Annotated in this window: 45 protein-coding genes and 3 pseudogenes; 21 read left to right on the forward strand and 27 right to left on the reverse strand. The window is 55.7% G+C overall.

The features are described 5' to 3' along the window. The 4 genes and pseudogenes from LPA44_RS15255 to LPA44_RS15270 form a co-directional block, all read right to left on the reverse strand. Positions 1-329, reverse strand: a pseudogene (locus LPA44_RS15255) (ISH3 family transposase); the annotation flags it as partial. Between the two features lie 41 nt (positions 330-370). Further along, positions 371-595 (reverse strand): annotated as a pseudogene (locus tag LPA44_RS15260) (site-specific integrase); the annotation flags it as partial. A 30-nt stretch (positions 596-625) separates the two neighbouring features. After that, the gene (locus LPA44_RS15265; protein ID WP_230890381.1) at positions 626-1,135 is read right to left on the reverse strand and encodes a DNA-binding protein; all 510 of its coding nucleotides are present in this window, start codon (positions 1,133-1,135) and stop codon (positions 626-628) included. Beyond that, entirely contained in the window at positions 1,128-1,823 is a 696-nt protein-coding gene (locus LPA44_RS15270; protein ID WP_230890382.1) for a nucleotidyltransferase domain-containing protein, read from the reverse strand. Before LPA44_RS15270 ends, LPA44_RS15265 begins: the two co-directional genes overlap by 8 nt. A 109-nt stretch (positions 1,824-1,932) precedes the next feature. Here LPA44_RS15270 and LPA44_RS15275 point away from each other — a divergent pair, with 109 nt between their 5' ends. After that, a complete protein-coding gene (locus LPA44_RS15275) occupies positions 1,933-2,544 on the forward strand; it encodes a DDE-type integrase/transposase/recombinase (protein ID WP_230890383.1) in 612 nt (203 codons plus the stop codon). A gap of 79 nt (positions 2,545-2,623) precedes the next feature. Here LPA44_RS15275 and LPA44_RS15280 read toward each other — a convergent pair whose 3' ends face one another. The 3 genes from LPA44_RS15280 to LPA44_RS15290 all read right to left on the reverse strand — a co-directional run bounded on the left by LPA44_RS15280 (position 2,624) and on the right by LPA44_RS15290 (position 4,925). Beyond that, positions 2,624-3,202, reverse strand: a complete 579-nt coding sequence (locus LPA44_RS15280) for a DUF7342 family protein (RefSeq protein WP_330166335.1) — start codon at positions 3,200-3,202, stop codon at positions 2,624-2,626. 390 nt (positions 3,203-3,592) lie between these two features. After that, a complete protein-coding gene (locus LPA44_RS15285; RefSeq protein ID WP_230890385.1) occupies positions 3,593-3,994 on the reverse strand; it encodes a hypothetical protein in 402 nt (133 codons plus the stop codon). Next, entirely contained in the window at positions 3,987-4,925 is a 939-nt protein-coding gene (locus LPA44_RS15290) for a ParA family protein (protein ID WP_269070297.1), read from the reverse strand. Before LPA44_RS15290 ends, LPA44_RS15285 begins: the two co-directional genes overlap by 8 nt. A 574-nt stretch (positions 4,926-5,499) precedes the next feature. Here LPA44_RS15290 and LPA44_RS15295 point away from each other — a divergent pair. Continuing rightward, positions 5,500-6,729: an AAA family ATPase gene (locus LPA44_RS15295; RefSeq protein ID WP_230890387.1), complete on the forward strand. Its 1,230-nt coding sequence runs from the start codon at positions 5,500-5,502 to the stop codon at positions 6,727-6,729. Then, entirely contained in the window at positions 6,729-8,489 is a 1,761-nt protein-coding gene (locus LPA44_RS15300) for an McrC family protein (RefSeq protein ID WP_230890388.1), read from the forward strand. Before LPA44_RS15295 ends, LPA44_RS15300 begins: the two co-directional genes overlap by 1 nt. A 4-nt stretch (positions 8,490-8,493) precedes the next feature. Here the strand turns inward: LPA44_RS15300 and LPA44_RS15305 are convergent, their stop codons facing one another. Continuing rightward, on the reverse strand, positions 8,494-8,877 hold the full coding sequence (locus tag LPA44_RS15305) for a hypothetical protein (protein WP_230890389.1): 384 nt from the start codon (positions 8,875-8,877) through the stop codon (positions 8,494-8,496). A gap of 100 nt (positions 8,878-8,977) precedes the next feature. Between LPA44_RS15305 and LPA44_RS15310 the strand changes: the two genes are divergently transcribed. Then, positions 8,978-9,175 (forward strand): hypothetical protein, encoded by a 198-nt coding sequence (locus LPA44_RS15310; protein WP_230890390.1) that lies wholly within the window; start codon positions 8,978-8,980, stop codon positions 9,173-9,175. A gap of 90 nt (positions 9,176-9,265) precedes the next feature. On the opposite strand, the gene LPA44_RS15315 is transcribed toward LPA44_RS15310, so the two are convergent. The 3 genes from LPA44_RS15315 to LPA44_RS15325 form a co-directional block, all read right to left on the reverse strand. Beyond that, positions 9,266-9,403 carry a hypothetical protein gene (locus LPA44_RS15315; RefSeq protein WP_230890391.1) on the reverse strand — a complete coding sequence of 46 codons (138 nt, stop codon included), beginning with the start codon at positions 9,401-9,403 and terminating at the stop codon, positions 9,266-9,268. 204 nt (positions 9,404-9,607) lie between these two features. Next, positions 9,608-10,327 carry a hypothetical protein gene (locus LPA44_RS15320; RefSeq protein ID WP_230890392.1) on the reverse strand — a complete coding sequence of 240 codons (720 nt, stop codon included), beginning with the start codon at positions 10,325-10,327 and terminating at the stop codon, positions 9,608-9,610. A gap of 2 nt (positions 10,328-10,329) precedes the next feature. After that, positions 10,330-11,151, reverse strand: coding sequence for a hypothetical protein (locus LPA44_RS15325; RefSeq protein ID WP_230890393.1), 822 nt, complete (start codon positions 11,149-11,151; stop codon positions 10,330-10,332). Positions 11,152-11,338: 187 nt separating this feature from the next. Between LPA44_RS15325 and LPA44_RS15330 the strand changes: the two genes are divergently transcribed. The 3 genes from LPA44_RS15330 (at position 11,339) to LPA44_RS15340 (ending at position 13,561) form a co-directional block, all read left to right on the forward strand. Then, positions 11,339-12,097, forward strand: coding sequence for a TrmB family transcriptional regulator (locus tag LPA44_RS15330; RefSeq protein WP_230890394.1), 759 nt, complete (start codon positions 11,339-11,341; stop codon positions 12,095-12,097). Next, entirely contained in the window at positions 12,090-12,542 is a 453-nt protein-coding gene (locus tag LPA44_RS15335; protein ID WP_230890395.1) for a SocA family protein, read from the forward strand. The genes LPA44_RS15330 and LPA44_RS15335 overlap by 8 nt, the downstream gene beginning before the upstream one ends. 368 nt (positions 12,543-12,910) lie before the next feature. Beyond that, the gene (locus LPA44_RS15340) at positions 12,911-13,561 is read left to right on the forward strand and encodes a hypothetical protein (protein WP_230890396.1); all 651 of its coding nucleotides are present in this window, start codon (positions 12,911-12,913) and stop codon (positions 13,559-13,561) included. Positions 13,562-13,596: 35 nt separating this feature from the next. Here the strand turns inward: LPA44_RS15340 and LPA44_RS15345 are convergent, their stop codons facing one another. Next, complete coding sequence (locus LPA44_RS15345; RefSeq protein WP_230890397.1) at positions 13,597-14,337, reverse strand: hypothetical protein; 741 nt, start codon at positions 14,335-14,337, stop codon at positions 13,597-13,599. A 627-nt stretch (positions 14,338-14,964) separates the two neighbouring features. Next, on the reverse strand, positions 14,965-17,628 hold the full coding sequence (locus LPA44_RS15350; protein ID WP_230890398.1) for a DUF1156 domain-containing protein: 2,664 nt from the start codon (positions 17,626-17,628) through the stop codon (positions 14,965-14,967). Between the two features lie 153 nt (positions 17,629-17,781). Here LPA44_RS15350 and LPA44_RS15355 point away from each other — a divergent pair, with 153 nt between their 5' ends. Together LPA44_RS15355 and LPA44_RS15360 are read left to right on the forward strand one after the other, a co-directional pair. After that, positions 17,782-18,663 (forward strand): DUF6338 family protein, encoded by an 882-nt coding sequence (locus tag LPA44_RS15355; RefSeq protein WP_230890399.1) that lies wholly within the window; start codon positions 17,782-17,784, stop codon positions 18,661-18,663. Between the two features lie 92 nt (positions 18,664-18,755). Then, positions 18,756-19,640, forward strand: coding sequence for an IS1595 family transposase (locus LPA44_RS15360; RefSeq protein WP_230890400.1), 885 nt, complete (start codon positions 18,756-18,758; stop codon positions 19,638-19,640). 32 nt (positions 19,641-19,672) lie between these two features. On the opposite strand, the gene LPA44_RS15365 is transcribed toward LPA44_RS15360, so the two are convergent. From LPA44_RS15365 to LPA44_RS15375, 3 genes are all read right to left on the reverse strand, one after another. Further along, a complete protein-coding gene (locus LPA44_RS15365) occupies positions 19,673-20,134 on the reverse strand; it encodes a SocA family protein (RefSeq protein WP_230890401.1) in 462 nt (153 codons plus the stop codon). 116 nt (positions 20,135-20,250) lie between these two features. Then, positions 20,251-23,466 carry a DUF499 domain-containing protein gene (locus LPA44_RS15370; protein ID WP_269070304.1) on the reverse strand — a complete coding sequence of 1,072 codons (3,216 nt, stop codon included), beginning with the start codon at positions 23,464-23,466 and terminating at the stop codon, positions 20,251-20,253. Positions 23,467-23,521: 55 nt separating this feature from the next. Continuing rightward, positions 23,522-24,094, reverse strand: a complete 573-nt coding sequence (locus LPA44_RS15375; RefSeq protein WP_230890403.1) for a hypothetical protein — start codon at positions 24,092-24,094, stop codon at positions 23,522-23,524. Positions 24,095-24,248: 154 nt separating this feature from the next. On the opposite strand from LPA44_RS15375, the gene LPA44_RS15380 reads away from it, so the two are divergent. Both LPA44_RS15380 and LPA44_RS15385 read left to right on the forward strand, forming a co-directional pair. Beyond that, complete coding sequence (locus LPA44_RS15380; protein WP_123622885.1) at positions 24,249-26,003, forward strand: DEAD/DEAH box helicase; 1,755 nt, start codon at positions 24,249-24,251, stop codon at positions 26,001-26,003. Then, a complete protein-coding gene (locus tag LPA44_RS15385; protein ID WP_230890404.1) occupies positions 25,996-27,159 on the forward strand; it encodes a hypothetical protein in 1,164 nt (387 codons plus the stop codon). Before LPA44_RS15380 ends, LPA44_RS15385 begins: the two co-directional genes overlap by 8 nt. Before the next feature lie 478 nt (positions 27,160-27,637). On the opposite strand, the gene LPA44_RS15390 is transcribed toward LPA44_RS15385, so the two are convergent. The 9 genes from LPA44_RS15390 to LPA44_RS18150 all read right to left on the reverse strand — a co-directional run bounded on the left by LPA44_RS15390 (position 27,638) and on the right by LPA44_RS18150 (position 41,204). Further along, complete coding sequence (locus LPA44_RS15390) at positions 27,638-30,499, reverse strand: UvrD-helicase domain-containing protein (protein ID WP_230890405.1); 2,862 nt, start codon at positions 30,497-30,499, stop codon at positions 27,638-27,640. Beyond that, entirely contained in the window at positions 30,496-33,084 is a 2,589-nt protein-coding gene (locus LPA44_RS15395) for a PD-(D/E)XK nuclease family protein (RefSeq protein ID WP_230890406.1), read from the reverse strand. The genes LPA44_RS15390 and LPA44_RS15395 overlap by 4 nt, the downstream gene beginning before the upstream one ends. A gap of 51 nt (positions 33,085-33,135) precedes the next feature. Then, positions 33,136-34,968, reverse strand: a complete 1,833-nt coding sequence (locus LPA44_RS15400) for a hypothetical protein (protein ID WP_230890407.1) — start codon at positions 34,966-34,968, stop codon at positions 33,136-33,138. A gap of 9 nt (positions 34,969-34,977) precedes the next feature. Further along, a complete protein-coding gene (locus tag LPA44_RS15405) occupies positions 34,978-35,994 on the reverse strand; it encodes a hypothetical protein (protein ID WP_230890408.1) in 1,017 nt (338 codons plus the stop codon). Positions 35,995-36,266: 272 nt separating this feature from the next. Continuing rightward, the gene (locus LPA44_RS18285) at positions 36,267-37,871 is read right to left on the reverse strand and encodes a transposase (protein WP_211087679.1); all 1,605 of its coding nucleotides are present in this window, start codon (positions 37,869-37,871) and stop codon (positions 36,267-36,269) included. Positions 37,872-38,320: 449 nt separating this feature from the next. Further along, on the reverse strand, positions 38,321-39,208 hold the full coding sequence (locus LPA44_RS15415) for a sulfurtransferase (protein ID WP_211087680.1): 888 nt from the start codon (positions 39,206-39,208) through the stop codon (positions 38,321-38,323). Between the two features lie 54 nt (positions 39,209-39,262). Next, the gene (locus LPA44_RS15420; RefSeq protein ID WP_211087681.1) at positions 39,263-40,000 is read right to left on the reverse strand and encodes a helix-turn-helix domain-containing protein; all 738 of its coding nucleotides are present in this window, start codon (positions 39,998-40,000) and stop codon (positions 39,263-39,265) included. Positions 40,001-40,045: 45 nt separating this feature from the next. Next, complete coding sequence (locus LPA44_RS15425; RefSeq protein WP_211087682.1) at positions 40,046-41,068, reverse strand: YeiH family protein; 1,023 nt, start codon at positions 41,066-41,068, stop codon at positions 40,046-40,048. A gap of 4 nt (positions 41,069-41,072) precedes the next feature. Further along, positions 41,073-41,204: a hypothetical protein gene (locus LPA44_RS18150; protein WP_269070310.1), complete on the reverse strand. Its 132-nt coding sequence runs from the start codon at positions 41,202-41,204 to the stop codon at positions 41,073-41,075. Positions 41,205-41,871: 667 nt separating this feature from the next. Between LPA44_RS18150 and LPA44_RS15430 the strand changes: the two genes are divergently transcribed. The 3 genes from LPA44_RS15430 (at position 41,872) to LPA44_RS15440 (ending at position 44,991) form a co-directional block, all read left to right on the forward strand. Continuing rightward, positions 41,872-43,179 (forward strand): tyrosine-type recombinase/integrase, encoded by a 1,308-nt coding sequence (locus LPA44_RS15430; RefSeq protein WP_230890409.1) that lies wholly within the window; start codon positions 41,872-41,874, stop codon positions 43,177-43,179. A gap of 445 nt (positions 43,180-43,624) precedes the next feature. Further along, on the forward strand, positions 43,625-44,536 hold the full coding sequence (locus LPA44_RS15435) for a ParA family protein (RefSeq protein WP_092818020.1): 912 nt from the start codon (positions 43,625-43,627) through the stop codon (positions 44,534-44,536). A 14-nt stretch (positions 44,537-44,550) separates the two neighbouring features. After that, the gene (locus LPA44_RS15440; RefSeq protein ID WP_230890410.1) at positions 44,551-44,991 is read left to right on the forward strand and encodes a hypothetical protein; all 441 of its coding nucleotides are present in this window, start codon (positions 44,551-44,553) and stop codon (positions 44,989-44,991) included. A gap of 100 nt (positions 44,992-45,091) precedes the next feature. On the opposite strand, the gene LPA44_RS15445 is transcribed toward LPA44_RS15440, so the two are convergent. Further along, positions 45,092-45,484 carry a winged helix-turn-helix domain-containing protein gene (locus LPA44_RS15445; RefSeq protein WP_230890411.1) on the reverse strand — a complete coding sequence of 131 codons (393 nt, stop codon included), beginning with the start codon at positions 45,482-45,484 and terminating at the stop codon, positions 45,092-45,094. Between the two features lie 112 nt (positions 45,485-45,596). Here LPA44_RS15445 and LPA44_RS15450 point away from each other — a divergent pair, with 112 nt between their 5' ends. Next, positions 45,597-46,265: a DUF7509 family protein gene (locus tag LPA44_RS15450; RefSeq protein ID WP_230890412.1), complete on the forward strand. Its 669-nt coding sequence runs from the start codon at positions 45,597-45,599 to the stop codon at positions 46,263-46,265. A gap of 68 nt (positions 46,266-46,333) precedes the next feature. Here LPA44_RS15450 and LPA44_RS15455 read toward each other — a convergent pair whose 3' ends face one another. After that, positions 46,334-47,296: a hypothetical protein gene (locus LPA44_RS15455; protein WP_230890413.1), complete on the reverse strand. Its 963-nt coding sequence runs from the start codon at positions 47,294-47,296 to the stop codon at positions 46,334-46,336. A gap of 54 nt (positions 47,297-47,350) precedes the next feature. On the opposite strand from LPA44_RS15455, the gene LPA44_RS15460 reads away from it, so the two are divergent. The 6 genes and pseudogenes from LPA44_RS15460 to LPA44_RS15485 form a co-directional block, all read left to right on the forward strand. Then, on the forward strand, positions 47,351-47,830 hold the full coding sequence (locus LPA44_RS15460) for a hypothetical protein (RefSeq protein ID WP_230890414.1): 480 nt from the start codon (positions 47,351-47,353) through the stop codon (positions 47,828-47,830). Next, positions 47,823-48,608: a hypothetical protein gene (locus LPA44_RS15465; RefSeq protein ID WP_442903406.1), complete on the forward strand. Its 786-nt coding sequence runs from the start codon at positions 47,823-47,825 to the stop codon at positions 48,606-48,608. Before LPA44_RS15460 ends, LPA44_RS15465 begins: the two co-directional genes overlap by 8 nt. A gap of 62 nt (positions 48,609-48,670) precedes the next feature. Further along, positions 48,671-49,762 carry a tetratricopeptide repeat protein gene (locus LPA44_RS15470; protein ID WP_230890416.1) on the forward strand — a complete coding sequence of 364 codons (1,092 nt, stop codon included), beginning with the start codon at positions 48,671-48,673 and terminating at the stop codon, positions 49,760-49,762. A 225-nt stretch (positions 49,763-49,987) separates the two neighbouring features. After that, positions 49,988-50,344 carry a calcium-binding protein gene (locus LPA44_RS15475; RefSeq protein WP_230890417.1) on the forward strand — a complete coding sequence of 119 codons (357 nt, stop codon included), beginning with the start codon at positions 49,988-49,990 and terminating at the stop codon, positions 50,342-50,344. A gap of 119 nt (positions 50,345-50,463) precedes the next feature. Next, on the forward strand, positions 50,464-51,876 hold the full coding sequence (locus LPA44_RS15480; RefSeq protein ID WP_230890418.1) for a DEAD/DEAH box helicase family protein: 1,413 nt from the start codon (positions 50,464-50,466) through the stop codon (positions 51,874-51,876). Next, positions 51,863-52,102, forward strand: a pseudogene (locus LPA44_RS15485) (DUF790 family protein); the annotation flags it as partial. The gene LPA44_RS15480 and the pseudogene LPA44_RS15485, both read left to right, overlap by 14 nt. Positions 52,103-52,222 lie beyond the last annotated feature (120 nt).

Consider the following 52,222-nt stretch of genomic DNA (forward strand, 5'->3'; position numbering starts at 1 on the left):
GAAACGACCTCCACCTGCTGGGGAAGGACGTCGAGAACGTCCTTCTGAAGGAGCGCGTTTCCGACTTGCTCAAGCGTCTCAAGGTCGAATTTGGTGCGGAGATGGTAGAGAACCGAATTTTCGTGGGGGGCGTCTTCACTTTTCTCACAGAGCGTTGAGACCGAGGTCCCGTCGGCGCACGCGCCGACGAGGACCTCGTAGATGTCTTTAGCATCGATCTCGGCGTTTTCAGCGAGTGTGAGAGCAACTTCCTCGTCAAGAGCGTTGACGAGGAAGTTAAGCAGTTGGTCTTCGTGGATTTCATCGTCTGCTTGCTGGGTTTTAGACACACCTTCTGCAAGCAGACGTCTCAACTAACCGGCTTTGTGATGTACTGAGGTTCGCGATCGGCATCGTCAGGAACGATCCCGGTCCAATCGTCGTCACCGCGATCGCCGGCGGCCCACTCGGCGAACCGCTCAAGCTCGCGGCCGGCGTTTCGTCGATAGTTCCCGCCGTCCCCACCACGGCCTTTCCCCTTGTCCTGGAGGTATCGTTCAAACGTATTGGTGAGGGGAGTCAACTGCGTTCGGTTTGTAGATGAGTTTTGGTCCATTATAGTTCTCACGAGGATTGCTGTCTGTAGTTAATCACAGAGGCAGACTCCGCCTTCACGGATTTGACTAACTGAGAACTGGTGGACTGCAGTTGCTAATTCAGTCATCGCATCTGCTTGCTCTGCCGTCGGACGACCTCCTCCGTAATAGCTCTCCGTCCGATTTTCGCTGTAAAGAGCCTTCATCTCCTCTGCAGTATCCCGTTCAAACAGCCCGATCTGATGCGCACGGTCGTAGCCGAACTGGTGATTCTGGAACTCTTGGAGCGTATCGCTGGTCATCGAGAGCGCATACGCCTCAATCGACCGCTCGATAGCCCCGAAACAAACCTCGATGACAGCGGTATAATATCCGTCCTGTACTTGGAGTGTGTCGACGACTTCGAGTAGTCTACACGCTTTCGTCAGCTGTGTCTCCCAGTCTGCATCGGCGCTAATCCCATCTTCGAATTCAGTTCGACCACGTCCAACCATCTCGAAGGCATCTTGGGCACGCTCAAGTGCTGCGAGCACAGAATCCGGGTCCGAGCCGCTACTCATCGCCAGCACCCTCCTCCAAGAGCAGGTTTTCGACGGTTTCGAAGTCACTCGTCTTGTAGACCGGAATTCCTGAAACGATGATTTCTCGAATATCATCGGTGTAGGCCGGAATCGCTTGGACGGCCTCAACGTCGATATCGTAGGCGTACCGGTCACCATCAAATTCCATGTCTTCGAGGTCGCGTGCAATCGTGTTCGCTTCACGTTGGCTTTCCGCCCGCCCTGACCGAGTCAGCACCCAGAGATCGATATCGCTCCGTCGATCCGCATCACCCCGGGCAACACTCCCATACAAGATGATGCCGACGACGTCACTAATTATCTCCCGGAGCTTCGTGACAGCAGTTTTGACCGGCTGGTGATACTCCGGCTGGGGAATACGGAGGATCGGGTCATCTGGGATAGAGAGGCGTTGTCTGTTGATCTGTACGAGTCGCTGGTTGCTTTGAGGTGATTCGGTGATCAAGTCATTCGCACTGAGAACATTCACTGCCCGTCGGACGGACTGGTGTGAATGACCAATCTGCGTTGCGAGTTCTCGCAGTGAGAAGTCACTAAACCGATGGTTGGTTAAAAATAGAAGGACATCACTCGTTGCTTTGTGTTTGAATAAATCCGGGTCTGATGGAGGTATCGAAAGCGAAATAGATGCACCTGAGGAATCGGGATGCTCCGTCTCACGGTTCATATGCCGTAACACGGACCATTACTATATAAAACTTATACGTGTATCGGAGAAGGGTGTCAACCTTAGCGTGAAGGAGGCGGCCGAGCAAGGGTAAGTTGGGTGTTGAGCAATGCTCGACCGCATGGTTGAGAAGGCTCGCCAGCAGGAAGTATTTTCCCGCGAGGACACGCCGACAGAGCGGCGTGTCCTCGCGGCGTTTTTGTACCATGCTGGCCTCTCATACCGGCGAATCGAACCGTTCGTTGATCGCTCGTATGAGGCAATCAGACAGTGGTTTCATCGGTTAAAGCACCTCTTCGAGCCCGACTGCCGGGATCGACAAGAAGTCGCCGTCGATGAGACGAAAATCGAGATCGACGGCACCGAGCACTACGTCTGGGCGGCAGTCGATTGTGACACTCTCGAAGTGCTTGCCGTTGAGGTCTCTCCCGGTCGATCGAGCCTCGATGCGCTCCTGTTTTTGAAGAATGTTCTCGAACGGTGCCGCGGTCGCCCGGTGGTGCGGGCCGACCGCGGCCCGTGGTATGACTGGCCGCTTGAACTCTTAGACTGCGAGTACGAGCGTGAAACGTGGGGAAATCGGTCGCTTATCGAAGCGTGGTTCGGGATCTTCAAATACCGAACCAGACGTTTCTACCACCGATTTCCCATCCACAGCACCGCCAACTCCACCAGATCGTGGCTGACAGCCTTCGCCGCCCTCCACAATGCTACGCTCTAACCTTGACACCTTTGTATCGGAGGTCGCATAAATTCTTACTATAGACTCAACGTCAACGTGTTGGTGCAGAACACATCTATTAGCTGCTGGGCTCAGCTGGCTCTCTTGGGGCGAGGAAGTCCCATTCGCGGATGGCGAAGCCGACGATTTTGATGCGGCGCTGGAGATGCTCCCATTCGCGGGCAATCTCACGGCGACGGTCTTCTTCCTCGGCGTCGAGGGACTCGTCAACAAGCGTGCCGCGAAGCTGGTTCGGTGACTCAACGTCGAATTCGCCCTTCCAGTCCCGAATTTGGGTTTTCATATCCGCGAGACGGTCCGTGAGCTCCTCGACAGTGTGCCCGCTGTCTCGAAGACGCATCGCCTCCTGCATCGCCTGACGCCGGTAATCAGGGTAATATGTGGTGTGAGTCCCGCTGTCGTCGCGATGGAGGATGCCATCGTCAACGAGCCGTTCGAGGACGCGTTTCGTCGGCTCGTGTGACCAGCCCGCTTCGGAAGCGATCCAGTTGGCCGTCCGCGGCTCCGACAGCTGCCGGGCGGTCATCCGCACGCGGTCTTCACCCGTGGTCTGGCGTTCCATCAGGCCCTCGGAGTTCGATTCGTCTTCGGTCATACAGCATCGTTCGGGCCTTGTCCTAATATAGGTTGAGGTCATTCGTTCTATACCGAAAGGGCTCCATCGCCCATCGCTTCGACCTCAGCTGAGGAGAGCCAGAGCAAACTCGAGCCCGGTATCAGTGGCGCTACCCGGGGGAAGCGCCGTCGTGAGGCGGTTGCAGCATTCGTGCTTCACCGACGGCGGCGGGGTACTTCAAAGTGGTCGTGATTACGAGTGTAATCACGTCCAGACGCGTATTTGCCTGAAGTACCGAATTCCGGCAGTAGCAATGTTAATAGCCAAGAAACCGGACTTATAAATTATATATCGCTATACCAAAGCTGAGCCGACGGTCTCAACTGAGTCCACCGTATAGAGGCGGAATCAGACTATTCTGAGGTTGCTGCTGGGGTATTATAGAATAGTTTTCTATTTTGGAATAGTACGCTATTCAGTCGATTCTGAAGAAGCAGACTCGCGGGCTTGTTCGAATCGTTCGGCCACTTCGTCTACGAGATCTTCCTCCACGACGGTTCGGAGAAGAGCATCAGTCATCTCCCGAACGACGATGTTCTGGTAGCCCTGCTGGTTGAGCTCGCGTTCCAGTTCATACTTCAGCCAGGAATCGAAGTCCTCGATCGTAGCCTCCCGGGCGTAGAAAGGCCGCTGTTTGGCGGCCTCATAGCTGAACGCTGAATCGGTCATCGGGTTTCGTCGTTCGACGGGTTCCTGAGAGGGCGTCTCCTCGTCGGCTTCTGATTCAGACGCGTCATCCGTATCTTGGGGTTCGTCGTCCGGTTCATCTTCGAGTGTCTCCCCGAGGTCGGCAAACGGATCGTCGTCAGACATGGCGGACCACCTCACCTGCCTCGACGATGTGCGCCAACTCGTCGAAGCACTGCAACTGGTCACAATCAGGGTCGTAGTCCAGCAGGGGTTTGCGCTCGCCGTAGGCCTTCGTGATGCTGGTTCGGTCCCGGATGCCCGGTGAGGGTTTGAGATCGCCGGCATCGACAGCCTCCCAGTCCGTGATCCGCGCGAAATTCGGGATGCGATCCTGAAGGTTATCGTGCGAGTTGAGACGTTCGAGGAGCTGTCGATCTTGAGTCTGCTGGTCGATACGGCCGCTCAACATGTTCGGAACCAGCGACAGGACGTCGACGTCCATATGCTGCCGAAGCGGGGAGATCTGTCGCTCGATGGTTCGCTCCAAGCCGGCCATCGCCTCGTTCCCCGGGGCGAGCGGAAGCACCAAGTTAGCCGTCGCGACGAGCGCGTTGTCCGTGAGTCGGGACCGGTACGCCGGCGAATCCGTGACGATATAATCGTACGTGTCCCCAAGGAGTGGATCGACGACTTCCCGTTTGAGCAGCGCAGAGGGTTGGAATACGTCGCCGACGACGATCTCCCGCTCGACCTGTTCTAAGTCCTCGCTGGACGGGAGGATATCGAACTCATAGCTGGTATCGTAGACAACTGAAGTCGGGTCAGCATCGTTGAAGAAGACGTCGCCGATGGTTTCCTCGGTATTGTGATACTGGTCGTCAAAACCCAGCCCAACGGACGCGTGGCCGTTCGGATCCAGATCGATGAGGAGGACATCGTGGTCGTGGGCGGCCAGCTGTCGAGCGAGGTTGACCGCAATCGTCGATTTTCCGACGCCCCCCTTCAGCATACAGACCGAAACAGCCCGAGAGTTCCCATCGGTCTGTACCGAATCATATGGGCTATTTGGGCTATTCGTTCTATCTATACTATTCTTGCTATCTGAGCCACTCATACTATTCAACAGTATCAACCCCTCTCAACTTAACTCTGTGGTGAATAGTTTGAATAGTATACTATCGCCCCCTACAAACCTATTCTAGAATAGTATTCTATTTAAAAATAGATTAGATAGAAGAATGGAACGTAGGGTTAGGAAACGAACTCTAACATCGACTGAAGATCATACCCCATAGCAGTCAGTTGTACTTACACCCGTCGTTGGACTCCCCTTTGTCGCAGTTTCTTGGATGGACTAAACCCTCACAGAACTATTTGCTATCTCCTCGGAGTAGACAAATACAACAATCCGGAAAGAGACGAAGTCAGAATCCGATGCCAGCTGGCTACGCAGAATCTGGATCCGTATTCAGTACCCACCCGACTCGGTCATCCTCTGGATAACACAGAGGCGAGAAATCAGCAAAAGGGGAAGACAGGCAACTAGCTCTCATCCTCTTCGTATAGACAGTCACCCGCAGTTACATAATGGGTCAGAACTCAACTATACGGTTAAAATAGTAGCCTGGACAGATCCAAGATGGGTTTTGAATGGGATTTTATATACTGCGGACTACCTGTATTCGATAATGAGTGACTCGTCGGACGACTATACACTTGAAGATGCGAAAGACGAAGTCGGAATTCTTCGCCGTGTAACCGACGACGTCGTCGAAGCAATCCGGAATGCAGAGAGCGAAGACGTACTGGAGTTTTTGATCGAGGACGAGAAACTCGACGTAGTCCACGACGGCGAACGTGGTCTGGGCCGGGTTCGGCGTGCTGTACTTGAGTCACCGCTGGCTTCAGACCGCCTCAAGCGCATCGTGAGTCTCCGCGGTGACGAAACGCCCGAAGAGATACTCGTTCCGAAAGATGTCGAACGCAACGCCAAAGTCGCGCTTGAAGCCGGGAAGCCCGTCGTCCTGTACGGACCGACCGGAACAGGGAAGACGACCTTTGCTAAGCAGCTCGCCCGTGAGACCGGCATCGGGTACGCACTCAACACTGCGACTCCCTCGTGGACGCCGTCGGACATCATCGGCGGGATCAGTCCGGATTACACTGGCGACTCGCTAAGCTACCGGACGAAACTCGGCTGCGTGTCCGAAGCCGTTCAGCGTGCCCGCCGATTCGACGTCGAGTACGGCGTCATCCTCGACGAGATCACGCGAGCCGACATCTCGAAGATCTTCGGCCCACTGTACACCGCCATCGAAAATCCCCATCAGACCATCTTCGAGACCGACGAGGGGGAGACCATCGAACTGGACGAGCGGGTGAACATCATCTGTACGATGAACATGTCCGACCGGACGGTGAACGAACTCGACAACGCGATCACCCGCCGGTTCGCCATGATTGAGCTGGACGAGTACGAGGAGGACAAGCGCCGACAGCTGTTCAAAGACTGGATCACCACGCACGTCACCGACCACACGGACCTCGGAGAAAGCGAGATCCTCCGGCTGTTCGAGCGGGATTACCAAGGGATCAACCACGGTCACGAATCGACGTCACAAGGGTCGATCATGCGCTTCGGCCCGATGCATTATCGCGACGTCGCCGTCTTCCTTGGCGTCGGCTGTCGAGAAGGCGGAGAGTACGAGTATGACCAGAAAGATGCGGTCGGACAGGCGTTCCGGACGTACATCGTTCCGCGACTCCTGAACGCCGCCGCATTTCCGCAGATCGAGCGAATCGCGGAACACTACCGCGCGATGAACGGCGAGTTCGAGGAGTTCGATCTAGCCCCCGCAGCTGAGCTCGCCGAACGGGAACTCGAACAGGAACGTCGCCAGATGGGCTCCTACGAGTAATGAGCACCGTTGACGAAGTTTACGAGTACGGGCAGGACACCTTCAACGTCCCCGAACGCGGGGAGATCCGGATAGAGGGCTGTCCGTCGTCCATCGGGGACCAGCTTCGTCGCGCATCTTTCACACAGCAGAGTCCCGGCGTCTTCACGAAGAGTCAAGCAGCACTCGACGGCGAGCAGGAGTACGAAGTCGTCACAGTTACCGTAGACGGCGACGAGAACGAGGTACTCCACGTCGAAGCGACGGACATCATCGGCGTCGTGAGCCTCACACCGTCGTCGAAGGTCCAGGTCGATCCGAAGATCGACTGGGAGCACATCTTCGATATGTTGCTGGCGGTCTACGACCAGAACCGTTCAATCGAATACCACGGGATCCCGCTGCAGGACTTCCTCTCCGACGACATCCATCTCGACGATGTCTTCGTTGTGCTGGCGATCAACTACCTCGATGGGTTAGAGACGATCCACCGGCAGGGGTACATCCGCGACTTGGTTATCCGACGGCTCGACAGTCTGGACGGTCGGGGAGAGATCGACGTTGAACAGACGCTTATGAACCACGCGCGGGGGACGCTGGAGCCACACTGGATACGCAACGAGACCGAGTACGACAACGCCGCGAACTCGCTGCTTCACTACGCGGGGAAGACGCTACTTCGGCTCTTTCGACAGAACTCTCACGAGAACGACCATCCTGCGTACGACCGTATCTTCTCAGAGGTTCACCGAGAGGTGGAGCGCCTGGAGAGTATGGGTGTTAACAGCGGGTTAGATCGGATGGACGCGTATCGACGTCTCTCGCTTAGCGACCTTCCGAAGCAGCGACGGTACTACCAGAAGGCGTTCGACGTCGCCAAGGCAGTGATGTCATCGTCACTCGGCCAGCAACTCCGAGACGGCCCGCGAGAACTGGTCGTGGACTACGTTTTGAATATGGAGTCGCTGTTCGAGCAGTACTCCCAGGTCGTCATTGAGCGGGAGCTCTCGTATATCAAGTCCTACGACCACCTCGGCGGCCTCGACGACGTGACGCCCGTCCGGTCACCCTCCGTGAATCCGTTCGAGGGAGAGGGTCAGATCTACCACGAACCGGACCACGCGCTACAGGAGGGCGACCAGACACTAGCTGTACTGGACTCGAAATACTACGCAGAAGGCCACGACCCGGTGAAGGAGTCTCCATCCCGATCTCGGTTGTTCAGCTACGCCTACCTTCTCCACGCTGACCGGCTTGCATTCCTGTGCCCGCTACTCGAACCGAAGCGTCGTCGAGTCGCCCAGACCGGAGCCGAACTGCAGATCGTCTCACCCGAGCAGTCGTTCACTCTAGATGGATACGGCGACGTCGTCCACAACTACCTACACGACGTCCTCGTCGAGAAATCTGCTGAACTCGAAGCCTTCCGAGCTGTCGCAGAGAATCGCCTGTGCCTCGACGGTGTCGAAGAGACTGCCCTGAGCGAAGCGACATCGATGAGCGGTCCGTTTACGTTCAAAGATACTCGAGATTTCTCGCTTCGCGTCCTCAAGGCCGCTGCCGACGAACACTCGTGGGAAGTTCGCAATCGGTACGACCTAGAGCAAGACGGTGACTGGACGCGAGAACAGATCGAGACGCGCTGTGAACAGCGCTACGAGCATACGACGACGTGCGTACCGGTGTTCTGTCGCGAGCACGGGCAGGAGTGGATCGACCTCTACTTCCTCCAGAACGGATCCGATGAAGTGGAGAAAGAAGGACCGCTGAAACTGCTCTAGCTCGTTAGAACGGAGCGACGAGCCAGTCTCCCTCTTCTTTCCGTTCGAGTTGTGGGCCGAATACCTGCTGCAGAGAGTGCAGTGCATCGTTATAGCGGAGGTCGTAGGTCTTCCCGCTTCGGTGGAACGACCCTTCGACGACGAACTGAACGGTCGGGCTTTGATACTCCAGGTCATTCGCTCGTTGATCCATTGCACGGGCGAGTTCGTCTGCTACGTCACCGTCCTCGAACGCGTCACCCAGTCCGACGACGCTCACCTTGTCTGGTACGTCATCGTCCTTGAGACGCTTGATGAACTCCTCGACCGGCATCTGGTGGTCGAACACGTTATACTCCCCTTCGACGATGATGTTGTATCGTCCGGGAATTTGGCCTGGTCCTGCCATTCGTTGAAGTACGTTTCTCCTCGGCTCATTAAGTAACTGTGCTGTCAGACGCACGAACTGGGGGAGAAAGTATTCAACGTGAACTGACGTTTGTAATCGTATGTCGGCAGAGCCCGAGGAACTGATTGCACTCCCGTTCATCATCGTGGTCGGCCTTGCAATCGTCGCTGCCGTCTGGATCGGCGGTAACGGCGGCGACATAAGCTGGATTTCGGACGTGGTTCAGAACCTCACCCTACCCGCAATCGTCGTCGGTCTGCTTATCGCGGCCGGTGCTGCGATCATAAACGCTCTCTGACCCCCGTAGCCACACCTGTTCAATTGACGGGAGGTCGTTGGTGAAAACGGATTCAATCGAATGTGACGTCGGCGGTACCGTCTGTCTGAATTACTCTTGGGCGAGTTCCTCGTAGATCTCCTCGTGGTCTTCGAGGTCCTGCCGCCCAAGGAACCGGATGAGATACCGCCGGGCCTCCTCGGCGGACATCTCGCTAGGAGACAGTCGTTGATCATCTTCTACGATCATCCTCGACGGCCGCTCTCGCTCCCATCCGGACGAGCTGTTTTGGGTTCCGATTTATCCGGCTCTGTTGAAACCCTATTAGTCAGATACTATTTTCGGTGAAACATCTGTTAGGTAGGTATGCCTACCTACCGGCTGATTCAGCAGGAAAGTTATCGAATTAATAGGAGTTCAACAGAGCCTCTCTGGCACAAGATTAGCGATGCATCACAGTGCACGTAGGTGAGATGGTTCTTCCAGTTCTAACCGGAGAGAGGGATAACAGTTGTAGTCAATACCGTTGACGTCGAGCGTTTCCAACGCGATCTCCTCAGCGCGCTCGTTCCACTCGGGCATCTCTTTTTCTAGGAGGTCTCGCGTAACTACGATGACTACAGAGTCGGTAGGCGGGTAGCCGGTGTTGTGGTCTGCGAGTGTTTCGTCGTCGCCGCAGTCCCAGTCGGCGATTGTATCGTCTGGGAGGTTGACGACGATCAGCTCTTTTGGGTCCTCGTCTTCCTGTGGTTCGGCTTCCCGGTCGTGGACGATGTCGCCGTAGATGAATTCGAATTCATCTAGTTCGTCGTCCTCAGTGTCGTCACGTTCCTCGGAATCGGACTCTAGCTCTGAGTCTCCTTCCGCTCTCGGGTGCTCGTTCTCTTGGTCTTCCTCATCGGACTCGGCTTCTTCTTGCGGTGCGTCGTCCGGTTTGGAATCGGCTGGAACGCCAATCACGCCACCGCCTCCGCCGCCGCTCCCTCGCGTCTCATCAGTATCGTCAGCGGCATCCGGGTCGGTACTCGGTGTCTCTTCGTCGTCACGCTCTGACTGGGTGGCGTCCCCGATTCCAGTCTGCTGAGTGTCGTCGGCCTCTGGTTGGTTCTCTGGCAGCTCCTCGTCGGCGTCCTCTCTGTACTGTTCTGGCGGACTTCCAGTTCGGTTACCCATAGTTATGTCTCCGTAGGATTGCTCGTAAGACGCGTCTCGGTGCTTTCCTGAGCGAAGTCGCCGAGTTCGGCTTGGACGCTGAACAGCGCCTTGTTTGTCTCGGCGGCCCAGTCGCTGTACTTCTGACGGCTAAATCCGACTTCACTTGCCTGGCAATTCACAAGCCACTGATTGACGCCGGTGGCGGCGACGACTTCTCGCGGACAGTCTCGAAGAGTGTCCTTAGCCAGCCGCCCGATGAGCAGAACCCCGGTTGGATTGACGACATCAACGAGCCGAGTGACATCCTCGACAACCATCTCTCCAGACGGGTACTGGGTGACGTCGAACGCGCAGTACGACAGCCCAAGGTCCATGAAGATCTCGCGGCACCGCTCGAAGTGCCATTCTTCCCAGCCCTTTGCGATAGGGATGATCCGTGTCGGTAGGTCGCTCCGTGCCCGGACACGCTCGGTGACCTCGCGCGTCCACCGTAGGCACTTATCGATCTCTTCGAGTTGTTCGCGCTTGGTCATCGTGTGCTCGTACACCCACCGATCACTCGGAATGTAGAACGCGGGTTTGAGTGCTTCAACGCGCTCAACCTCGTCGTCTGGCCGCCGGCCGTACAGCAGATCGTCGTCCTCAACGTTGGCGAGGATGAGCTTCTGCTGGGACGAGAGCATCGCGTCCATAGCTGCTGGGCGATTCACGAACCAGGCGGCATTGGTGAAGGTTGTGAAGAGGAACGGCGCATCATCGTGGCCGCCAAAGAGCCGGCGGTGATGCTTGTCTCTCGGTTTGAACTTCGGGATGGCGCCATGGGGTAACTCGTCGGCTGGCATGAGTAACGGTGCGACTAGATCTTGGTCTCCAACTGGGGCGGCATTTTCACCGCGTCAGTGCCTGAGGGCCGATTCACATCCGGAATGAGGATGGCAGCGGTATTATATATCCGTATACACACTCATTTACGAGTGTCTAAGCGTATGACTAGAAACATTTATTGAAGCAACCTCATTTGTGGTTGCTATGAGTCAAGGAGAACAGTCGCTTGAGAAAGCCGATGTACCTCTTCAGGACGTCATGGGCTGGGGGAAGAATCACGCGGCTGCGTATCGGTGTCTAGTTGACAAAGGCCCCTTGGAGGCAGGTGAGGTTGTTGTACGAACGGATATCCCACGCGGCCGCATCTACGACGTGCTGGAAGACTTAGTTGAAGAAGGCGCTGCTACGTTCCGGGAGCGGAATCCGAGACGATACTACGCGCAGAATCCAGAGGGACTCATCCAAGAACGAAAAGAGGATTTTGACGACAAGGCGAGCGAACTCATCGAAACGTTGGGAAATGCTTACCAGCTCAATCTACCGGACGAATCAGGGGATTCTGCGTGGATTCTCGGTGGTCGATCTGGCACCGTTCGAAAGCTCCGGGAGCTGCTGGAGGAGGCCCAGGACAGCGTGAGAGCACTAGAGCCCGATCCTCGATGGTGCGAAACGAGCGATCATCGAGTGTTTGAGAAACTTCACAGAGAGGATGTTGAACTGAAACCCGTAATTTGGAGCGCACGCCAGGATACGTTAGAAGAGATAGCGTCGTTCAACTACCCGGTCTGGGAGCACAAGGAGCTCAACAAGATGTTCTACGTGATCGATGAGAAGCACGTCGTTTTCCAGATGGGCGGCGATACAGGGGTCGTGTTCTCGGATGCTACCATAGCAAAGGTTTTTGCCAGAGAGTTCGAAGGGATATTTAAGTACGCCGAAAAGTTCGACCGCAACAATGCATAGGAAACTACTCCCACTCGCCCTGATGTATGCTGGCGATGGCGAGCCTATTGAGGGTCGGACACGTCTACAGAAGCTCGTTTTCCTGATGCAGAAGCGTCTAGAAGAAGCGGGGGAGGATCCACTTCAGTCGGACGATTATGAGTTCATTCCGTATGACTACGGCCCGTTCTCCAAGGAGCTCTACGACGATCTGGACGAGACCATAGCACGCGGTATGGTGGAAGGCCGGGAAGAAGATCTTGGCGAGGACAAGGTAAAGTACGACTACGAGATTCAAGACCAAGGGAAGCAGTGGGTCAGGGACCAGCTCTCGAAAGAAGAAGCGCAACGAATTCTCGAACTTGCAGAGGATATTAAAGACGAGTACGGTGATGTCTATCTCTCGGATCTGATTGATGAAGTGTACTCACGGTATCCGAAATACGCTGAGAATAGTATCTACTGACCAGGTGGTCTTTAGAACAGCTGTAACCGGAGGGTCAAGTCCGCGGGCGTGTAGGTATGGGCCAATCGACGAGCATTGTGACCAAAGACCCAGTCGAGTCAAAAGGAACTCTCAACGGCAGCATCTAGATCTCTGAGCGCCTGATTCGACGGCTCAATAGACGGGACACAGTGATCCAGGCATTTCTGGGATTGAACGTACATCTCGACACGCGTCGCCGTCTCTGCAGCAACAGCCTGTGCGGACCAAAGGCAGCCTGATTAACCCGAGCTGCATCCTTGTCGTCATATGAACTGCCCCCGAATCGGGCAGCCGCAGAACGGATCGCTCCGTAACCGCTTTGTCGTGCGAATATCACGACTTACGTAATGGCAGATATCGGGCGATGGGTCGTCTGGGGTCTCCTTCCGTCAGTAATTGGCGGACTCCTCCTTAACGCCATCTTCCCCTTTGATTCGATCAACAGCGAAATCTTCGCAGTCGTACTGACGGATCCGATACTACGAACCGGCGCGTTAATCGTCGTACTCGTTGCTCCCGTGTACTTCGGCATGAGATACATCATCGGGCTTGTCTCCTCCCTGGTAAATCGGCGGCGAGAGATTCAGAAAAGCAACTCACCAAGCGTATACAGCAGCACCTCTAAACCGAGTAAGCTTACGTGGTACGGTGTCGTCCGGCACTACGGCGCGGACTGGTACGTGGCAGTGGGTGAACCACGTCGTGGGAGTGAGAAGTACGCGTACATCGAGAAAGGGCCGTGCTGTCCGAACTGTCAAACGGAGATGCTCCACCGGAATAAGACGCGACTCTTCATTCTGAAACGACGTATCTGGTTGTGCCCGGAGTGCGAAACGGTCGTTGATCGGCCGGATGAGATGCTGTTCGAAGAGAAACGTGGCGTGAAGAATGTAGTCGAGAAGCACGTAATGGCTGCTCTCTCTTCCGATGACCCGGTGGAATACATCGAGTCAGTGGATGGGTTCGATACTGGGCGGTGGGGGAAGCGACTCCCCTAATTAAGAAGCAGTTGACAAACTACCCAGTGTCAGGACTACTCCCGTCCGCGTTCGGTCACGTACCGGTCCTTAATCGAATCATCATCGTACGTCGCCGGGCCGTCCAACCATTCAAATCCGAATTCCTCCTCAATCACCCGGAGACAATTCTCAACAGACAACTGGTCACCGACGGTGAACTCGACTCCATACCACGAATCTGAAAGAGAGCTCAGTAACGTCTTCGCACAAACCGAAGCGTGATCGTGGACAGCGTAGCTCCACTCAGTGAAATACGCGAAATTATGAGACACATCGTTTCTGCATTGCCGGATAAACTGCGCAAGACGCACCTCCTTACCAGACAATTCCCCGTCCTCGTACGCCTCGGTAATCAACGGAGAAAGGTCGTTATCAACTCCGAGTCGGTCCTCTAACGCGTGTTGGAGGAACGACCCAGTTCGCGTCAGGACGGACGTGACGTGATTCTGAGACAGTAACAAGTCAATTTCGTAGAGTTCGATGATGAAGAATGTGAGATTCTCGTCTGCTTCATCAAGAACTGCGATTAGTGCCGACGAGATTAACGCGACCGGGTTTCTGCGGCCGCGTTCCTTCAGTTCGGCTCCGAGGCGTTTCTTTTGTTCTTCCTCGTCAAAGACAGTGAGGTGCTCGCCGCGATTCAGCCGGTAGTCGTCCGGGATGTCGAGCTCTTCCGGCTCGGTTTCGTACACCCACCGGAGTTTTCCTACGTACCCATGAATCAGGTGCCATTCTCGTGCAGTGTAATTCTCCATTCCTTACGAGTTCGCACTCCCGTACAGATATTCAACTTTCAGTTCTCTGTTGAAACACACTAGTTCGGTACAGTCTGTGATGAAACAGCCAGTATGTAGAATTACGGCCCTGTTGAAATCCTATGTGGCTGACAAGTGGCAAGTGCTGAATAGAGAGGGTCTACTTAACGACCTCCGACAGAATCTGTTGACCTATGAGGATTTCAACAGAGCCATTTATCCGTGTTCGATTGATATCGAACACCGACTCCCAGTTCACATCGAGAGCAGCACCTCGACGACGTGCTCACCGTGCCCGCTCCAGAGTCTTTGGCGAAGCGGAGAGGTCGCGTTCGAAGCGGTCAGCTAAGTTATTGCTCATACGTAGATTGTTGTACAGGTGTACAGCCCTATCTCCCTCAAAATTTCTGGGTGAGATTGGGAGGCTTGAAGACAGCTTGAGCAGCCATCCAAAGGTCTAATTTGTGGTGCGGCCAATTAACTGTCGAGCGCAACGGTGCTGCGTAGAGCCTGTGTGACTATGTCCCGGAAGCCTGGCGGTGCAAGCCAACAGGCGTCGAAGACGGACGTGGGCACAGGAAACGCACCGATTTTTCGATTCTACGGTACGGAGAGCTGCTACCGGGCTCAGTAACTCGTGATATCCCGGTCTCCGAGCACCCGCGTGTACGTGTCGTCACCGGTCACGTCGGCGAGCCGTCCCGCGAGTTCGCGCAGGTCATCATCGACGTCCCACTTCTCGACGTAGTTCTGGACCGCCTGGCCCTTCTCGTAGCGGTAGCGGAGGAACTGGAGCTTATCGAGATTCGAGAGGTGGTCGCCGCCGTCGCCGTTGACGCGTTCCTGGATGTACGCCTGGCGCTTCTCGTTGTCCCACGTGCCGAGTTCGAAGCCGTCGTCCTGATTGTACAGGCGCGTCTCCTTGAGGTCCTCCGGTGTGGCATTCGTCCCGCGGCAGAGCTTGTTGACGTCGTCGTAGGAGACGTCGGGCGTGTCGAGCAAGTCGATGAACACGTCTTCAACGCCGATATCGCTGGCCTCTTGGATGATGCCGTATATCTCTTGGACGACTTCCTTGGCGGACATGATCTCGCCGTCGCGCTGCACCTTCCCGTGGTGCTTGGAGTACTCACGGAAACACGCGCCCATCTCCATCACGCCAATGTCGCCACGGGAGAGGTCACGGTTCTCTTCGAGTTGGATACGGGTACGGCGGGCCGTACGGTAGATGTCGCGGCGGAGGGAGTTCCACGAGGCTGGCTCGGTGTCGTCGATGGGTCGGGCGACGACGGTGATGTCGAATGAGACTGCTTCACCCGTGATGAATTTATTAGAGTCTGCACTAATTGGATACGTCGCTGTAACCTCGAATCCGTTAGCACATAGCGAGGCAAGCAATTCGCCCCACGACTCTGAGTCAGAGTGGTGGTAAGTGAATGCTAGCACCCCATCGTCTTTTAACGCCCGTCGGATTACAGCGAAGGCTTGCCCAATCTCAGTTTCGAAGTCCTCGGCAGTCTTGTCCAGATACGGGTTAGTTACGATTGACTCGGCACGAGGCGTCTGGTCTTGATCGAACCCAGGGTATTCATCTTCAAGCAAAATCTTCTGCCAGACGTAAAAATAGTCTGAGACCTCCGAGTAGATGATATTGTCGTAGTATGGTGGGTCAGTAATTACTGCGTCAAATTCGTCCTCGAAATCGAGGTTCCGCATATCGCCTTGATAAAGAGTGGACTCCTCACCAATTGGCTGTGCGAACTTTCCCGTCTCTTGAGTTTCCCCATCTTCGATGAATCGTTCTGTCGGAGAAGCCCCATACTCAACTCCTCTCAACACTTTATCGACAGAGTTTGAGAACGTACCTCGGCCTGCTGAAGCACCCCAGACGTTATTTTCGATGGCTTCTGAAGTCGGCACGAACGAATTCATTCGAAAAACGCCCTCAATCTTGTTCGCAGGTTGGTTGTAGATACAGAACATGTTTTGGAACATAAGTGAGTCTGTTAGAGCCAAGAGAAGGTAGTCCCGCAGTGAAGGGTCTATATCTTCGATAGACCGCATAATCTTCGCAACCGAGAGTAGCTGGCGCTCGTTGTGCATATCGGTCCAGTACTCGTATCCGTGGTCAAAGACATCATTTCCAGCCAGTTCAGATGACGCAGTAATCGCTCCTTCTGGGATTTTTTCGCCAGGAACGTACTCATGGAGGTCGTCGCTACTTTCCCACTCTTCGATTGCTTCGTCCAGAAGATCGATATCTGCCTCTTCAACACGTTTGTATCCTTTATACTCACTTCGCTCTTCACCGGCGGTCTCACAGTGTTCGCAGAAGTATTCGACCGCGTACAGACGGAGGTCTGGTGAACCCTGTTCTTGGATGGCATCCGTGATTGCGTACTTCTGTCCACAGTCAGGGCAGTTGTACTTCCCTCCTCGAGATACATTCCCGTTCTTCGGAATGAAACTATGGCCACAAGCATCGCAAAGGCTCTCTGACTGCCAGTCGTCCACGAGAGTCACCGCCCCACAGCCCGGGCACAGAACGTTGTATTTGTCATCATTCTCGTAGCGTCCCTTCGCCACGCGATAGTCCTTGAATAGTGGAACCGTGTGCCCGCATGAAACGCAGTCCAATTCTTTCACCCAGAAATTGTACATCACGTCGGCGTCGTGGTCGCCGTTCGGGCAGGGCGTTTTGTAGTACTCCGTGATCTCGTCCGCGACGTCCTCCTTCACCTGCTCGAATGCTTCCTCAAGCTCTTCGACGTCGGTTTGGCCAGCTTCGAGTTCTTTCTTCGTGACGAACCACGCGACAGGGTTCAGGTCATTGCCGACGACTTCAGCGCCGAAGCGCGACGCCTCAACGAGCGACGTGCCGCCACCCATGAATGGGTCGAGAATCTTCTTGTCCTCGACGCGGACATCCTTGGGGTAGAGCTCCCAGAGGCTCTCAGGGTCTGCCATATCAACGCGGTCAAGGATGGAAGCGATATCTAACTCACTGGAACCTTCGTCATTCCAGTTCGCAAGCGTCTCTCCGTTATTACCTGGCTCAAACACATCCACTGTATCTGGATCGTGAAGAAGAGAGTAGAGCGAGATTGCACGGAAAACACACCCCAGGCGACGGGCCCACCACTTGTGCATTGTGTAAATAGGACGGTAGTACATCTTCGCTCGCCCCTCTCGTTCCGCCAACTCGTTCACGCGCTCGATGGGGAACCCGCGTTCGATGGGGAGTTCCGTCCGCTCCTGCCGACCCTGTGAAGATCCAGATTGCTCAGACATTATTCAGTATATAGAAGCGATAACGCAGGAACCCCATAAGTGTGCGTTCTTCACACCCTTTCTGTACTGTGACGAGACCAGTACTGTGGTAGCGAACTGATTGGATACTTATAACCAGTTGTCTTATGTGCCCCGGTTTCCATCAAAACATCAATGCCGTCACACACGAGTGGGACGCAACTCATTTTCTTTCTGTATCTTCTCGTGCCAGGTTATTTCGCATTTCGAACATATCTCTGGGCCAATATTGCGCTTGATGAAACCTCGAGGCTTACCAAAATCGTCCATATGTCTATGGGCGGGTTCGGGTCACTTGCGGTAGTTGCCGTTATTCGGAACTTGGGGTTGCTACACTTCGATTTTATTCCCCTTTGGCTCGCCGTTAATGAGCCGATCACATTTGAAGGAGTTTCAACTCTTACTGTTGCAGAAGCAACCAATCTGATCGTAATGCAATCATTCGTAGCAGTCTTGGGTGGAATCCTAGTAGGAAGTCTTCGTATCATCGTGTGGGAGGGGGAAACGAAGGAACGTAAGAATCTAAACAACCCTTGGGAAGAGTTCGAATATCAGGCTACGTACGATGGCACAGTGACTGTCCTCACGGAGAATGACGAGCAAATAACCGGCCAGCTACTCGAAGTTGGTAACTCTAGTACCGAAAACGACATATTGCTAACGGAGCCCCGGGAGTCTCAGTTTTTTAATGGTGAGTTGGAGGAGGGAGAATCAAGAGGAAAGATCTCATACCACCATCAGCGCGACATCTCTCGCGTAATCCTGCATAGTGAATGGGAAGGTCACGAACGTGGCAGTATTGAACGATATCACCGTGACCTCCTGAACTCTGGATTAAAAACCCGGAGCTGGATACTCAGGAGATTCCAATGGGTTCAGTCCACCGTTAGTGGATTCAAAGAAGCAATATCTTCGGTATTACACAATGATGAGCAGCAAGACGGGTTAGATATCGAAGATGAGGTCTCACTATCTGATACCTCTGACGGAGAGAGCAGAGAAAGTGGCGATGAATAGACTAATCGCTCTTATGAAGCAGGTTGTTGGTCGAGGAGAGCTGTCGCTGTGAAAGCGTAGCGGGCAAGGGTGACGCGAACGCGTCACCCGATATGTTCCCATTTGAACTGCTACGCTCGGAGGCGAGCGCCGCGAACCTGCTGGAGCAGGTTCGCTGGCGCGATGGCCTCCAGTGCCCGCACTGCCGGTCTGAATCAGTGATCAAACACGGCAGCTATCGAGAGTATCAGCGGTACCTCTGTAAGGATTGTGACCGCACGTTCAACGACAAGACCGGCACGATCTTCGCACACGCGAAGATTGGCCTTGACAAGCTCCTGTTCGCGTTCTACTCGTTCGTTCGGTTCAACACGAGTATCCACCAGTTAGACGCTGAAATCGACGTTTCCTACCGGTCGCTGCATCGGCGCGTCGAGCAGTTCGCCAGAACGCTCGACGCGCCAGCCGTCTCCCTCGTTGGCCCGGTCGAGATTGACGAGTTCTATGTCTCTGCTGGGAAGAAAGGCCGCGAGCGCGACCAACCGTCGCGCTCGCGTGGCCTTTCGAAACGTGGGCGAGGAACGTACGCCAAGGACAAACCGCCAGTATTCACGCTCGTTGATCGCGGCAACGGTCAGCGATACACCGTGCCAGCGAAATCCGCCGACGAAACGACCGTGCGACTCCTTCTCGAAAACAACGAGAAGGAGTCGCTGACTGTCTATACCGACGGATTTCGGGCCTACGACCCGCTAGAAGACGATGAGAACTTCCACCGGGAATCAGTGATTCACGGCGACGGTGAGTACGTCGATGGAGACGCGCACGTGAACACCTGCGAGAGCCACGCGTCGCTGGCGCGACGGTGGCTCTCGCCGCATCGAGGCGTCTCAAAAGACAACCTGACAGCGTATCTCAGACCGTTCCACCTCCGACGACGAATCCTCCGAAAACCCGGCCGAGAAGCACTCAAGGAGATCGTTCAAGCAGTTCTCTGACTCACCAACAATGTGCTTCACAAGAGCGTAGACTAATATTGGTATACGCTATTTTCGGTGTACTCAGAGTGCCTGTCATAGACTCGTTCAATTAAATCCCGTAATGACAGGTGGCCATATTCGTTAGCAATGGCCTCGGCAGCGTTAAAGATGACATCAATGTCTCCACCTCGGCTCGTAAGTTGCTCTACCGCTTTTCTCCCAGAATCTTCCAGTACGTAATCATATCGCGTATTCCCCCCGACCGTTTTTTCAGTCGAAATCTTCACCAGACCTTTTTCCTCCAAGTCCTCAATATCCTCCAGTAGCGATTTAGAGAACGGGCCGTAGTCGTACTTTCGGTAGGTATAGGCGTCAAACTGGTCTCCGAGCTCTTCTTCATCGAGTAAGAAGGCAAGCTTTTGAAGGCGGGTTTTTCCCTGGATTTCACCATCCATAGCGTCCAGTAACGCTAACGGAACCAAGCTCTCGCGGTCGATTGTGATGGATCCCATAGGGCCTACACCTTTTCCTTCGTATTCATATTTCAGTTCTGGGGGTATAGTCTTTGTCCGTTAATACACCGAGCGTCTTCTCCTTTGGAAAGACTCAACGAGAGGTGTAGACAGAGCTACTTCTGGAAGCTGATCTCGATCTTCAGGCTCGACGCCTCTTCCGGCATCCGCTCGAAGAGGTCCTGCACCTTCGTGTAGTCCTGTTCGGACCGCAACGTCAAGCTGACCTGCGTCCGCTCGACGTCGGCGGTCCCCTGAAGAGCACCGGGAACACCCTCCCTGTCGGGCAGCATGAAGGTGACGTCGCCGTACTCAACGCTCCCCGTCTGGTGGTTGTTCCGCCACTTGCTCCGCATCGCGGCGACGTCGTCGCCGTTGTACTCGAAGCGCCACGTATCAGCCTCTGTATCAGCCTTCCGGAACGGATAGCCGGGCACCCAGTCGGTGGCCTTGTCCGACCCGGTTGTGTTGACCACGTACTCCGGTTCCTCGTCCTTCCCGATGTTCTCCAGCAGGAACGTCCGCACCATATACTCGGTGACGCTGTCGTCGAAGCGGTCGGTGACCTTGTTGACCGTGAACTGGTCACCCGGCTCCAAGTCCTCGATGTACGCCAGAATCTGGTCACCGATTCGGTCGGATACCGTCGGGACAATCTTGACGGTGGTCGGCTCGCGATCGCCGAGCGATCCGAGATACCGACCGCCGGCCTCCAGCACGTAGTCGTCGACGAGGAACTCGTTGACCGCCTCACGAGCAACCGATTCGGTCTCGTCCGGCGGCAGGAACACCGCTTCGTCCGACCGAACCTCTCCGATGATCGTGTCGAGATTCGCGTACCCGTCGTCGTTGATATGCTCCTCGATACGGTCCACAAGGGACGACGCACCGACAACCTTCGCACCGCCGACGTCACGGAGCGTCGCGTCGGATTGTGGCTTGTCGAGGATCTCGTTCCCTTTTACGATGACGTACTGGTCCTCACGGGCGAGCCGGCCGATAGCCCGCATCACAACGTCGTGGCTGTCGCCGTCGATCCAGATCTCGCCGTCCTCAACGAGCTCCAGTTCGAAGTCGCCGATGTCGAGCGCAGTCGTCCCGCTCCCGAAGCGCTGGCGGAGCTCCTGCTCGGCGTCATCGACCCCCCACACGTCCACGTCATCCTGCTGAACGAGCACGGTGTCCAGCGAGCTTCCGGAAAGGTCGTCACGGAACCCACCAGTATCACGGGCGAGTACCGGCTTGCCGTCGAGCGCTTCGACGGTTGCGTTCAACACATCGTTGGCACTGCCGGGAATCGGGAGTTCCGGGTCACGGTGGAACTGCTCGTAGATGTCCTCGACCGAGATTTCCCCACGTCGATCCAGAAGGTCCTCGGCGATGTCCCAGACGTGCGACTGGAGGTCGAACGGGTCAGCTGCCGCAGAGTCCGCAATGTTCGAGGCGTCGAGTTCCGCCTCGTCGAGGACGAAGACATCGAGATCCATCGGCTCCACTTTCGCCCACTCGTCATCGTCCATCAGATTGTCGCCGTCGATCACATCGCCGTACAGGAGTTGAAGCTCTTCACGGAGCTCGTTCTCCTCCTGCTCCATCATACTACGAATCGAGGTGCGGATTTCGTCATCGAGTGACTCGTCCGCGAGTACCTGTCGCGCACCCTCAATGTACCGCGCCTTGTCGATGTACCGTGTGCCGGACTCGATGGCCTTGTCCCCCGAGGGCTGGACGAAGACGAGTGTGTTGCGCCACTCGCGTCCGCGACCGTCGTTCGTGATGACCTTCTTCACCTCGTCCTGGGTCCACTGGCCGTCCTTCACGACGACCTTCACCTCACGGTCGTCCGGAATGTCCCGCATATCGTTCGTCCGGAACCCGACCGGGTGCGCATTCGAGCCGAAGATATCCGTGATGAAGTCCGCAATCTCGGCCTTCGCCGACGTCTCCGACACATCCACAGCTGCGTTCCGGATGAGTGCGTTCGGGTTCTGCCGGTCACGAATGGCGTACTTCCCGTTCAGCTTGTGGAGGTGCCATGCAACGCCGTGCAATCGTTCGAGGTTGAGGACGACGTCGGAGACGAGGTCACCTGTCTGGTAGGCACCCATCACGATCTCCGACACCTCCGCACCCTCGCCTTCACTCGGCTTCAACGAGTAGAGGAGAATCGTGTTCAGGATGCGACGACCGTGGGGCACTTCATCCGTGTCAACACGACTTTTGATGTCACCGGTAGCGGCGTTCAGTCGTTCGTAGTTGATCTTCGCCAGTTCGTCCTCAAACTCGATGGCGTCGATGTCGCCGTGTGTGATCAGGTCCGTCTGATCCTGCATCTGCAAGAGAACCTTCGAGAAGAGGTAGATCATCCCGCGCGTGTTCTGGTTGCCCTCATCGGCGTAGTAGCGTGTCTCAAGGGCATCCAGAAGCACAGGGTGGAACGGATAGAGATCGTGCATCTCCGACAGCAAGTCGTCGGGGAGATCGACGTGCCCGTCAGCTTGATCGTATGCGTCGAAGTACCCGTTGACGATCTCGCGGGCCGCACTCTCGTTTACGGAGTCGATCAGGCGGTGGCGCAGGACCTCGCGCTTGTCCACCTGGTTGTTCATATTGACCTCAACTGCCTGTTCGCGGTTCAGGATATCGTGGACTTCGGAGCCCTCCCGGAGCACCGAGACGATCGTGTAGAGTTCGAGATCCGAGAGCGCGGTCGATTCGAGCAGTGACTGGAGGAATGCCTTGTTTGCGCTCTTTCGATCACCCTGAAGCGTATCGAACCAGTCCTCCAATTCGTCCACGAAGAATGCGACAGTGGTGTCGCCGACGGCCTCCTGAATCGTCTGCATATCGGGATAGCCACCCGACTCGAACGTCCCAGGATCGTAATCAAGCGCCTCGAAGAACGGTTCCCAGAGGTACTCGTACTGTTCGTTCTGCATCGCAACCGTGATCGGCGTCGCCGACTCTGGAAGCGAAGCGTCGAACCCTTCAACCGAATCACTTGCCCACGCACCCGCGGCATCGGGATCATCGAAACAGTGGTACAGTGCCACCATCTGGTGAGACTTCCCACTACCGTACGGGCCATAGAGGATGTGCGTGCCTCGCGGGTCGTCCCCAGTCAAGGAATCACGAAGAATCGAGAGGGCCTCTCGAAGGCCCTGAGTCATCAGCGTCCGTTCGAAAAAGAGTGCTGCGTCAGACTCGAACTCGTCGTCGTCGTCAACATTGTAGAGTTTTACCTGCCCATCGATCTGTCCTTCTTCCCGAAGCTCGCGGCTGAGGGTCACCGTGTCTTCGAGCGTATTTGGTAAGGATCCCGTCTGTGCCATCTTGATACTTAAACAAACCTCAGTGGCACCCAATAAACACTATGGTCCCGCGAATTCAGCGGTATTGTGAGTCGTCTTCAGACATATCGGGGGGAATCGGCGTGTGGGTACAATTCGGCCGACTAGGGATTGTTACGGGCGTGTCGTAGTTCTCGTTATCATACCGTTCTTTCAATCGGTTAAGTAACGGATCAATTTCCCACGTGTCGCCAGCTAGTTTCCTTGTACACTCTGACCCTCTGTCTTCGTGTGGCGAATGTGGAATATAGCATTCTGAGTACCCGAGTTCCTTCAGCTGTAGAAATGCCCCGTGGTTGTAGAAGCGAACAGCTTGCATTCGAATCAAGGCCTCATTCCAATCGCTGCTAAACGTATTATTATCGTGTGAATGCGGCGATTCGCGCCGTGGAAGCTCCTGTAGAACACGTTCATATGCCTCTTGATATTCAATTTCGCAGTCAAAGAAGTCGATAAGAATATCTCGTGCATTTTGTTCTCGGTCGCCACCTTCTACCCTCTTTCCATAGATTGGGCGACCAGGAATGATGTCGGCAATCTGCGTTTGAAGGGCATCGTTACTTCGGATTGCTTCGGGGATTTCTAAGTAGTGACTGGCCCACTGGGTCATCTTTGATTACCTACCCTAATGTTATTTCACACCCACTTAGTGATTCGGTGGGAGCTCAGCTGCATATGTACACTTCCTAAATGGAGACACAGCTGCCTGGTTGCTGATTTGTAGTCACAAAACGTATTTCACGCACACCTGCTTCTACGAACGTATGAGCGGGTACGACCTCGTCGATATCGAGGTCACACACGAATCTGCTGACGATCTTCTGGATTCACTGTCTGAGGACGGTACTGATGGGAGTCACCTGCAGAGTATCCAAGCAGTCCGTCTGCAAGCAGGCCAACCAGATTCAGAACTCCGGTCACTGAAAGAGTTGGACGAGAACGCCGTCAAACTTCTCGAACACCAAGTGGATGCAGCCTACCGGGCTCTCTTCGAAATGGACGGAAAAGCACTCCTGGCTGACGAAGTCGGCCTCGGGAAGACCATCGAGGTCGGGATGATTCTCAAAGAGATGCACTTCCGTGAAACGGACGAATCCGTCCTCATCCTCACTCCCGCACAGCTGGCCAAACAGTGGCAGGCTGAACTCCGAGAGAAATTCGGTCTCGACTTCGTCTGCAACTACGACGACGAATTCGAAGATTTCGACGCCCACAATTACATCATTGCGAGCATCGACACTGCGAAGAGCGAGCGACATCGTCAGACGGTTCTTGATCGCGACTGGGACGTTTTGGTACTCGACGAGGCCCATTACGTCAAAAACGAAGAGACGGACCGTTACGACCTGATTGACCGACTTTCCTACAACTACGCGTTCTTCCTGACGGCGACGCCGATTCAGAACGAACTGACTGACCTCTACAACGTCGTCTCGCTACTCCGCCCTGGGCTATTCGGCACACGCGACGTCTTCCACCACTACTTCGTGAACAGCAATCAGGAGACACTGGTGAATCGAGACGAGCTACAGGATCGGTTGAACAAAGTGATGATCCGGAACCGACGGGAAGACACAGATATCGATTTCACAGATCGGACTATCGACACACGAACGTTCGATCCCACCCCGAAGGAACGCGAACTCTACCAGGCAGTCTCTGACTACGTCAAAGGGGCGTACAGTCAGGACCAGGGTCAAAAGCTCGTACTGATGCTCCTTCAGAAGGAGGTCGTCAGCAGCCCGGTCGCACTCAAGAAGACCATCGAGAAGCGACTCTACGATCAGTCGGAGCTTACACACGCAGACGAACTGGAGTCTATCTTAGATCTGATCGATGAGATCGATACCGTGACCAAACAGGAACGACTCTTGGATATCGTCGAAGAAGCCCGCGACAACGTCGAGATGGGGAGAGTCATCGTCTTCACCCAGTTCCGAGCAACCCAACAGCAGATCCTCGACAGGCTTGCCTCGGAGGGATACACAGTACACGCATTCCACGGCGGGCACTCAAGCAGCGAGAAGGAGCAAATTGTCGAGGACTTCGAAGAAGAAGGAGGAATCCTTGTCTCAACTGACGCCATGAGTGAAGGCCGTAACCTACAGTTTTGCAATATATTAGTTAATTTAGACTTGCCGTGGAATCCGATGCGTGTTGAACAACGTATCGGACGCGTACACCGGATCGGCCAGAAGCGAGACGTATTCATCTTCAACATGGCGTTGAAAGATACAGTCGAAGAGTACGTACTGGAACGGTTGTACCACAAGATCGATCTCTTCCAGCAGAGCGTCGGAGAACTGAGTTCAATCTTGAGCCGCTTGGAAGAGTCGGGAACAAGCTTCGAAGACGAGATCTTCGAACGGTTGGTGGCCGCTGATTCCGAAGTCGATCTTGAGAACGACTTCGATGCGATGGCAGTTGACCTCCAGGAACAGCGCGAACTCGCCGACAAACTTGAGGAGTTCAATAGCGGTGTGTTCGAAGGATTCGATCTGGGGGAGAGCGATGACTGACGCTTCGATTTCTGTCACGCAATCTGTGGTAGAGCAGTTCACAGAACGGTATCTCCGATCTATCGGCTGTTCCATCGAGCGAAGTGACGATCGCTGGCTGGTGTCGGTACCCGATGACACAGACACCGAGATTACCCACGGGAGACACACACTCATCCGGGGGGAGGGTACTCCAGACGATGACGATGATAGAACGAAACGGCTGCATCCAGAGAGTGCGTTCTTTCAACAGCTACTCCGTGAGGCGGGTGAACGATCGCCGTCTGGCAAGCTGTCGATAGAGAGTGAATCTGACATCGAGAGTCCGGAGTGGATCCAAAACGGCGCTGTCGAGGTACAGAGCGCACAGTTCACTCCGTACTACGACCGCACAGCCATCGTGGTTCTCTTTCGTGTCGGTATCGAGACCGTCAGTGAATACCAGCAAGAGCTTCTCCGCGCCGTCGCTGTAGACACGCGATCAGAGGAGAGCCTTCCAAAACTGGCGGAGACATTCCTCGACACCACCACAGTAGAGAGCGAGACGGCCACTAGTGGCACTGTACAGCTGACCAAGACAGATGTGCGACCTCTCCTCGAAACAGCCCGGGAACTGTTGCTGGAAAGCGTACAGGGGCAGCTCGACGACATTCATCGAGAAGCCTCGCGTGCGGCAGATTCAGAAGTTGAAGAGTACCGTCAGATGCAACAACAGCGTATCCAGGAGCTACAGGAAGAACACTCGAACCTGTCGTCGAAGATCAACGATCTGAGTGAGAAGATCAACACAGGAGACGAGGATTCACGCGTCCAAGCGTTGCGAGAACGGAAAGAACTCAAATCGGAGTACGAGGAACTCGACGAGACGCTCAACGAATTACAGGAGCGCCGTGACAGTGGATTCCCCAATCGACAACGAGAAATCCGAGAGCGGCACTCACTTGACGTGCAGGTCACACCGCTTACTCTGACGGAAGTTGAGTACGAGCGAGGCGAGATTGATTTCGAACTTATCGACGGTAGCATACATCAAACCGTTACTCTCGGATACGGGAGTGGAATCGGTGTATCCGATACTGTTCGATGTTCGTCGTGTGAACGGGAACTCACCGAACGCAACCCGCTTCAAACGGTTTCAGATGGACTCAAATGCCAGAGTTGTATCAAAGAGCGGTGATACGGCGACCCCTCGATAGTTCAATAGAGCAAAGCCGCTGAGCGAATACAGCTAGCACACTGATTCGTCAGGGAAGCCGCCGAACGAGCTGGATATCCGGAACTGAAGGCAACGCCAGGGCTACCGAAGTGAGAATTTGCTGAAAAGATTCGAAACCTCGGTGATATGGCGCTGTTAGTCTTGGAGGGGGGCGACTGTTCGGCCCGTTTCCTCGGCCTCTTCGCTGCGCGACATATTGTACGTCGCGAGCGCTTCTTCAACGGCCTCATCAAGACTCATTGGTCGACCTGATTTTGACTCTTCTACCGTATAAACGCATGCATGGCACCAGACAAGTAACAAGCACCCTCAATTCATCTCGGTCGGTGCTGAGTGCGCGGATGTTCTTCTCTGCTCTGAGGAATCCGTTGCCGCCGAACAACTTGGCCCCGAACGAATTCCGGATATGTCGAAGGAGATATCTGGATTTGCGGTACGACTACTCGAGAATGCTGGCTTCCGAACGCTGTTCTTGACTAATCAGCGCGACTAGGTCCGCTTTCGAGAGTGGATCAATATCAACACGGACCCCTTGTGCAGTATAGAAGATCTCTGCGGTCACCTCTCGACCAGAGAACCATTCATTCAGCACGTGATAGTACACGCTGAGTTGCTTCCGATACTCCCCCTCGGCGTGCCGCCCGAGGTCGGTTTTGAAGTCGATGATCTCGACGGTATCGGGACGAATGTGAACGAGGTCGATGATTCCAGAGATGGTGACCTGCTCGCCGTCGACAGTGAGTGGCAGATACGCATCCACCTCAACTCGTAGCTCACCATCGAGCGAGTCTATGAGCGACTTGAGGTGACGCTCGTCGTCGTTCGAGGGTTCGACGTCTCCTTCCAGTACGTACCGCTCAGCAAACTCGTGGGTCTGCGTTCCGAACGCTGTCCCTCTCCCGTCATCAACATCCTCGAACACATCGTCACGCATCAGCGTATGTGGCGAGTGACCGACTGGACCATCCGGCGTCGGGACAGCAATCTGCAAGTGTGCCTGCGTCGTCTCGTCGATGTCGTCTTCCTGAATGTCGGGCTCCAGTTCCTCGATGTCGACCGGGAGCTCTTCAATGAACGTGTTCGGGCTCTCGCCTGCAGCGAACACGAGATGGCTCTCAGCTCGCGTCATCGCGACGTAGAGCAAGCGTCGTTCTTCGTCGTATCCACGCGGCAGGCACTTTCGAAGGACATCGGCCCGCCAGTTGTCGTGGATGTGAGGATACCCATGATCGTCGGCGTAGAGTTTCCGCTGGCGTAGTCCAATCGGATCGGCGAACGTGATCGCGTTACTGTTCCCGCCTGACGGCGGGAAGCAATGGGAGTTCATGTTCGCGAGCACGACAATGGGATGCTCGAGTCCCTTGGCCGCGTGGATGGTCTGGACCGTCACCGAATTCATACCGGCGCTCGCGTGGACTTCATGGGTGCTTCCGTCCTCGATGCCGCGTTCGATGAATCGGATGAGGTCACCTCGTGTCAATGTCGTCGCGCTGTGGACGGACTGAATCGTCGTCAGCAGCACGTCGGCATACGCCCCGACGTAGTCGTACTGGGAGAACACGCGCTGGACAACCCCACCGACCGTCTCCAGTGACGCAAGCTCCGACTTGAACGCCTGCATATTGGTGGGATACTCCTCACTATCGAGGATGTGTTTGACCTCGTCGAGCGTGTAGCCAGCTTCCTCAAGCACGACTGCCCATCCTCGCTCCGCGTCGGATTCGAGAATTCGCAACCACGCCAAGAGAAGCTTCGCCGGGTCAGACCGGAACAACTCGATGCCTCCTTCGTATGCCATCGGCAACCCATACGCTTCGGCGACAGAGAGGAGTTCTCGGCCGAAGTCACGAGTCCGGGTGAGGACGGCGATGTCACCGTACTCTGGCAAACGAAGTTCCCCATCCTCCTCAACCTGATACGCGTCGTTCCCGACGATCTCCTGAATCTTGGTCAGAACGGCTTCGTGTTCGTCTTCGTGTCGAATCGCCTCTATCTGGGAGTTCTCGTGCGAGGCGTTCGAGGAGAGCGAAACGATGCGGTCTCGGACGGCCGTCTCGTCGACGTCGTCCGTGCTCGCCGCGGGCGTCACCAGACTGTGCTCGGAGAAGTCGAGAATGTCCTGCGTCGACCGGTAGTTCTCGACTAGCTCAATATCGATGATCGGGCGGGTCGCCCACGACACTCGTTCGTGGTCCTCGTTGAGCTCGTCGACGAACCGATCCAGGCGGGACTCGAACTCGGTGATGTTCTCGACGGCCGCGTACTGGAACGAGTAGATGCTCTGTTTCCAGTCGCCGACGACACAGACGTTGTTCGTGTCCGCGAGCAAGAGAGCGAGTTTGAACTGGATCTCGCTGGAGTCCTGGAACTCGTCGATCATCACGTACTCGAACGCGACGTCGTCGCGGAGTCGGTGGTCGTCACAGAGCAGGACGAACGCAAATAGCTGGAGAAAGCTGAAGTTGAGGTAGTTCCGACTGAGCGCGAACGCAAGGTACTCGTGGTAGACGTCGTGAACGAAGTTCTTGAGGGCCTCTCGCTGTTCGTCAAACACCAGCTGTGCGACGCCATCAGGAACCTGCTTCTCACCCCATCCGCCACGGATCTCGTCCTCCTTGGGCGCGTCTGGGAGATAGCACTTGTCGTCCCCGTAGCCGCCGAGTTTCGAGCGAAGCTTCGACTGCTTGTTCCCGTCGTTTCGGGGCTGGTTCAGTTCGTCGAAGATCTCGCGGAACGCCTCGAAATCACCGTCCAGGTGCCGCTCGCCGTTCCGGTACCAGCCATCGGCCGTCGGGAAGACACCTTTCGCCGCGAGCTGATTGATTAACCCGAGGAGTTCGACTGGTTCCTCGATAGCGCGGAAGAAGTCGTCGTACTCGGGATGGTCGTCGCTGAACCGACGGATGAACTCGCGGAATTGCGCCTTCTCGACGTTCTCGTCTTCGAGGACACGTGTGGACCCCGTGATGCGGTCGTCGATGCCGAGGAGCGTCGGTGCCTCGAAGCCGTGTTCCATGAGGATGTCGTGACAGAGGCTGTGGAACGTCTGGATCGGTGCGTCCGAGAGTTCACGCATCCCGTAGTCACAGTGGGCGACGATTCGGTCCTTCATCTCCGTCGCCGCGTTGTTGGTAAACGTCACGAGGAGGACGTCCTCAGGTTCGACGTCGTCTTGGTCGACGATTTCGGCGTAGCGACGGGTGACGGTGAACGTCTTTCCAGTCCCTGCGCCGGCGTCGACAACGTGGATGCCCTGTTTGCTGTCGATGAGGTCTTGCTGTTGGTCGTTTGGTGCAGTCATCGTGACTCACCCTCCAGGATGCAATCGCGGTTGTCCACGTACCGATAGTTTGGATCGCCACCGAGTCCCTGAACCGGGAAGCGCTCATCACCGGCACGACGGTCGTTCAACTCCGATAGGCGATCTTGGACAAACTGCTCGAATGCATCCACATCGCCGGTGAAATAGTTCTGGTTACGAATACGGAGCAAGTGTCTCAGGGCCTGCTTACAGCCGTTTTTCACGTACTTGTAGTCCCCGACATCAGCGATCAGTCGCTCTGTGAGCGCGTCGCCGAATTTTGATTCGATGAGTTCGTCGCTGTCGCTGGTGTCCGGGACCTCATACGCATCCAACACCGCTTGGTAGACCTCAAATGTCGACTTCGAGAAGGTCTTGTTACAGTCGTTCGCGGCGTCTTCCTGCAGTTCCGTGAAGACATCTGGGCTCGCGATGTATTCCTCGAAGGTGACTGGATAGTAGGTCACCGTAGTGAGGCAGTCTTCGAGAGAACCATTCCCAGTCACCACATCGTCAAGCGTTTCGAGGAAGTGGAAGAACGTGAATCGCAGTTCCTCATCCGGGTGCTCGGTCCGCTGGTGAGCGAGGTACAGCAACGCCTGGAAGTTCGGTTTGTCGCTCGGTGGATCGAGCGCCGAATGCTTTACAATCGAGTATGCTGACTTCTTTGAGCCACTCTTGTAGTCGAGGAGTCGGGTCGGGCTGTGAACGAGGTCGATCTTGCCCTTCAACCCGAGATCAGTGTTCTCGAACCAACGTTCAGTGTGCGACGCATCGATGGGGCGGTCGTAATACTCGGCGAAGAAGTTCTCTCCCCAACCACCGTCAGGCGTCACCAGGCCGTCACCGTGAGGTGAGTTTGCATTCAGGAATTCAACGATGGTCTGGAGACCGACGCGGTACTTGGTGAGTCGAACTTCCCGGTCGACGCCCCGGAGGAACGGGTCGACTTCGTCGAGAATGGCTGCGGCTACATCGTCGAGTGTATCAGACGTGATGGCGTCCGGATGCGAGACATAGAACTCCGCGAAATCGTGGAACAGGTTCCCTTCCCTAAAGTGGTCCTTGTCCGGGTTGTCGACGAGTCGACTGAAGAAGTAATCACGGGGGGAGTTGACGTAGGAGTTCAGACTCGACTGGCTGAGTGCGGTGACGTCCTCGTGGGAGACATCGAGTGGTTCTTTTTCGAATCCGTCCTGTGTCGTCCGAGACGCCCGTGAATGCTGCAGTGAGTCCAAATCACTGAATCGGTCGAACTCCTCGTCGAACAGTTCCTCAAAGTATAGGCACGGGGTGACAGGCGTTCCACCGGCGGTGTCCTGCACGAGGTAGTACTGGTCGACGCCGTTCTGCAGGAGAAGTTGGAACTGCCGAATGTTCCGTTCAAACTCCTGATCTCGGTCGACCCACGGGCGACGAGGCGACGAATGTGTCCAACCTTCGTCGAGGCCGAGATAGAACACGACGGCGCGGTCGACATGAGCGGCCGATTTTGCATCTGCCAATAGGACACCTTCGTTCTCCCGATCCACAGGCACTTCGTACGACTGCAAGTAGAATTCGAGACGGTCAACTGCCGGTTCGGTGACGGCGTCGTCGAGGAGGCCGACCGTCGCGAGTTCCTCTCTGAAGGCGTCGATAGAGGCATCCGTGACTGCTTCGTATTCGTCGATGGCCTCCTCGAATGTGCGGGCACGAATCTCATCACGGAACTCAAGGAGCCAGTCTACTTCCGGGTGGTCGAGGTCGTAGAGACGCTTCTCGTCGTGCTCGATGTCGACGGGCATCCCGAGCTGGGTGAGGAGTGGTCGAACGTCGCCTACTCGTGTATCTCGGCCAGCGTGAGCACTTCGAAGGAGCTGTAAGAATGCGCGGTGACGGGCATCGTCGTTGAATCCCGGACCGCCGTAGTATGGAATCTCTGCCGCTTCCAGCGCCGACTCAATGAGCGAGGAATACTGACTGGCTGCATCGAGGACGACAGCCACGTCATCGGCGTTCTCCGGTGTGACCGTATCGAGGACCGCGTCGACGATTGCGGCCGGTGAATCGAGAATGCGGAAGGATGGATGATCGAATAACCCCTCGGTGAACGGGTCGACCGTCTCGTAGTCTGGGGGAAGGATCGAGCGTTCGAGTTCGGTAAGCTGCTTGAAGCCGACAACAGCGACCGACGTGTCGGCTTCGATACTGTACTCAGTGAGACGGTTAGATGTCGTGTCCATCTCTGCGATACAGTCGACAGCAGTGTGCGTTGCCGTCGTCGCGAACTGCTCGTAGTCCAGAATAGCGTTAGCCGTCCCCTGATATTCCCAGCACTGGAGGATGTTCCCGACCGCATAGGACGTCTCCTTCCAGTTGAGGTCAGTTGTCTGAATGATTTCGAGGAACGCAAGTCGATCCTCGGCCTGTTCTCGGCGTCGGGCAGCCAGGCGCCGTGGTGTGATCGCGAATGGCCCGAAGTGAGGTTGGTCAAGACGCCTGTTCAGGGCACTCGCCATCGGCGCATCCGGCACGAGCACAAGGTCGAAATCCTTGCATTCCTCGTAGAGAGAATCGATAGACTTCGCTCGTGTAATTGACACGGACTATCGGACTCAGGTGGCTTTCAAAAATGTGTCGTCAGAACAGTCCAATCAGAAGTTCGGGATGATTCCGATAGATAGCGGAAGTAGGGGGTAAACGAACGAAAGAGAGATGATGATGAGAGTGACTATTGTCGCTCCTCTGCTAAAATAGTCGTAACCACTGTGGCCGAACGGTCCATCAGTGGGAACAAAAGAAAGGGTTGCAAGCACTACACCAGAGACCGCTAACGCAAGTGACTGCGGTTGTCCGAACGAAAATGCAAACCCAGACCAGATTGCCAATCCACACCAGACGGTGAGTAGAGCGTAGAAAACCCTTCGAAGTTGGGTTTGTGCCCGCTGACGTTGCGTTTCAGCTAACCCCACGTATGCTGATTTCCGGTCTTCCAGATCACCAAACCGGAATAGATCCTTGTTGAACCGGCGGATATGCTTCTCATAGAAGTCATAGTCGTTCTTCACCTCAGTGATTGTGTCGTCCAGATCCTCAATTCTTCCTTGAATGAGGGGGAGGTAGAACCCAACAATCACAATAAGAACAAAAATCGAAAACGGTGGCACCAGATCTCGGTCGCTCCATCGAAGTACCAAGAAGATGTTCGCGACGATTGCACCAAGGAGTGTGAACGTCAATCGTTGGATATCTTGTGAGGTTTCATTGGCTGCCGACGAAAGCCTCTCAGTCAATCCAGCCATCAAAGTCTGCGTGTCTTCAAGTACATCACTTAGAGCTTCGAAATTTTCTTCGACAGCAGATACCTGGAGGTCCTGATAACTCGATTTAACGTCTTCAATGACCTCTGGGAGCATCTCGATGCCACGCTCCGTACCTCGACAATGTTCAGTTATCGCCAGCTGCCAGAGATCTCGAAATGCGTCTTTTTTCTCTTCAGCTTCAAACGATTGATGAAGGTCTCTAATCGCACAGATTCCACTCTTGCCCCACTCTGCACATTGCTCAGACAAGTCAATCCGGGGGTTGAATTCAGGTTCACTAGAGAATTGGAACTGCATCGTCTGACCGTCACGGTCAACAGCTGCGGAAAGAACTCCTAAGAGAGAATACGCATAGAGAGGAGAAACTTGTTCACTGTCGCAGGTTTCCCAGAGGCCCTCAACTATCGATGGATGGATTGGTGAAAGATCTCCACGCCAGTGAGTGAACTTTCGGGAAGCAGACATAGAGTCAAAATATTGATCGGCAGCCTCCTCAAGTTCCTCCTTTGGGAGTGTTTCGACGCTACTCGCGGTCCACATTGGAACGGGGAAGACCTCATCTGGAGCATCCTGGAGAAAGAGAAAGACAGGGAAGGATTCGTATTCGAAGAGCTCAGCTGCAACCTCATGTGGGCTGCGGCTTCCGATCCATTCGAATAAATCCGACGGCGTCCACCAGAGGAGAGGGTTCAAATCAAAATCAAAAATGAACTCATCGCCGAGAAGTTCAGAGGCAATTCGCCCTTTCTGAAGGCCGATTTCGATAGTGACGGTAGTACTCGCATCGGTGAGTTCTGAGGCAAATTCATAAAGCAAGCCAGCGGCGTTCCGTATTTCGTCTGGATAGTATCGGTCAAACCCTCGGCGATAAAAATCGACATCGACGGCAGGTTCCAGATCGCGGTCAGCGAGCGCCTCTAGACCTTCGTCGTTTACGCTGAGTTCTCTCCCAGACAATTCGAACAACCGCTGATCATCAGCTATCAAGCGAAAGCCGCTAAAATACGCAGGAAACGAATCCCAAGCCTCGAATAGATTTTTGAATGTGTCCTCGGACAGAGAGCTAGCCTCAGTATTTACCGAGAGATTAGAGATGGCTTCATCATTGACTGATCCGGTACTCGAAACTGCGACTATCCTTTGAATGAACTCACGAGGCGTCATTTGAATAGGCTAGAACAGGTCTCGGATGTCAGGAACATTAGACAGGTCATCTACTAAGGAGCGCTTCCCATTCCCACTTCCGACTGTGAGTTCTGGCTGTAGGTCAGACAGTAGCATATAGAACTGATCACCGTCTCGTGCGAGTTGGACATTATCACTTTCACGCAACTCACTTATTGATACGCGGATCGATTTCCCTGCAATTCGAACACTAACGTCTCCCTGATCAACGTCTACCTCCGTTCCATCGGCATCATCCAACGTAATTGGGCCCCCATCAGTGAAGTCCTGATACGTGGAATAAGCAGCCGAGGTTTCATTTTCGCTGGCACGTTGCTTGATTGCAGACTCAACTAGTTCGTCCGGATGCGGAGCTGCTTTGAGATTCAGGAACCCGTACCAATACTTGGCGTAGTGTTGTGCCCCTCCCTCCTGATACAGCTGTGCACTATCTTCGTCAATTAGCTCCTCGTATTTGTCGTACTTAGGGTAGACGACGCTTTTGTCCGTCTCTTCTTGGATAACGCGCTCGTTTTCGGTGAATACTGCTTCTGTGTCTTCGTGGTCGAGGTCAATTTCGTGAGCACCTTCTAAGTAGGGAGTCTTTAGAATCGCAGCGAAGGTTTCGTCGTACTCGCTAAATTGAGTATAAATGAGAAGATCCGATACAGAGCGTGCTTCATTAAGGTAGAGCTGGGAAAGAGACTCTCCAACACTTTCGATGTCACTCCCATCTCGAACTCTTTCGAGTAATTCTACAGTCGTACGGTCCTCATCCTCAAGATTTACCGATGCACTACGAGCAGCATCCGTGAAGATGTGGTTGCGAGCATTCTTCGTGTCGTCACTATTGTAACGTCGCCCGAGTGTGTCCCGCAGCATGCTTGCGACAATCCGCTCGGCTTCTGCACCAGCGTCAGTAGCTAGATCGTCCTCATCAAGCGTACCAACAAGATCTGGGGCCGGATTTTCGATTTCCTCGCCCATTTCGCAACTGAATACGGCAACAGACTCGACATCCACCATATTTTGTAATTCAATAATAGCCGTGGTCAAATGTCTATCGGAGAATATGACATGTTGTGACCTCAATTTCAATCCTGACTTCGGAGTGTAACTCAGAGTTTTGCCGTCGACGTCGAGAATATCGGCGAATCGGGTACTTGGGCGCTATCGAACCCCTTGCAGATCGCGGATGAGCGAGATTCGGCGCGAAAATCCGGTCTGACTGAGGAGAATCGGTGAGTCAGCCGATAGCTGCCGCTCTGGAGTCGTCGAACTCGCCGGTGTCGCGCCCCTTAATCAGGTTCGTCTTGGAGGTGAATCGCGAGCCAGTCCGCCAGCTCCCCCGCAGAAATCGCTGGCGTGTAGTCAGTAATTTCTCGCGTAACGGTGGCCTTCAGGAGGACGTCGGCGAGCCGCCAGACGTTGTACATGAGGATACCGAACACGAAGTAGTACACTCGTAACTCGTGCTCCGTCGACGAGGTCCGCGCGAGGAACTCCTGTTTGATCGCGCGGTACTCGTTCTCGATACACCACCGATTCGCGTAGTGTTCTACCCACGCTTCCGCGTCCTCTGGAGCGATCGAACGGTTCGTGATGAACGTCTGCGTCTCCCCGTCGTTCCCGGGAACGTAGAGCAAGCGTGACTCGTGTGAGCCCCGTGCAGTATCGACTTTCGTTCTCTCCACGGCAACATCCTTCCCGTCCTGCTCCATTCGCTCGGCGACCTCGAGCTCGCTCGAGTGCTCGATCTTCGGCAGGAGGTAGTCGACACCGAGATCATCCAGCACCTGGTAAACGTCGAGTGACTCAAACCCCCGATCGGCAAGCACCAGATCGATGTTCACGAACTCTTTGGCGCGTTTCACGAGCTCTCGAACGGTTCGGTGGTAGTGGTGGCTCGGGTTTTCGTCCCATGCCGAACTCTCGATGACCGGCGCGTACGCGAGAATCACCGGCATACTCTTCCCGACCAGCGAGAGCGTCGCGAACTTGTACGCCCGCCGCCCTGGGTCTTTCGTCCCGTTTACCTCCGAGGGGAGGTCGTCGTCGGCGTGGAACTCCCACGTCGTGATGTCTATCGCCGCCGTCACCGGACGCTGGAGGATTTGGATATCGTTGGCAACGCTGAGCAGGTTCTCTATCGACTGCGTGAAGCCTGCCTGAATCGCGTCCCTGGAGAACTTGTTGACGGTACGCAGATGGGTGTCGCCGTGGGGTGTGTAGTCTTTGCCGAAGAAGTTCTCCATCCGTGACTGACCCGTCGGCGTTCCACACCCGCCCATTGCCATGAGCGCTTGTAGCTCGTCGAACCGGCTGTCGGGGTACTTCACGTTCTCCGCTCGCCCAGTATCGAACGCCCCGAATACCGTGTCTCTGGCAAGTCGGACGTGCTTCCGAATCTGGTCCTTGGAGAACTCGCCGACGTGCCGCTCACGAAGGTCGGAGTCGTTCTCTTCGACGTGTCGTGGTTGGCGAAGGTCAAGCGCGCCGTCGTTCTCGTAGGCGGCGTCGACGAGACGCTCACTCACCGAGAGGATGCTCCGTTTAGCAGTATCGGAGAGGTGGTCGTCCCACGCGTCCGTCAGCGTCTGGCGCGTCGGAGCCGTGTTGTACTTCCCGAATTTAGCCGGGTCGAAGCCAAGGCGGACTGCCCGTGCTTCCGTCGAGAGATACTCGTAGAGCCCCTTCCAGGAGAAGCCGCCAAGTTCGCGGCAGAGGATTGCTCGCACTATCGGTTCTACGTCGTACTCCCGGTGTTCGAAGAAACTGTGGTCCTCTTTCTGGAGTATTGGTTTCGTATTCAGACCCTGTACGAGTTCGATAAGGTTTGATGCGGCTGTGAGCCCGTCGTGAGCATCGTCGGCGATCAGTTTCGGGGCAACCTGCTCAGCCACCTCAACCAACCTCGGACAATTGAAACATCCATTTCCTAGTTTGAATCGAAAGCATGTCGCACCACTCCAGGTGCTAAAACCCGTTAAACAATCCGATATGCGACACGTCATTTCAATCTATCAAACTTCGCTGTCAAAGTCTTGGACAGCGTCTGAGATTTCCGTTCACCAAGTTTGAAAAACAAATTATGTTTCTAATATATTGCCGGAATAAACTGCGTAACGATGCTTCAGTAGCGTCTGTGAGAAAATCCCAGTAAGCATAGATATCTCAGTGATTGAAGCGATTTGTTTGTCATTGTCTCAGCGGGTGAGGTCAGATCGTGACCCGTTTTTAGGCGAGATATTCGATGATACGATGACTTCTCTACGCATACTCTTCCAATTATTTCAAGTCTAGTCCGTATAATCAAACGACTGGGTCCGTTCCAGAACTATTTATCCCGGTATCAACGATTCGACTCTCGTTTGATCGACGCGCGCTGTCCTTTCTCGATCGGTGCGCCGACAGTGTTACCCCATTCGACCCACGAACCGTAGTAGTTCCGGACGTCTCCGTAGCCGAGGAGTTCGTGGAGCACGAACCACGTGAGTGCGGATCGCTCGCCGATTCGACAGTACGTAATCACCGCTTCCTCTTCGTCGATTCCGTGTTCACCGTAGATCTCGCGGAGTTTGTTCTCGGGCTTGAAACAGCCTGTTTCCTCGACGACCTGGTTCCACGGGATGTTCCGGGCACCGGGGATGTGTCCACCACGTTGGACGCCCTCGTTCCACCCGGGTGGTGCGAGTATCTCCCCTCGATACTCCTCCGGCGTTCGGACGTCCACGAGCGTCGTCTCCCGGTCGAGCGAGGCCATCACGTCCGGTTGATCCGCGCGAATGTCGCGTCGTCGGTCAGCGACCGTGTATGACTGCGGCGTGAAATCCGGGACGTCGTCGGTGAGCGGCGCGTCGCGTTCCTTCCAGAAGTCCCGTCCACCGTCGAGGAGACGCACGTCTTCGTGGCCGTAGTACGTGAAGAGCCAGTAGGCGTGCGCTGCAAACCAGTTTCGCATATCTCCGTAGACGACCACTGTCGACTCCGGTGTGATCCCGAACCCGCCGAGCAGGTCTTCAAACGCCGCTTCGGTCGGAACGTCGAACGTCGTCGAATCTTGGAGATCTGTCTTCCAGTCGACTTTGCTCGCTCCCGGGATATGCCCGGCGTCGTAGTTACTGGGGTCGATGTCAACCTCCAATATTCGAAGTGACGGGTCGTCTCGGCGGGCGTCGTCGAGACGGTCGACGAGCCAACCCACGGAGACGACGGCATCGGTGGTGGTGGGGGTTGTCATACGAGCTAGTTCGTCGGGGAGTGCATTAATCTCCTGTTGTCGCACACCGATCGGTCATTCGAGCCACTGCGTCCCAGTCTCGCCGTCGACGTACAGGTGGACGAGTTTCGACTCTGCCTGTCGGAGTCGGTAGGAGAGCGTGGACCGCGGAATCTCGAGATCGGTCGCGATCTCGTCGAGCGTCGTCTCTCGCGGTGGGTCGTAGTAGCCGGCGTTCACTGCTGCATGAAGAGCGTCCGCTTGCTCGTCGGGGAGTGCCACCCCGGTCAGTTCGTCGCGTCGCCACTCCGTCGCGTCCTGAAGGTGGCCCATTCGGAAGGAGAGGCCGTCACGGAGGCGTGCGCCGAGTTCGTCGTAGAAGATTCCGATCTTCTCGTCGGAGCGCATGAGGACGCGCCACCAACACGTCGATTCTCGACGGCGCGTCTCGAAGATCAATCCGCCCGGAAGATGTGCGCCCGCGAGCGTGTGAACTGACTCACACTCGCAGATATCGGCGAGGTACGAGTAGAGAACGAGTTCGTTCGTCGTGCGCTCGACGACGTCGTGGTGGCGGGCCGCGACGCATCGACGGTCGGTGATCGCCTCCCCACAGGCGTCATCGTCGAACCGAACCGCTTCGAGGTCGTCCAGGGCGGCCCCGGGGCCCGTCGCGTGTTCCATCCGCCAGAAGGCGTCCTCGTCGACGACGGCATCGAGTGAGTGCGCGCTCGCTCGCGGGTGCTCGATGAAAACGTCCATGACGGGGTCGGCCCCGTGTTCGTATTCGATGGCGAATGTGAGCTCCCGCATCATCCCGGTTTCGTTGTCGTTCGACAAAAATTGTTCGTGATGCGGTCAGAAGAGTGCTTGCACGACGACGAGCATGACAGTCGCGACGACGAGGAGACCGGTGAGCACGACGAGGATCGGCTTATATCCCGTCGAACGGAGCTCGTCGACTTGGAATTCAAGGCCGAGCCCGGCGAAGGCGAGCAGGAAGGTCCAGTCGGAGAGATGTGTGAGTGAATCGATCTGTGCGCCGCTCAGGAGGCCGAGGTTCGCGACGACCATGACGACGAGGAAGCCGACGACGAACTTCGGGAAGGTGTCCCAGAGGAACCGCCAGCTGACGGTGGCCGTCCCCCCGTCGGCTGCCACACTACTCTCATTCCCATCGTCGCTCGCGCGCTTTCGGGCGTAGTAGACGGCGTAGGCGACGGCGACGAGCCCGATGAGGGCGTTTCGGGTGAGCTTGACGAGGAGCGCCCACTGGCCGGCCGACTGCGAATAGGCGAATCCGGCGGCGGTGACGGGACCGGTGCTGAACATGGTGAGACCCGCCCAGATTCCGAAGACGGTGTTCGAGAGACCGAGGAGGTGACCTACGACGGGATAGACGAAGAGCGTCGTCGAGTCGAAGAGGAGGATCGTCGCGGCGGCGAACGCGACGTTCGAGTCGTCGGTGTGAATACTCTCAGCGATGGCGACGACGGCGGAGACGCCACAGATGCCGGAGCCGGCAGCGAGAAGCGATCCGGTCTCCTCGTCGATGGCGAAGACGAATCGTGCGACGAGTTCGACGACGAGCGTCGTCGTGATGACAGTTGCTGCGACGAGCAGGAGGATGGTGGGTCCGGCGGTGAGGACGCGGTCGAGCGCGATGCGTGCACCCATGACGACGATCCCGATTTCGAGCCAGACCTTGTGCGTGCCGACGGCGCTCCGCGCCCAGTCGGGGACCCCGTAGAGGTTCCCCACGAGAAGGCCGAGGAGGATGGTGAGAATCAGGTGATTGACGGGGATGACGGTCGCGATGAGACGGCCGGCGAGCCCGATAGCGAGCAGTAACAGGAGTCCCGGGATGAGCGTTCGCTTCATCTGCTCACCACGGGATTGTAACGCCAGCATAGACGAGTGTGAGCGCTAAGAGGCCGAGAATCACCGCTTGCCAGCCGCTTTCAAGTTTCATCCACCACTGCGTGAGTCCAGCATAGATGTCCGTAGTATCGTTCACTGTACCATCTCTCGGACTGCGATTAGAATGAATCCTTGTTTGTCGAAGGACAATATTTGTCGAAGGACAATATTTGGTGGAGAATGCATGGGAAGACGAATTATGATGTCTCTCCGTAATTCGTGTTCTAGATTAGAAATTCGACAGGTTTCGATCGAGAGACTCCATTAATCCAGCAAGACCACTCTCGGTAAACGACTGAGATCGCGGCGAGAGAACGTCGTTCAACCGTATCCTCTAATTAGACCGGGTTGGGTTATTTTCAGTGTCCCAAATAATTGAATATGGTTATATAATTGGATTTCAATCTTCAGTAACACTCCAGAAGAACGTTCGTGTTGCCTAATTCCGCGGTTATAACGACCCAGATGGTGGGAGGTTATCGTTTACAGAAACCCACCCTCCGAAGTTGGGTTCAATCCCCCCGAGATATGTGTATAGCGGCATATAGTTTATTCCCACTGCTCATTTCATCGCACAATTTTGCGTGGGTTTAGCAGACTGAATTGGTCTGCCTAACCCACAAACTGATAAGGAATCCGATTGAAACGCTGAACGACTCGAATATGCCACTCTTAGAATCGCCATACTGGGCCGCGACCAGGTTTCTAACCGAATTCTGCACCAATCCAATTTCGGACGGTCAAGTCCCCCAGAGATCGGTACAATGAGTCGGTCGGATGCCGAGCAGGAGGGCAAGACCGACGCTGAGCGGGTGCCATCATTCGATGGCGTCCGATGGACCTCGTGCTCGCTCGAGGACTTCACGGACCTGTACTGGGACGAGATTGCCCCCTGCGTTGAAGCAGAGGGTATCGATCCGAGAGGCGAGAAGCCGACCCACCAGTGGTTTCGGGATCACGATGCGCGGTCATTCCTCGCGGCTCTCCGCCGCCATCACGATCGCTCATTCGGGGAGTTCTGGAACGAGGACCTCGAGCTCGGTGGTGATGAAGAGGGCTACACATGGGCAACGACGGATGATGCAACATTGGACGCCCTTGAACAGTTCCTCAACCGGCGGAAATCACGATACAGCCTTGCGACGTCGTCCGTCGACGCGCTGCGAACGCGACTGAATCTCTACGTCCGTGCTTATCGAGAGGCAAACGGGACAGATGACCTCCTTACACCGATTCAACGAGATCAAGAGAATCCAGACTACGAAGCCGTTGACGCGTGCTATGCAGCATTCGACTGGTTGAACGAGGGAACTAAACGCGAATACAGTGCCCAGACTCTCCAGCGTGTGCGGCGCGTCGTCGACGCCTGGTATCAGCATCTAGTCGGTCGACGGGTTGCCTCGATGAACCCTGCGAGCGGCCTCTACGACGAATTCAAGTGGGAAGTCGAAGATTCACCCACACCTTCGCTTTCAGCGAATCAGATTCGGAAACTGATGCAGGCGTCGGAGACAACGCGAGAACAGCTGCTCGTGGTGGCGTTAGCTGGCTGGGGACTTCGTGCAAGTGAGGTCGCCGCACTCCATGTATCGCAGTTCCACCGTGACGTTCCCGAAGACGACATCCCCTTCATTACGTTCGAGAGTCGCAAGAACGGGCCCGGTGAGGTGTCTCTCCTGTACGGAATGGACGTTCTCGACTCCCGAATCGACGAGCTAGCGGAAGACGATACGTGGACTGGATACCTGTTCCCCTCCTCTCAGGGTGAAACGCCGTACGTGACCCGAGATACAATCCGGAATTGGTTCCAAAATCTTGCATTGGAAGCAGATCTCCCCGAGCGGATCGAGGGTGAACGACCGAGTCCACAGCTCTGTCGTCGATTCTGGTACGACACCTATACAGCAGTCCTCGAAGGCGTTCTCGAAGGTCTTGACGAAATCGCTGCAGAGCAAGGTAGTAGCGATCCTCGGGTAGTGATGCAAAATTACCTGTCTGACTCGCGTGCTCGCCGAGTCCGACGAGAATTCATGCGAGACCAACTTAACGCAGCCTTCGGAGAGAGAACGTAACATCAACCCATCTGTCGAGCTATTCCAAATGTCTGTCCTCGGTTGGTGACTGAATCAATGAGTCACAGAGTCAATGAAGTATTGACTTCTGGAAGTTAAGAATCAAAGAGTCCATGATCTATAGCGTCATTTGCCATCATGGAGAGAGTCAATTCACCGACTCATAGAATCATTGAATCACTGAATCAGTGAGTGTCTGAAGCATTGAATCGAGGATTCAGGAACACCAGACCCGCATCACGAAATCACTGAATCAATGAATCAATGAAATTTTGACGTTGTGAATCATTGAGTTTGTGAGTCAATGATTCAAAGACAGTGCTCGGGGAAGAGGCAATCATAGCTCTTAGGCCCTCAAGCGCTGATATCCGACAGAATCGCATTGAGAGAGATACAACTGAGTGTCTGACATGGATTTATGAGTCATTGAATCAATGATCGAACTATGACCGAGACACCTCGTGGATGGGGCGTCACACCATCGACTGGCATCCCCACGATCGCCTTCGGCAACCAGAAAGGCGGGACAGGAAAGACAACGGCGACGATCAACAGTGCCGCGGCGCTGGCCACTCGCGACCACGATGTTCTTGCAATCGATATGGACCCACAGGCCGACATGACGAAAGGGCTTGGACTGGGTCCGGGCGACGACAACGATCCATCAAGCCCGAAGAACGAACTCCCCAACACACTAGTCACCGATGACGAGAACCTACTCGACGTACTCGTCGACAATCCGCGCACGCACGATACTAGTCTTTCAGAAATCGTGATCGAAGCCGATGAGTACGACCATCTGAACTTCGACTTGATTCCCAGTCACAAGGACATGGGCCTTGCTCGAGATTGGATGGACGATGCGAATGCTCGTCTCTCGCTGAAACTCGCCCTCGAAGAGATGGTTGACGACGGATACAACTACGATTTTATCGTAGTCGATTGCCCTCCCGACCTCTCAGTCCTGACGGACGCGGCCTTCATCGCGGCTCAGAACGTCTTCCTGGCTGCACAGACCCAAGCAACATCACGGGATGCACTTGACGATCTGTGGGACCAGCTGGAGTCCATCGAGGACAACCAGCAGATTGAGATCGCAATCGTTGGACTCCTGGCGAACATGTACCGGGACGACGGTCAGTCGCAAAAGTTCCTCAACTCCTTCGACGAGTCCTTCGCATCGATGGCACCGATTTTCAAACTCCCGATGCGAGTAGCAATCCAGCGTGCGTGGGACAACGGACGAGATATTTTCGGATGGGAAGACGCGAACGACCAGCAAGTAGAGCGCGACCTCTTCCTGGAGGTTGCGGAGACGATGGAACGAGCGTTTGACAAAACGCAGGTGGAGGCGTAAGAATGCCCCGGGGAATGGACGAGCGGTTCGAGGATCCCTCAGACGAGGTGGATGAGGAGAACGCGGTCGCAGACGAGGAGACCACAGAGACGTCGGAGGAATCGGAAGAACAGGATCGTGAAACTGCGGCAGCAACCGAGGATCGATCAGATCAGCAGAGAGCCACATCCACGACCGATACTGATTCGTCGACCAGTGAGGCAGGAGAAACAGATGACGAACCGCTGAACATCCGCGAAGATTGGGATTCAGCCACGATATACGTTGAACCGGAGCAAAGCGAGGACATCGAGATCACGTTCACTCGCCTGAAAAAGCAGCTCAAACGCGAGGACATCACGCTGGAGAAAAACAAGCACTTCTACCGCGGTGTTTTCGAGGTGGCGTTCGGCGAGCACCAGGAGGAAACGAAGGAGATGATTCGCGAACTCGCCAAGGAAGACGCCGATCAGTGAATCACTGATTCACAGAATCTTGAATGATGTGAGGACTTTCCAGCATCAATATCCGAGAGGGTAACTGGATTACCGATCGAGACAGAAACCCTACGACAGCTTACGAATAAGCGTCGTTGAACTCGCGTTCACGGCGCATCAGTTCCTCGACACCGTGCTCAAGGATGCCGCGGCCCATTGCGGTCGGCCGATAGTATGTATAGAAGCCCTGGCTGTCGGCGGTCCGTCGCTGGCGCTTGTCGACAAGCCCAACATCGACCAGTTCGTCGAGGTGGTAGTGAAAATTGTGGGATTCGACATCGACCGTGGCCTTGAGATCGGCAGCACTCAGTTCGTCGTTGGCGACGAGCGTGCGGAGGATCCGGAACCGCGTCGGGTGGCCGATCGCCTGTTGCATCGCGAGGTACTCCTCGAGTGTCAGCCCGCTATCCTCGGGAAGGGGCGGCTCCGGCTGACAAACCTCCTCTGTTGGCTGGCGATCGGTTTCGGACATTTGAGGGTGCCTCAGGTCTTACGTTGGGACGCCACGTACTTAGTCGTTCTCGACTAGAATATTCCTGAAAGCACCGATATTTATATACTACCGTTCCGAATCGACGAGTCGAATGCGGCAACGGATTATCAACAATCTCGCCCGTGCCGCCGGTGATTCAGATGCGCTCGCTCCAGTCCGGCGGGAACAGTTTCTCGTCTATCTGATGGGCCCATACCGGACATTCGACGTCGACGCGCTGCTGCCGGCGGATGCCGATGTCGAAACCGATGCCCCGTCATTTGCGACGTGGGACGAGACTAGCGGCGAGTACGCCGAAGACGAGGTCTTGCGGCTCCTCCAGGAGACGCGGGACTGCCTCCGCGACCGCGGGTTTAATGCCTTTCTCGCAATCGACGTCGGGATTCCGCTCGACGAGATGGATGCCGCCACACAGAGTATCGCCTTTGCGCAGGCGAGTAATGCAACGATCTTCATCGCTCCACAGGTCGGCGATAATCTCGGTGTCGGGATCGAGATCGGGAGCGTCCTCGAGGATATTCTATCAACAGCTGGAATGCAGGGGCCGGCAGCCGATGCAACGCCACCTACGCGTGCACGACGGGTTATGGTCGCAACCGAACCATCGGTTCGAAGTGCGATGCTTGGCGCCGTCCACGCGCGCTGGGACGCCAGTGTTCGGACGTTCACCGATGCCGCGGACTGCTGTCGGCTCTGCGCACAGTTCTGTACCCACATTCAGAACGAGGAGCTCTATGGCTCGCTCGACCGTCTGGATTGATCGGACTCGTGGTCACCCCGAGAAGACTTCTTCGCCGGAGCTGCTGCGAGAGTCACCCGAGAGCGATCTCATTGTACCTCGGAACCAGTTCGAAAGCTCGTGAGTTCGTCGATTCGATCTTCCAAGTCTTCGATCTCGCTGCGGAGGACATCTGCTTCCTCGCTGTCAGTGGCCGCGAGTCGGTCTTTTAATCCCTGCAATCGCGTCTCTTTCACGTCTTCGTTGACGTCGGCTTTCCTAACGTATGCCCGCTCGTCGATATCATAGACGTCCTGCTCGTGGAGGTCAGTCACGTCAAGTGCGTCATCAACCTTGTCCGGGTCTACGCCGAGGACACGATCCCGATCGATACCAGCGTCCTCCAACGCAGCGAGGACCTCTGTCTCGTCCTTCAGTGACTTCGAGCGTCGCGAAGTTCGCTGGACGGAGCCGTACTGGGCATGAACTGGCTGGTCGTGATGCACTCGATCAAGGAGGGTATCGGCGATGTCTTTCCGAAGGTCGTTCGCGCCACGTTGCACGTCCGAGAGCAGCGTGTAAAGGTCGATGAGTGTCTCCGTATCCAGGGTGTCCATGCTGGTCAGATCGTGGCGTTCTAATTCATCGATCAACAGGAGCGCATCAGCATAGACGCCGACATCCGGCTCAGTTCTATCGTCAGTCTCGGTAGGCCCCTCACCAATCACCTGGGTTGCAGTCGGGGCGTCTGTTTCGACGAGGATCCCAGCGTCCTCGTCAATCTCGAATTGCGGATGAAGCGTTAGTACGGCAGCATAGGGTTCGGCATCCGGCGGAAGGCGGTCAAGCTCAAAGCCGCCACTCGCATCCTGGACTCGGCGATAGAGCGTTTCGAACTGGTCGCGCTGGAGCGGCTGAGAATCGTCCGAATCCAGAATTTCGATGATGATGCGGTGTTCCTGTATATCGGTGATACGAAACTGCGTGTGTGAAAGCGGTGTGATGAGAGTGGCCTCCGGAGAAAGCTCCTCGGCCGCTTCGAGGAGTGTGTGCCAGTTCCCGCTGAACGACATATCTATACTCTCGCTGCTGAGAGCTTAAAATCCCCAGTTCCTCCAGATTGCAGGGTGGACAGAGCTGGCGACAGGGATCCACGAACTGGCGTACATCCCGATAGCGATCCACTCTCTGAGCAACTCATCAATACTGTCGGTGCGCATACCCGCATCAACAGCGAAGCGGACGAGCTGTCGCCGAAGCCACGCGCATACTTGTACGAACGGGTAGTAAAATCGGCTATGACGGATGAGAATGAGCCGGTCCAGCATTGCACGGTGGATGAGCCGGTGAATCTCCCGACAGCACTCGAGGCAGCCGCAATCGAATATCTCGACGTCGACGACCAGCGGACGATCGCGATCTATCAGCACGCGATTCTGATGGTTATCGCCAGTAAGGGACAGGCAACGGAAGCGTGGGAATTTACAGTCGAACTCTGGGAAGAGCCACCAGACGGCCTTCCTCGCGACCCGGATGATCTCATCACAGCATTCCTCAATGAACTGCTGGCGACTACCAATGCAGTTCGCACTGGAGACCATGACTGAGACAGCCACCACAGACCGCTTCGTCATTGAGGTGAGCCGTGTCGGGACCGTCGATCACATCGTCGATCTGGAAGCCGACCCAGCAAGCGGACCGTCGTATTCATCTCGACGGGAGTTACCGGGCGAGAAGCTGTGTAATCGAAGCACGCGCTCACCCACAAGCGAGTATATCACACTTCGAGACTACGCCGACTGGAAAGGTTTCGACAAGACGGCATTCGAAGGTGATGCGCCTGACCAGGTATGTTCGTATTGCTGGACAGCGGTAGTAGAGCACGCTGAGCGAGGAGAACAGCACGAATGCGATGACGTCGACGAACGCATCGGGACAGTCGGCTACCGTCTCCGGTGGAAGCAGAAGGGCCGGGCCCGCGAAGAGTGGTACGACATTGTCGTCCGACCCGAAACGACGATGGCAGAACTCGATGCACTTGTCTGCCGGTTCACGACGCTCGATGACCTCCATCTTCGCATGTACGGCCTCGAAGACGAGTATATGGATTCGACACTCAACGTCATCCCGGATCAGCAGTTTACCGAGGTCAGAGACCCCTCATACACGACCGCAAGCGAGGTAACGATTGCTGACGTCGCCGAACGTGCGACACTCTGGGACGGCGACAGACTCAGCATGGTCTACGATTTCGGGACTCCCTCACACTACTACTGCATCGTCAAGGAGGTGTACAGTGGAGACGAGATTGAGAATTTCCTCAAGGAACGTGAGCCGATCGCTACGACCGAGACAGCCGCGATCATCGACGAGAAACGACCCTAGTAATGGCCACGAGCGGTCAGTTGTCCCGCTCTTTTTCACCCGACTCCTCAAACACGTAGTCAATGCCCAACTGTCCGTACTGTGAGCGATCCTTCGCGGACGAATCCGAGATCCGCAAGCATCTCTACGAAGACCACGAGTCCGACGAACTCGGTCGGATCGACACCAAGCGGGTTGAGCAGTATATCGACGATCACGACCTCGAAGAAAACAAAGACGATACCACCCGTGCCCAGCAAGACACAGAGGAAGCGGTAGGCATGACCGCGGCGACCGACCGCCAGTCGGATGATCGGTGGGAGTTACATGACGTGCAGGCCCTGTCGACGGAGGAAATTCGGGACAAGCTTGCCGAGCACGGTATCGATACGACTGAGGAGTCGTTCCGTGACCGTGCGGCCGAGGTTGACTCCGCGATAGCACTTGCTGACCAGTGGGAAGACGATCACGATATCGACGCGTCGGGGTACGATCAGGATTTCATCTGGATGGCGGCTGAAGTGCTCTGGAGCCGGTGGGCACCCGATCTCCCCTATCGGGAACGGATCTACGACCTGGTACAGGAAGGCCGAGACCTCCGTGAGCAGGGCAGCGACGCCGAAGCTTGCCAGCGGTGGCTGACTGCCTGGGAGACCATTATCGCCGTCACGCCGGACGACATCACGACACTCGAGGGGGCTGACGATCACCTCCCGAATGTGCTCTCGCTCGAAGCATTCCTGCGGTCGGTCAACAACGACCTTGCTACCCTGGCAGCGGACGATCCGACCTATCACGAGCGACGCCTCGAATTCTGTCGGGAGGTCTGTACCCGGTTTCCGGATGCACCTGCCGAGCTACTCCTTGATTTCCGCCACTTCATCGCGGACTCGCTGACAGAGCTAGGACGACTGGACGAAAGCAGAAATGAGTTCGAGACGCTCATTCGAGACTATCCCGAAGATCCCTGGGCGTACAAGAAACTCGCGGATAGCTACTGGCAGGATGAAGTTGACGGGCTAACAGCCGAAGAGCTGAAACACGCCGTAAAATTGTACGAACAGGCCCTAAACGCCGAAGGTTCCCTCGAACAGCCATCAGCCGCCTCTGACCGGATCGACGAACTCGAACGCCGATTGGCTGACGTGGACTCGTCCGAGGCACAAGAGGAATAGGTGGTCTCTGTCGACTGACTTACGCCGTAAGCCGTCGACGTTCGTCATCAGACAATCCTATCCTCCAGCTTAACCAACAGTGTACAGATCCATCGGGCATTCGTTGGTTAACTTCGTCCAGCGACTTGGATCTGTTCTACGGCCAGGATTGAGCGCGTCCTGCATCGGTCGATAGGTGGTTTCGGCCTCCCCGAACATCTTGAGTCGGGATGCGTATTGGTCAGCATGACGCGGGTCGAGAAGGACGAGGACCGGGAAGAGCGCATCAAGATGCGGATCATCGTCGATACTTACAGCCCTGAAGAGCAAGCGTGGGGATGGTACGCGTATCTGGACGACACGATGGACTTCGCGTTCGAAGCACGCTGTGTCACCGAGCGAGAGGAGTCACCCCTAGAGGAAGGCGAAACAGTACGCGTAGTTGGGATGTCCCCGACAGATCCGACTCTCAGCCAGATGTTCGTGACGATAGAGTGGATGGACAGAGAACTTGGCGTGCCACTGGAGCAACTGGAGTCGATCGAAGCCAGTAGTAACACGGACCAAGCGATCGCAGACTGGCAGTACTGGCTCGATCGCTGACAACCGTAACTCCGGAACAATAGAACCACCCGCATCCGCAGAAGGACGGACCTACGCCTCCATGGAACTCGAGGAACCCACATATTGAATCCGGTCGGGGATCTCTGTACCAACATCGAATGCGAATCGAATTCGACGACGGCACGCTCCTGCTCCGTAATGCTCCCGACGATGTGCCCTATGCGGAGTGGGACGACCGCGTCGACGAGTACCGCACCCAAGCGTATCGATATCGATCCCTGCTCGAATGGGCCGGCAAGTGGACGGACGGAAACGAGCAGGCAACGTTACAAGAGGGCTTCGCTCACACTCTCGAAGACGCCGCCCGTGCCTATCCCGATCTCGATCTCACGCCAGCGCTCCACATCGAACCGCGCGACTACCAGCAGGCCGCACTCAACGCCTGGATCGACTACGATCGGCGAGGGAGTGTCGTACTCCCCACGGGCAGCGGGAAGACGTTCCTCGGGCTGCAGGCCATCGCCGACGCTGGCGTCAGTACGCTCGTCGTGACGCCGACGATTGACCTGATGAACCAGTGGCACGCCACGCTCACCAACGCCTTCGGCGACCAACTCACGGAACCGGTCGGCGTCCTCGGCGGCGGCAGCCACGACGTCACCGCGATCACCGTCACCACCTACGACAGCGCCTACCGCTACGTCAACGAGTACGGCGACCGGTTCGGCCTGCTCGTCGTCGACGAGGAACACCACCTACCGGCCCCGACCTACCGGCAGATCCCCGAGATGATGATCGCGCCGTACCGCCTCGGCCTGACCGCCACGTACGAGCGGCCCGACGGCAAGCACGAACTCCTCGAGGAGCTCCTCGGCCCGGTCGTCTACCGCGAGGAGGTCGACGAACTCGCCGGTGAATATCTCAGCGAGTACGAAACGATCCACATGTCGGTCGATCTCACGGCCGACGAGCGCGAGCAGTACGACGAAGAGTATCAGATCTATCGGGACTACGTCGACAGCCACGAGTTCGACCTCTGGAAAGAGGACGGCTACCAGGAGTTCCTCAAGCGCACGTCCTACGATCCACAGGGCCGGCGGGCGCTCATCGCCAAGCAACGGGCCGAACGAATCGCCCGAACAGCGGAGAAGAAACTCGACACGCTCGACAATCTCATCAAGCGCCATCACGACGACCGCGCGATTATCTTCACCGCCAACAACGACTTCGCCTACGACATTTCTCGGGAGTTCATCGTCCCCTGCATCACCCACCAGACCAAGACCGACGAACGCACCGAGATCCTCGAGCGGTTCCAGACCGGCGAATACTCGATGCTCGTGACCTCGCAGGTCCTCGACGAGGGGATCGATGTCCCGGCGGCAAACGTTGGGATCATCCTCTCGGGGAGCGCCTCAAAACGCCAGTACGCACAACGGCTCGGCCGCATTCTTCGACCGACGGACAACCGCCAGCCCGCCCGTCTCTACGAAATCATCACCGAGGATACGATAGAGACCTACGTTTCGCAACGCCGCCGGGAGGGGGTGAGTGCCAGTGCTGACAGCTGACCTCGCTCGCTCGCGAACGACCGACGAGACGATCACGCCGCTGTTCATCGATCCCGACGAGGAGCGCTACCGACAGACCGCGCGAGAACTCATCCAGCTGTTTGAGAACCACCTTGGCGAGCCGAAAGGGGACCTCGAGGACGCGATTGACGAGCTGACCGTCGCAGATACCGACTACAAGATCGTTCAGGGACTCGCAAAACTCCTCAAAGACGAGTGTCAGTACATCACAAAGCCGGTTAGTTAGAACGTCTGCTTGCTGAGGATGTGCACTCCAACAAGCAAGCAGACAGTGAAATCCACGAGGACCAGCTCCTTAACTTCCTCGTCAACCGACTTGACGAGG

Source organism: Halobacterium sp. KA-4, from assembly GCF_021028995.1.
Classification (GTDB): Archaea; Halobacteriota; Halobacteria; order Halobacteriales; family Halobacteriaceae; genus Halobacterium.

Excerpts from the sequence above, each read along its gene's own strand:
- LPA44_RS15265 (WP_230890381.1), bottom strand. The coding sequence starts at position 1,135 with ATGAGTAGCGGCTCGGACCCGGATTCTGTGCTCGCAGCACTTGAGCGT.
- LPA44_RS15390 (WP_230890405.1), bottom strand. The coding sequence starts at position 30,499 with ATGACTGCACCAAACGACCAACAGCAAGACCTCATCGACAGCAAACAG.
- LPA44_RS15420 (WP_211087681.1), bottom strand. The coding sequence starts at position 40,000 with ATGCGGGAGCTCACATTCGCCATCGAATACGAACACGGGGCCGACCCC.
- LPA44_RS15415 (WP_211087680.1), bottom strand. The coding sequence starts at position 39,208 with ATGACAACCCCCACCACCACCGATGCCGTCGTCTCCGTGGGTTGGCTC.
- LPA44_RS15450 (WP_230890412.1), top strand. The coding sequence starts at position 45,597 with ATGCGGCAACGGATTATCAACAATCTCGCCCGTGCCGCCGGTGATTCA.
- LPA44_RS15305 (WP_230890389.1), bottom strand. The coding sequence starts at position 8,877 with ATGGCAGGACCAGGCCAAATTCCCGGACGATACAACATCATCGTCGAA.
- LPA44_RS15365 (WP_230890401.1), bottom strand. The coding sequence starts at position 20,134 with ATGGGATCCATCACAATCGACCGCGAGAGCTTGGTTCCGTTAGCGTTA.
- LPA44_RS15340 (WP_230890396.1), top strand. The coding sequence starts at position 12,911 with ATGGCAGATATCGGGCGATGGGTCGTCTGGGGTCTCCTTCCGTCAGTA.
- LPA44_RS15330 (WP_230890394.1), top strand. The coding sequence starts at position 11,339 with ATGAGTCAAGGAGAACAGTCGCTTGAGAAAGCCGATGTACCTCTTCAG.
- LPA44_RS15430 (WP_230890409.1), top strand. The coding sequence starts at position 41,872 with ATGAGTCGGTCGGATGCCGAGCAGGAGGGCAAGACCGACGCTGAGCGG.
- LPA44_RS15380 (WP_123622885.1), top strand. The coding sequence starts at position 24,249 with ATGAGCGGGTACGACCTCGTCGATATCGAGGTCACACACGAATCTGCT.
- LPA44_RS15350 (WP_230890398.1), bottom strand. The coding sequence starts at position 17,628 with ATGTCTGAGCAATCTGGATCTTCACAGGGTCGGCAGGAGCGGACGGAA.
- LPA44_RS15385 (WP_230890404.1), top strand. The coding sequence starts at position 25,996 with ATGACTGACGCTTCGATTTCTGTCACGCAATCTGTGGTAGAGCAGTTC.
- LPA44_RS15440 (WP_230890410.1), top strand. The coding sequence starts at position 44,551 with ATGGACGAGCGGTTCGAGGATCCCTCAGACGAGGTGGATGAGGAGAAC.
- LPA44_RS15405 (WP_230890408.1), bottom strand. The coding sequence starts at position 35,994 with ATGGTGGATGTCGAGTCTGTTGCCGTATTCAGTTGCGAAATGGGCGAG.
- LPA44_RS15325 (WP_230890393.1), bottom strand. The coding sequence starts at position 11,151 with ATGCCAGCCGACGAGTTACCCCATGGCGCCATCCCGAAGTTCAAACCG.
- LPA44_RS15475 (WP_230890417.1), top strand. The coding sequence starts at position 49,988 with ATGACGCGGGTCGAGAAGGACGAGGACCGGGAAGAGCGCATCAAGATG.
- LPA44_RS15355 (WP_230890399.1), top strand. The coding sequence starts at position 17,782 with ATGCCGTCACACACGAGTGGGACGCAACTCATTTTCTTTCTGTATCTT.
- LPA44_RS15295 (WP_230890387.1), top strand. The coding sequence starts at position 5,500 with ATGAGTGACTCGTCGGACGACTATACACTTGAAGATGCGAAAGACGAA.
- LPA44_RS15455 (WP_230890413.1), bottom strand. The coding sequence starts at position 47,296 with ATGTCGTTCAGCGGGAACTGGCACACACTCCTCGAAGCGGCCGAGGAG.
- LPA44_RS15345 (WP_230890397.1), bottom strand. The coding sequence starts at position 14,337 with ATGGAGAATTACACTGCACGAGAATGGCACCTGATTCATGGGTACGTA.
- LPA44_RS15280 (WP_330166335.1), bottom strand. The coding sequence starts at position 3,202 with ATGACCTCAACCTATATTAGGACAAGGCCCGAACGATGCTGTATGACC.
- LPA44_RS15375 (WP_230890403.1), bottom strand. The coding sequence starts at position 24,094 with ATGACCCAGTGGGCCAGTCACTACTTAGAAATCCCCGAAGCAATCCGA.
- LPA44_RS15470 (WP_230890416.1), top strand. The coding sequence starts at position 48,671 with ATGCCCAACTGTCCGTACTGTGAGCGATCCTTCGCGGACGAATCCGAG.
- LPA44_RS15480 (WP_230890418.1), top strand. The coding sequence starts at position 50,464 with ATGCGAATCGAATTCGACGACGGCACGCTCCTGCTCCGTAATGCTCCC.
- LPA44_RS15315 (WP_230890391.1), bottom strand. The coding sequence starts at position 9,403 with ATGATCGTAGAAGATGATCAACGACTGTCTCCTAGCGAGATGTCCGCC.
- LPA44_RS15400 (WP_230890407.1), bottom strand. The coding sequence starts at position 34,968 with ATGACGCCTCGTGAGTTCATTCAAAGGATAGTCGCAGTTTCGAGTACC.
- LPA44_RS15320 (WP_230890392.1), bottom strand. The coding sequence starts at position 10,327 with ATGGGTAACCGAACTGGAAGTCCGCCAGAACAGTACAGAGAGGACGCC.
- LPA44_RS15465 (WP_442903406.1), top strand. The coding sequence starts at position 47,823 with ATGACTGAGACAGCCACCACAGACCGCTTCGTCATTGAGGTGAGCCGT.
- LPA44_RS15270 (WP_230890382.1), bottom strand. The coding sequence starts at position 1,823 with ATGAACCGTGAGACGGAGCATCCCGATTCCTCAGGTGCATCTATTTCG.
- LPA44_RS15310 (WP_230890390.1), top strand. The coding sequence starts at position 8,978 with ATGTCGGCAGAGCCCGAGGAACTGATTGCACTCCCGTTCATCATCGTG.
- LPA44_RS15435 (WP_092818020.1), top strand. The coding sequence starts at position 43,625 with ATGACCGAGACACCTCGTGGATGGGGCGTCACACCATCGACTGGCATC.
- LPA44_RS15290 (WP_269070297.1), bottom strand. The coding sequence starts at position 4,925 with ATGAGTGGCTCAGATAGCAAGAATAGTATAGATAGAACGAATAGCCCA.
- LPA44_RS15275 (WP_230890383.1), top strand. The coding sequence starts at position 1,933 with ATGCTCGACCGCATGGTTGAGAAGGCTCGCCAGCAGGAAGTATTTTCC.
- LPA44_RS15370 (WP_269070304.1), bottom strand. The coding sequence starts at position 23,466 with ATGGCACAGACGGGATCCTTACCAAATACGCTCGAAGACACGGTGACC.
- LPA44_RS15425 (WP_211087682.1), bottom strand. The coding sequence starts at position 41,068 with ATGAAGCGAACGCTCATCCCGGGACTCCTGTTACTGCTCGCTATCGGG.
- LPA44_RS15445 (WP_230890411.1), bottom strand. The coding sequence starts at position 45,484 with ATGTCCGAAACCGATCGCCAGCCAACAGAGGAGGTTTGTCAGCCGGAG.
- LPA44_RS15335 (WP_230890395.1), top strand. The coding sequence starts at position 12,090 with ATGCATAGGAAACTACTCCCACTCGCCCTGATGTATGCTGGCGATGGC.
- LPA44_RS15300 (WP_230890388.1), top strand. The coding sequence starts at position 6,729 with ATGAGCACCGTTGACGAAGTTTACGAGTACGGGCAGGACACCTTCAAC.
- LPA44_RS15285 (WP_230890385.1), bottom strand. The coding sequence starts at position 3,994 with ATGTCTGACGACGATCCGTTTGCCGACCTCGGGGAGACACTCGAAGAT.
- LPA44_RS15360 (WP_230890400.1), top strand. The coding sequence starts at position 18,756 with ATGTTCCCATTTGAACTGCTACGCTCGGAGGCGAGCGCCGCGAACCTG.